Annotated in this window: 57 protein-coding genes and 1 pseudogene; 34 read left to right on the top strand and 24 right to left on the bottom strand. The window is 70.4% G+C overall.

The features are described 5' to 3' along the window. Window positions 1–164: 164 nt before the first annotated feature. Entirely contained in the window at window positions 165–1037 is an 873-nt protein-coding gene (locus tag ACFVGS_RS22670) for a helix-turn-helix domain-containing protein (protein WP_385693462.1), read from the bottom strand. 760 nt (window positions 1038–1797) lie between these two features. Between ACFVGS_RS22670 and ACFVGS_RS22675 the strand changes: the two genes are divergently transcribed. From ACFVGS_RS22675 to ACFVGS_RS22775, 21 genes are all read left to right on the top strand, one after another. Next, entirely contained in the window at window positions 1798–1998 is a 201-nt protein-coding gene (locus ACFVGS_RS22675; RefSeq protein WP_385693463.1) for a hypothetical protein, read from the top strand. A 98-nt stretch (window positions 1999–2096) separates the two neighbouring features. Then, on the top strand, window positions 2097–2684 hold the full coding sequence (locus ACFVGS_RS22680) for a WhiB family transcriptional regulator (RefSeq protein ID WP_385693464.1): 588 nt from the start codon (window positions 2097–2099) through the stop codon (window positions 2682–2684). Between the two features lie 57 nt (window positions 2685–2741). Further along, a complete protein-coding gene (locus tag ACFVGS_RS22685; RefSeq protein WP_385693465.1) occupies window positions 2742–3104 on the top strand; it encodes a hypothetical protein in 363 nt (120 codons plus the stop codon). Between the two features lie 560 nt (window positions 3105–3664). Further along, window positions 3665–3961 carry a hypothetical protein gene (locus ACFVGS_RS22690; protein WP_385693466.1) on the top strand — a complete coding sequence of 99 codons (297 nt, stop codon included), beginning with the start codon at window positions 3665–3667 and terminating at the stop codon, window positions 3959–3961. 2 nt (window positions 3962–3963) lie between these two features. Further along, a complete protein-coding gene (locus tag ACFVGS_RS22695) occupies window positions 3964–4692 on the top strand; it encodes an ATP-binding protein (RefSeq protein ID WP_030460589.1) in 729 nt (242 codons plus the stop codon). Beyond that, the gene (locus tag ACFVGS_RS22700; protein WP_385693467.1) at window positions 4692–5462 is read left to right on the top strand and encodes a DUF6195 family protein; all 771 of its coding nucleotides are present in this window, start codon (window positions 4692–4694) and stop codon (window positions 5460–5462) included. The genes ACFVGS_RS22695 and ACFVGS_RS22700 overlap by 1 nt, the downstream gene beginning before the upstream one ends. 62 nt (window positions 5463–5524) lie before the next feature. Beyond that, window positions 5525–6682, top strand: coding sequence for a DUF2637 domain-containing protein (locus ACFVGS_RS22705; protein ID WP_385693468.1), 1158 nt, complete (start codon window positions 5525–5527; stop codon window positions 6680–6682). 83 nt (window positions 6683–6765) lie between these two features. Continuing rightward, entirely contained in the window at window positions 6766–7308 is a 543-nt protein-coding gene (locus tag ACFVGS_RS22710; RefSeq protein ID WP_385693469.1) for a hypothetical protein, read from the top strand. Window positions 7309–7986: 678 nt separating this feature from the next. Next, complete coding sequence (locus tag ACFVGS_RS22715) at window positions 7987–8388, top strand: hypothetical protein (protein WP_385693470.1); 402 nt, start codon at window positions 7987–7989, stop codon at window positions 8386–8388. Window positions 8389–8398: 10 nt separating this feature from the next. Then, window positions 8399–9376 (top strand): bifunctional lytic transglycosylase/C40 family peptidase, encoded by a 978-nt coding sequence (locus ACFVGS_RS22720; RefSeq protein ID WP_030460594.1) that lies wholly within the window; start codon window positions 8399–8401, stop codon window positions 9374–9376. 49 nt (window positions 9377–9425) lie between these two features. Then, window positions 9426–9764, top strand: coding sequence for a hypothetical protein (locus ACFVGS_RS22725; protein ID WP_030460595.1), 339 nt, complete (start codon window positions 9426–9428; stop codon window positions 9762–9764). A 120-nt stretch (window positions 9765–9884) separates the two neighbouring features. Beyond that, on the top strand, window positions 9885–11078 hold the full coding sequence (locus tag ACFVGS_RS22730; RefSeq protein ID WP_385693471.1) for a hypothetical protein: 1194 nt from the start codon (window positions 9885–9887) through the stop codon (window positions 11076–11078). After that, on the top strand, window positions 11059–12960 hold the full coding sequence (locus ACFVGS_RS22735) for a hypothetical protein (protein WP_385693472.1): 1902 nt from the start codon (window positions 11059–11061) through the stop codon (window positions 12958–12960). The genes ACFVGS_RS22730 and ACFVGS_RS22735 overlap by 20 nt, the downstream gene beginning before the upstream one ends. A 3-nt stretch (window positions 12961–12963) precedes the next feature. After that, window positions 12964–14490, top strand: a complete 1527-nt coding sequence (locus ACFVGS_RS22740) for an SCO6880 family protein (RefSeq protein WP_385693473.1) — start codon at window positions 12964–12966, stop codon at window positions 14488–14490. A gap of 32 nt (window positions 14491–14522) precedes the next feature. Beyond that, window positions 14523–15923, top strand: a complete 1401-nt coding sequence (locus ACFVGS_RS22745; RefSeq protein WP_385693474.1) for an ATP/GTP-binding protein — start codon at window positions 14523–14525, stop codon at window positions 15921–15923. 65 nt (window positions 15924–15988) lie between these two features. Further along, a complete protein-coding gene (locus ACFVGS_RS22750; protein WP_385693475.1) occupies window positions 15989–16306 on the top strand; it encodes a DUF6238 family protein in 318 nt (105 codons plus the stop codon). An 8-nt stretch (window positions 16307–16314) separates the two neighbouring features. Then, a complete protein-coding gene (locus ACFVGS_RS22755) occupies window positions 16315–16566 on the top strand; it encodes a hypothetical protein (protein WP_385693476.1) in 252 nt (83 codons plus the stop codon). A gap of 31 nt (window positions 16567–16597) precedes the next feature. Further along, on the top strand, window positions 16598–18040 hold the full coding sequence (locus tag ACFVGS_RS22760; protein ID WP_385693477.1) for a type IV secretory system conjugative DNA transfer family protein: 1443 nt from the start codon (window positions 16598–16600) through the stop codon (window positions 18038–18040). After that, window positions 18037–18510: a hypothetical protein gene (locus tag ACFVGS_RS22765; RefSeq protein ID WP_030460604.1), complete on the top strand. Its 474-nt coding sequence runs from the start codon at window positions 18037–18039 to the stop codon at window positions 18508–18510. Before ACFVGS_RS22760 ends, ACFVGS_RS22765 begins: the two co-directional genes overlap by 4 nt. After that, window positions 18504–18935 (top strand): hypothetical protein, encoded by a 432-nt coding sequence (locus ACFVGS_RS22770; protein ID WP_385693478.1) that lies wholly within the window; start codon window positions 18504–18506, stop codon window positions 18933–18935. Before ACFVGS_RS22765 ends, ACFVGS_RS22770 begins: the two co-directional genes overlap by 7 nt. A gap of 478 nt (window positions 18936–19413) precedes the next feature. Next, a complete protein-coding gene (locus ACFVGS_RS22775) occupies window positions 19414–20571 on the top strand; it encodes a GTP-binding protein (protein ID WP_385693546.1) in 1158 nt (385 codons plus the stop codon). 44 nt (window positions 20572–20615) lie between these two features. Here ACFVGS_RS22775 and ACFVGS_RS22780 read toward each other — a convergent pair. The 10 genes and pseudogenes from ACFVGS_RS22780 to ACFVGS_RS22825 all read right to left on the bottom strand — a co-directional run bounded on the left by ACFVGS_RS22780 (window position 20616) and on the right by ACFVGS_RS22825 (window position 29816). Next, window positions 20616–21472: pseudogene (locus ACFVGS_RS22780) on the bottom strand (IS5 family transposase). Between the two features lie 107 nt (window positions 21473–21579). Further along, window positions 21580–22131, bottom strand: a complete 552-nt coding sequence (locus ACFVGS_RS22785) for an NUDIX domain-containing protein (protein ID WP_385693479.1) — start codon at window positions 22129–22131, stop codon at window positions 21580–21582. After that, window positions 22128–23075, bottom strand: a complete 948-nt coding sequence (locus ACFVGS_RS22790) for a phosphotransferase family protein (protein WP_385693480.1) — start codon at window positions 23073–23075, stop codon at window positions 22128–22130. Before ACFVGS_RS22790 ends, ACFVGS_RS22785 begins: the two co-directional genes overlap by 4 nt. Continuing rightward, window positions 23072–23830, bottom strand: coding sequence for a class I SAM-dependent methyltransferase (locus ACFVGS_RS22795; protein WP_385693481.1), 759 nt, complete (start codon window positions 23828–23830; stop codon window positions 23072–23074). Before ACFVGS_RS22795 ends, ACFVGS_RS22790 begins: the two co-directional genes overlap by 4 nt. Next, window positions 23827–24627 (bottom strand): inositol monophosphatase family protein, encoded by an 801-nt coding sequence (locus tag ACFVGS_RS22800; RefSeq protein ID WP_385693482.1) that lies wholly within the window; start codon window positions 24625–24627, stop codon window positions 23827–23829. Before ACFVGS_RS22800 ends, ACFVGS_RS22795 begins: the two co-directional genes overlap by 4 nt. Next, entirely contained in the window at window positions 24624–25724 is a 1101-nt protein-coding gene (locus tag ACFVGS_RS22805) for a hypothetical protein (RefSeq protein WP_385693483.1), read from the bottom strand. The genes ACFVGS_RS22800 and ACFVGS_RS22805 overlap by 4 nt, the downstream gene beginning before the upstream one ends. Next, window positions 25717–26901, bottom strand: coding sequence for a glycosyltransferase family 4 protein (locus ACFVGS_RS22810; RefSeq protein WP_385693484.1), 1185 nt, complete (start codon window positions 26899–26901; stop codon window positions 25717–25719). Before ACFVGS_RS22810 ends, ACFVGS_RS22805 begins: the two co-directional genes overlap by 8 nt. A 31-nt stretch (window positions 26902–26932) precedes the next feature. Beyond that, window positions 26933–27604, bottom strand: a complete 672-nt coding sequence (locus ACFVGS_RS22815; RefSeq protein WP_385693485.1) for an HAD family hydrolase — start codon at window positions 27602–27604, stop codon at window positions 26933–26935. Then, window positions 27601–28512 (bottom strand): aminotransferase class IV, encoded by a 912-nt coding sequence (locus tag ACFVGS_RS22820; protein ID WP_385693486.1) that lies wholly within the window; start codon window positions 28510–28512, stop codon window positions 27601–27603. The genes ACFVGS_RS22815 and ACFVGS_RS22820 overlap by 4 nt, the downstream gene beginning before the upstream one ends. A gap of 83 nt (window positions 28513–28595) precedes the next feature. Then, window positions 28596–29816 carry a hypothetical protein gene (locus ACFVGS_RS22825; protein ID WP_385693487.1) on the bottom strand — a complete coding sequence of 407 codons (1221 nt, stop codon included), beginning with the start codon at window positions 29814–29816 and terminating at the stop codon, window positions 28596–28598. A 435-nt stretch (window positions 29817–30251) separates the two neighbouring features. Here ACFVGS_RS22825 and ACFVGS_RS22830 point away from each other — a divergent pair, with 435 nt between their 5' ends. The 13 genes from ACFVGS_RS22830 (at window position 30252) to ACFVGS_RS22890 (ending at window position 42352) form a co-directional block, all read left to right on the top strand. Then, window positions 30252–31109 (top strand): helix-turn-helix domain-containing protein, encoded by an 858-nt coding sequence (locus ACFVGS_RS22830; protein ID WP_385693488.1) that lies wholly within the window; start codon window positions 30252–30254, stop codon window positions 31107–31109. Then, window positions 31106–31669 (top strand): DUF397 domain-containing protein, encoded by a 564-nt coding sequence (locus ACFVGS_RS22835; protein ID WP_385693489.1) that lies wholly within the window; start codon window positions 31106–31108, stop codon window positions 31667–31669. The genes ACFVGS_RS22830 and ACFVGS_RS22835 overlap by 4 nt, the downstream gene beginning before the upstream one ends. Window positions 31670–31732: 63 nt before the next feature. After that, the gene (locus ACFVGS_RS22840) at window positions 31733–32167 is read left to right on the top strand and encodes an NUDIX domain-containing protein (protein ID WP_385693490.1); all 435 of its coding nucleotides are present in this window, start codon (window positions 31733–31735) and stop codon (window positions 32165–32167) included. Window positions 32168–32273: 106 nt separating this feature from the next. Continuing rightward, a complete protein-coding gene (locus tag ACFVGS_RS22845) occupies window positions 32274–33476 on the top strand; it encodes a helix-turn-helix domain-containing protein (protein WP_385693491.1) in 1203 nt (400 codons plus the stop codon). Window positions 33477–33511: 35 nt separating this feature from the next. Further along, window positions 33512–34150, top strand: coding sequence for an HAD-IA family hydrolase (locus tag ACFVGS_RS22850; RefSeq protein ID WP_385693492.1), 639 nt, complete (start codon window positions 33512–33514; stop codon window positions 34148–34150). 122 nt (window positions 34151–34272) lie between these two features. Further along, window positions 34273–34737: a hypothetical protein gene (locus ACFVGS_RS22855; protein WP_385693493.1), complete on the top strand. Its 465-nt coding sequence runs from the start codon at window positions 34273–34275 to the stop codon at window positions 34735–34737. A 60-nt stretch (window positions 34738–34797) separates the two neighbouring features. Next, window positions 34798–35196 (top strand): roadblock/LC7 domain-containing protein, encoded by a 399-nt coding sequence (locus ACFVGS_RS22860; RefSeq protein WP_385693494.1) that lies wholly within the window; start codon window positions 34798–34800, stop codon window positions 35194–35196. Window positions 35197–35244: 48 nt separating this feature from the next. Then, window positions 35245–35448, top strand: coding sequence for a DUF5999 family protein (locus tag ACFVGS_RS22865; protein WP_385693495.1), 204 nt, complete (start codon window positions 35245–35247; stop codon window positions 35446–35448). A gap of 211 nt (window positions 35449–35659) precedes the next feature. Next, the gene (gene fxlM / locus ACFVGS_RS22870) at window positions 35660–36874 is read left to right on the top strand and encodes a methyltransferase, FxLD system (protein ID WP_385693496.1); all 1215 of its coding nucleotides are present in this window, start codon (window positions 35660–35662) and stop codon (window positions 36872–36874) included. Between the two features lie 76 nt (window positions 36875–36950). Then, window positions 36951–37142 carry an FxLD family lanthipeptide gene (locus tag ACFVGS_RS22875; protein ID WP_385693497.1) on the top strand — a complete coding sequence of 64 codons (192 nt, stop codon included), beginning with the start codon at window positions 36951–36953 and terminating at the stop codon, window positions 37140–37142. 79 nt (window positions 37143–37221) lie between these two features. After that, a complete protein-coding gene (locus ACFVGS_RS22880) occupies window positions 37222–40254 on the top strand; it encodes a lantibiotic dehydratase (RefSeq protein ID WP_385693498.1) in 3033 nt (1010 codons plus the stop codon). After that, window positions 40251–41393, top strand: coding sequence for a lanthionine synthetase C family protein (locus tag ACFVGS_RS22885; RefSeq protein ID WP_385693499.1), 1143 nt, complete (start codon window positions 40251–40253; stop codon window positions 41391–41393). The genes ACFVGS_RS22880 and ACFVGS_RS22885 overlap by 4 nt, the downstream gene beginning before the upstream one ends. Window positions 41394–41404: 11 nt before the next feature. Beyond that, window positions 41405–42352 (top strand): thiopeptide-type bacteriocin biosynthesis protein, encoded by a 948-nt coding sequence (locus tag ACFVGS_RS22890; RefSeq protein ID WP_385693500.1) that lies wholly within the window; start codon window positions 41405–41407, stop codon window positions 42350–42352. A gap of 422 nt (window positions 42353–42774) precedes the next feature. Here ACFVGS_RS22890 and mobF read toward each other — a convergent pair whose 3' ends face one another. The 13 genes from mobF to ACFVGS_RS22955 form a co-directional block, all read right to left on the bottom strand. Further along, window positions 42775–47226 (bottom strand): MobF family relaxase, encoded by a 4452-nt coding sequence (mobF, locus tag ACFVGS_RS22895; RefSeq protein WP_385693501.1) that lies wholly within the window; start codon window positions 47224–47226, stop codon window positions 42775–42777. Window positions 47227–47681: 455 nt separating this feature from the next. Further along, a complete protein-coding gene (locus ACFVGS_RS22900; protein WP_198545006.1) occupies window positions 47682–47855 on the bottom strand; it encodes a hypothetical protein in 174 nt (57 codons plus the stop codon). 3 nt (window positions 47856–47858) lie between these two features. Next, on the bottom strand, window positions 47859–48557 hold the full coding sequence (locus tag ACFVGS_RS22905; RefSeq protein ID WP_030460629.1) for a hypothetical protein: 699 nt from the start codon (window positions 48555–48557) through the stop codon (window positions 47859–47861). Further along, the gene (locus ACFVGS_RS22910; RefSeq protein WP_385693502.1) at window positions 48554–48832 is read right to left on the bottom strand and encodes a DUF6211 family protein; all 279 of its coding nucleotides are present in this window, start codon (window positions 48830–48832) and stop codon (window positions 48554–48556) included. The genes ACFVGS_RS22905 and ACFVGS_RS22910 overlap by 4 nt, the downstream gene beginning before the upstream one ends. 202 nt (window positions 48833–49034) lie before the next feature. Further along, complete coding sequence (locus ACFVGS_RS22915; RefSeq protein WP_385693503.1) at window positions 49035–49640, bottom strand: DUF6349 family protein; 606 nt, start codon at window positions 49638–49640, stop codon at window positions 49035–49037. Next, entirely contained in the window at window positions 49637–50029 is a 393-nt protein-coding gene (locus ACFVGS_RS22920; RefSeq protein WP_385693504.1) for a DUF6181 family protein, read from the bottom strand. Before ACFVGS_RS22920 ends, ACFVGS_RS22915 begins: the two co-directional genes overlap by 4 nt. Before the next feature lie 51 nt (window positions 50030–50080). Further along, a complete protein-coding gene (locus tag ACFVGS_RS22925; protein WP_385693505.1) occupies window positions 50081–50509 on the bottom strand; it encodes a DUF6197 family protein in 429 nt (142 codons plus the stop codon). Between the two features lie 59 nt (window positions 50510–50568). Beyond that, complete coding sequence (locus ACFVGS_RS22930; RefSeq protein WP_385693506.1) at window positions 50569–51267, bottom strand: hypothetical protein; 699 nt, start codon at window positions 51265–51267, stop codon at window positions 50569–50571. 73 nt (window positions 51268–51340) lie between these two features. After that, complete coding sequence (locus ACFVGS_RS22935) at window positions 51341–52354, bottom strand: DUF3560 domain-containing protein (protein ID WP_385693507.1); 1014 nt, start codon at window positions 52352–52354, stop codon at window positions 51341–51343. Window positions 52355–52683: 329 nt separating this feature from the next. Beyond that, window positions 52684–53085 carry a DUF6409 family protein gene (locus tag ACFVGS_RS22940; protein WP_385693508.1) on the bottom strand — a complete coding sequence of 134 codons (402 nt, stop codon included), beginning with the start codon at window positions 53083–53085 and terminating at the stop codon, window positions 52684–52686. A 120-nt stretch (window positions 53086–53205) separates the two neighbouring features. Beyond that, a complete protein-coding gene (locus tag ACFVGS_RS22945) occupies window positions 53206–54069 on the bottom strand; it encodes a hypothetical protein (protein WP_385693509.1) in 864 nt (287 codons plus the stop codon). 126 nt (window positions 54070–54195) lie between these two features. Next, entirely contained in the window at window positions 54196–54555 is a 360-nt protein-coding gene (locus tag ACFVGS_RS22950) for a hypothetical protein (RefSeq protein WP_385693510.1), read from the bottom strand. A 67-nt stretch (window positions 54556–54622) separates the two neighbouring features. Then, the gene (locus ACFVGS_RS22955) at window positions 54623–55255 is read right to left on the bottom strand and encodes a hypothetical protein (RefSeq protein ID WP_385693511.1); all 633 of its coding nucleotides are present in this window, start codon (window positions 55253–55255) and stop codon (window positions 54623–54625) included. Window positions 55256–55902 lie beyond the last annotated feature (647 nt).

A 55902-nucleotide genomic window follows, 5' to 3' on the forward strand; every position in this document is an offset into this window, starting at 1 on the left:
GCCCCCGTGGGGGCATCGCCTCAGTCCCTTCGCCTTTGTCGGCTCGGTGCAGCGCGGCTACCGCCGCAGGGCCTGCGCCCCGCCAATGGTCGGCGCCGGACACGAAGCCGAGGCTCGGAGCTTCTCGCCGATCCAGGGCCGCGAGGACCGGTCGCCGGTGGGCGTCAGCCCTCGTCCTCTACGTCTGGGAGCTTGTGCTTCAGCTCTCCGACCAGGTTGTTGATCGTGGCCATCATCTCGGCGGACAGGCCCGCGCCGTTGCCGCGGGCAGCCAGGCCGAGGATCTGCCCTCCTCGAATCGACTTGAGGAAGCGGATCGACTCCAGGAATTCGCGGACCTCTTCGTTGAGCTCCGCATCGTCCTGGAAGATGGCGACGTCGACCTGGAGCGCCTCGGCAAGGCCGGCGCGCACTGCTTCGGATGCCTCGGTTGTCGCGCCCTTGCGAAGGGCGGCGATGTCCTCAGCCGTAACGACTGGCCCGCTGGCATGCTCATTTACGCGCCGAACGATTTCGTCGTCGGAGGGCGCGTCCTGGTCGAGGTAGCCGTACTCCAGGAGATAGTTGATCTTCTCCCCGACCGTGCGGGGTGCCGACGCCCGCTCGTCACCCGAGGTCTCGGGGCGAATCCCGAACGAGCAGTCCTGGGCGGCCAGCAACTCCGCTTCGGTCACCCCGTACGCCTCCGCGAGGGGTCGCACATAGGCGTCACCCAGCCGGCGCCGACCGGACTCTGCATTGCTCACCGGCACGCGACTCGTGCCGAGAACCTTAGCGGCGTCTGCCACGCTGAGGCCGGCATCGCATCGCAGGAGCTGGAGGTCCGGCGGGCCGTCGTGGGGGAAGAGAACGTCGAGCGGCTGACCGAGCGCCGCTGCAATCGCGGGGAGCTTCTCACCCTTGGGGAAGTCCTGGTTGCTCTCCCATCGAGCCACAGCGGGAGCCTTGACGCCCACCGCGGCGGCCAGCTCGCCCTGGCTCAGGTCCTTGCCCCGCCGGACAGCGCGTACACGCTTGCCGTCGAACTGACGTGGCACATGAACTCCAGAGTGGCGATCGGGGACGGGTCGGGCGGCGCCGAGGCAGCCTCAGATCAGGGTTGATACTTCCAGGAAAATAATGTAAGTTTCTGTATCGAACCTGCTGATCGGGCTACCCCACTCTATGGTGCCAGCCTCCAGTGGACTCCTGCGCATGCCGCATCGCCGTGGCTGCTTTCGGTACCTAGTCGTTGTCGGCCGGTGGCGGGAGCACCCTCCGATGATGTCGCCCGTCGTGGGCCCCGCGCGACCCGTCGCAATCCCTGGGGCTAGGGGATGGGCTCACCGCAGGTGTCCCGGCAACGACCCAGGCAGGCGCCGGAACGAACGGAGGGGAAGCACGTGCCGCAGAGAGCCAGCCCGGCAGGAATCCGGGCGAGATGAGACCGGTGCCCAGGAGCTACCAACTCCTGGACACCGGGTCCGGCTCCCTAAAGGGCGCCGATTCACTACTACGCAGGCAACGGAACTTCTTTGGCGAGAGGCCGCTGCGTGCGTTTCTAGCAACCATGGAGTATCGCATGCTTGCCATGCCGAAGGGAATCCCTTCCTCAGTGGCCGGCCACGGCCAGCCCCAGCTCGCCCCTGCCGTCGAGCACGTCCGTCCCCTCTCCGCTCCCTGCCACGGCCAGGCTCCCAGTCGGCCGTCTGGGGTTGAGCGCGCCTCCGAGGCGATGGCCCGGCCGGGAGGGCCCGCTTCTTGCTGCACGCCCGTGCACCCCGTCGCGTTCCTGCGGCTCGGCGCGTGAGGGCGGCCATGGCGGACGCGGACGGCCTCGACGCCTCCATTGATGCATGGGTGAGCGCACAGCTCGAAGCCTCGCCGGACTGGGACCGCGAGAAGTGGGAGACGCTGGGGAAGATCCTCGACGTCGAGTTCTCGGTTCCCCACGATTCGCGCGTCTACGACTTCGTGAAGCCTGTTACCGGGACCTCGGTCGACAGCGAAGCCGCTTAGCTCACGCCTTCCTCACCGAGAGTTTTCGACGACTCTCGCTTCCTCTTCTGGCACCGGACCGGTTGGGCTGCCGTGTGCCGCTAGCACCATGAGGCGAAATGAGAACCACAATATCCGACCTCTCCGAGGCGGCTTTGCGGGGCGACTGGGGCCCCCTCATCAGGGAATCCGAGAAGGCCCGAGGGAAGCACTGGGCCGAGAATGCCCGGTGCTCCGGGCGGGATACCGACATGTTCTTTCCTCTCGGGGACGGTCCGCAGGCCGAGCCGATGGAAACGGTCGAACGACTGGGGCTGTCGCTGGTCAGGCCGCTGAATCTGTGTGCGGCCTGCCCGCTGTCGACGGCGGCCCGGTGCTTGATCGAGTCCTTGCGCAACGACGAAGAGTTCGGGATCCGCGGGGGGCTGATTGCCTCGGAACGCTCTACTCTGCGGGCCAGTTGGCAGAAGCGCACCGACGAGAACGCTGTCGGTCGAGCGCTGCGCGGCTCAACCGCGGCGTTGAGCAAGGCGGAGCGTAACGAAGTGATCGCCCGGTTCGCGGCCGATCCCACGATGGATGCCACTGCCGTGGCGCGGGGGCTCGGAATCACCCACGAGTACCTGTTGAAGCTGGCACGGACCCACCGGCAGAAGCGCCGGTCCGAACTGGCCGCGCCGCCGGTTCGAAGCGCTGACGCTGCCTGACGGCCGCGAGGAAACGATTCTTCCCGCAAGGACTTCCTTGCGTCCTGGAGCCTACCCATGTCTCAGAACAACCTCACTGCTTTGACACGGAAAAACCTCGAAGAAGAAATTAGAAGGGTTGCCCCCGCTGCGGTTCTTGTCCGGGTCTTTCCGGTCCGGCGAGGCTTCACCTACCTATTCGAGCCCGATTTCTACCGTACGTTTCTCGATCACAGGACGGAAGAAGGCGTGGCGCGACTGGTCCGCCGGACTTTCGGCGGTCTCGCGGACTGGCGGGTCGCTCACGACTTCTATCTCCCTACCGGGGAGCTTTACCTCACCCCGGAGCCGCACCAGAAGGGGTACATCCCGGAAGACGACCAGTCCTTCGGCCTCGTACCGGCACGCCGTATAGCGATATCCGACGGGAACTTCGAATGAGCGAGATAGCCACGGACCTGGTGTGGTCTGAGTCCAAGGCGTGCAGGGGCTCGCGGCTCGTCCTGCTCGCCCTGGCCCGGGAGGCGGATGATCAGGGGCGGGCGACCCTCACCCTGGAGGAGATATCGCGGCTGACCGGGCTGACGGTCCGCTCGATCACGACGTGCCTCGGTGACCTGGCGTCGCTCGGGGAGCTGAGCCGCGAACGCGGAGGCGGGGCGTCCAACCCCAGCAGGTACTCCATCCTCCTCGGCCAGGCCGGCGGGACGGCGGCGCGCGAGGGGACGGAACTTCCGTCTTCGGGCTCCGGCGTGCCGCAAGGTGGGAGGGACTTCCAGGAAGGGGCTTCCCAGAATTCCCCTGTGGTGCCCTCAAATTGGAATTCTCTTCACGGCGAGCCGGAAGTTTCTTCCTCGCGTGTGCGTGGTGGTAGTACTCCCTACGGGAGTACTACCACCACCAAAAAGCAAGCTAGCTTTGCTGATTCAAAGCTCCGGGAAGTTTCATCCGGACAGGATTCGGTCGAGGTCCCGGAAGGCGCCCGGGAGCTGGTAGCAGCGATGACCGCGGCCGGGATGGTCGTCGGCTGGCGGCTGACCGAAGCGGAATGGGACCGGGTAACAGCCCTCGCGGCCCGTTGGGGCCACCAACGGCTGGTCGAGATGGTCGCCCGGCGCTGGAACTCCAAGCGCCCGCCGCTGTCCGCCCGCTACCTGCTCCGCATCTGGGCGGACCTCCCCGATCAGGCCCCGGAGCGGGCGGCCCAGACCAACGTCGTCCCGCTGCGGAGGCAGCCCGGAACGTGGGTGCCCTTCCAGAACACCGCCCAGCCCAGCGCCTACCAGAACGGATTTTGATCATGGCCCCCAACCCAGAGCGCGCGGGCAGCGCCGCATCCCTGCGGGCCATGGAACGCATACTCGCAGCGAGAGGGCTACAGACCGTGCCGGAAGCGATCGACGACGACTCGCCGGAGGAGAACCCGGGCGACCGACAGTGGCACCGCCGGGCCCGCGCGGAGTACGCCCTGGGCCGCTGGAACGCCGCGACCCCGCCCCGGTACCGCGACGCCGACGCGAGCCTTCCGGAAGTACAAGCCTGGGCCGATCGGGCTCTGGCCGACAACGCCGCCGCCGGTGCCCTGCTCCTGACCGGCCACACCGGCACGGGCAAGACGCACGAGGCGTACGGCGCGCTGCGGAGGATCGCGGCCGGCGGCCCGGACCGGTTCGAGCTGATCGCGGTCAACAGCGCCGACATGTACGGCCGGCTGCGGCCCTCACAGGTCATGGGCTCGGCCGAGCGTGAGCTCCGGCGGCTCAGCGAGGTGCAGTACCTGCTGCTGGATGACCTCGGCACCGCGAAGACCTCGGAATGGACCGAGGAGGTGACGTACCGCCTCATCAATCACCGGTACAACCACTGCCTGCCGACCGTCATCACATCCAACCTCCCCGCGCGTGACGAGACCGGGCCGGACCTGACCGACTTCGTCGGGGCCCGGGTGGCCAGCCGACTGGCCGAGATGGTGACCAGCCTGGTCCCGATGATCGGCGCGGACCGTCGACGCGGCGGGAGGGCAGCCTGATGCCCGTTCGCCTGCAAGGGGCGGCACCGGACGCCGCCCTGTCCACAGCCTGTGCATACGTCGGTCCTCGCAGCCCGTACGCGAACCCGTTCACGCCCGGGGACCGCAGCCCTTCCCCGGCCGGGCCCCCGATGGGCCCGGAGGAAGCCGTGGACCTGTTCTCCGCGACGCTCCGGGGACCGGTGGGCCGCTCCTACGCGGAGGAGTTCGCCCGCGCGCTCCGCGGCCTCGACCTCATGTGCACCTGCCCCCTCGACGTGCCGTGCCACGCGGACGTCCTGCTCCGTCTCGCCAACTCCCCCGGCGGCGGCAACACCATCTCCACCAGCAACTCCACGGAAGGCCCCGCGATGCCCCACCCGATCATGGTCTCTGCGGCCGAACAGCTCACGCTTGACAGGTGGCGGCGCACCGCTGCTCGGCAAGACGCCTTCCGCACCTGGGGCCCCCGGTCCACCAAGGCGGCGGCCAATTTCGCCCACCGTCTCCTCGGCGCCGATGCTGCCACCCTGGAGTGGCAGACCCTGGGTCTCCTGTCGTTCGAGGAGCATCTCCAGGCGTTCGCCTCGCTCGACACCGTCGGCGGCCAGCACCTGGAGCTGTACTACTCCGACCAGGGCGGCACGGAGTCCATCACCCTGCGCGTGTCCTGCATGAGCTGCCCCAGCCAGCACGTACACGCGGTGACCTCCCTGGAGCAGCTCGGACACCTGCTCTCCCAGACCCCGGCCTGGCAGTACATCGCTCCGCAGGATGGGGGCAACTACTGATGTCCCACGCGCACATATCCCCGGTTACCGGCAACTCGCAGTCCGCAGTCCCGCTGCGGAGCATGACCCCCTGGGACCGGTCGGCGATCGTCCTTCTGGGCGCGGCCGGCTTCGCATTCTCGTACGACGCGCTGCGGCAGATCGCCATAGCGATCCATGCACGCGAGACCTTGTCATACTTGTTCCCGCTGTTCATCGACGGGTTCATTGCGTACGGAGTGCGGGCGATCGTCCTGCTCCGCCACCAGCCGTTCCTGTCCCGCCTCTACACCTGGTTCCTGTTCCTCGCAGCCACGGCGGCGAGCTTGGGCGCGAACGCGCTGCACGCCATCACGCTGAACCGCGGTCCGCAGTCCGCGCAGTCCGCGCTGCACCTCACGGACAGTGTCGTCGCGGTGCTGTCGATGCTCGCGCCGTTGGCGCTAGCGGGCTCGGTCCACCTGTACATCCTGATGGCGCGGACCGCCGAGTTGTCCGTCCGGGACGGGGCGGAATCCGGTCCCGGACCGGTCCGCCAGGCCGCCCAGGACTCCGCGAGCGGCACCCAGGTCCCCGGGCCCGGGCCGCTGGACACCGGCGCGGACTCCGGGATGAGGTCCGCGTCGTCCGCGCCGTCCGGGACGGTCCGCGCGGCTGTTGACCTGCGAAAGCCCGCAGAGCGCCATCCGGAGACACCTGCTGCGGCCGGGCCGAGGCCGCGACCGTCCGCGGCGGCGGACCGGGCGGACGACGGGCGAGGACCGGCCGACGGGCAGCCGACCGGCCGCCCGGACCAGGAGGTACCGGTGCCCGCCCCGGCCGCTGCCGAAGCACCGGCCCCGGCGCCGGTCCCCGACCCCGCGGGCGAGAGCGGACCGTCCGTCCCGGACGACGCCGAACCGCCACAGGACCGGGAAGCGTCGCCGTCCTCGGCGGACCCGGAAGCACCGGCCCCGGCACCGGTCCCCGACCTCGCAGGCGACGGCGGACCGTCCGTCCTGGACGACGCCGAACCGCCACAGGACCGGGAGGCCGATGACGAGTGGCTGGAGGACCTGTTGCCGGTCGCTCGGGCGGCCTACCGAGAGAGCGGACGGATCAGCCGTGACGCGATCAAGGAGGCCGTCCGCGCACGGCAGCCGATCAGCAACGACCGGTTGGGCGTCCTGCTGGCGCGGTTGAAGGACGAGACGGACCAGCGCGCGAGCGCCCCCGCCGCCGCCTCCAGCGCTCTTTGGTGATCTCATCTCATTGGGGCCGCGTGGTCGCTGCCGTCTCCACCGCAGCGACCGCGCCCGGCCTCGTCAACAAGGAAGGACCGGTCATGTGGCGACGCCGTCAGAACCGCACGGAGGAGACGGCCCTCACCGAAGGCGTGCACGCCGCGTCCGCGCTCGCCGCACACCTCCAGAACGGCGGCCGGCTGGCACCCATCGAAGCGACGGACGTCCCGCTGGCTGAGGGGGAGACCGCCTTCGCCGACGTGTGGTGCTCGGCCGCCCGCTTCTACGGAACCGACGTCGTCTATCCGCGGCCGGCGGGGTACTGGGAGAACCACCCCACCTTCGGCCAGCAGTGGGTGCCCAACGCTCTCGACGCCCGGCGGCGGCGGGAAGCCGAGGCCGCCGCCGAGCCGCAGTGGCGTGACCACACACCGGCCCGGATCGTCCTGTCCTCTGCGGGCGTGCGGCTCAGGCCGACCGGCTCGGTGGACTGGATGCCGTTCGACCACTGCCTCCTCACCGACCTCACCGCAGGGCCGCACGGGCTGGTGCTCTCGTACAGCACGTGCGCACCCCTGTGGGTCGCCGGGCCCGCCGCAGCCTGGCTCGGAGTGGCGATCGAGCACCTGCGCCGGGCCGAGTAACGCCGTCTCCAGACCGAGAAGCCGGAACCTAATTCCTGGAATTAGGTTCCGGCTTTTTTGCTGATTCGAGTTGTCCGCAGACCCCTGCGAGGATTTAGGCACGGCCAACGCCACAAGGCGTTTTCGGCCCACAGGAGCCCCGAATCCCGGGCTTCCCTTTTTCCTGGAAGGGGCTGATGGCCTTGATATGAGCGGCTGCTTTCGTGCACCGTCCCCCCTGAACTATGCCACGGGCTGACGGATACTGGGAACGGCATCTGACCTGGGATGAAGGTCTGCCGGTGAGACCAGTGAACAGCTACCGGACCGGCGCGGCAAAGATACGCCCCTGGTCCGCCAATTCTGCGGCGAGCAACCGCCGATAAAGCCCGCAGAGGAAATCCCCCTCCTCTGCGAAGGGGTGTTGCGGCCCCCTCCCCCTGGGCCGCAACACCCGCTCTCAAAATCCCCTTGCACCGAGATTGCGGATTCCCCATGCCTCGATCCAGCCGTTTCATACGCATATCCGCAGCCATGGGTGCTGTCGGCGCGCTGGCCGCGCTGTCGGCCGGCTGTTCCAGCGGCCCGGAGGCTTCCTCCCGCTCATCGGCCGCGCAGGCGGACACCATCTCGGCGGGCTCCCCGGAGACGAGCGCGGTCCGGGCTGCAGAAGCCCCAGCGGCGCCGCCGAGCACCTCCTTGCCCGCGGATATCGAACAGAGCGCGCGGGCATTCACCGCGGCCTACGCTCAGCATGACGCCCGCGACGGCAAGGACTCCTCGTTCGCCGACGCCGGAGCCAGGGCCGCCAAGTTCGCGTCCGGCGACCTGGTGCCCATCCTCGGCCAGAAGCGGCCCAGCCAGGAGGCGGCCTGGGCCGCGCTCCGCGCCGAGCAGGCCCGGCAGACGGTCGACATCACCTCCACCGCGGTCCCCGACGGCGCACCGGCTCCGACCGGGGCCGTCGCCCTGGTCCGGGTGAGCTACACCCTCACCACGACTCCGGCCTCCGGACCCACGCGGCGGAGCGGCGAACAGCTCGCCCTGCGACTTGAGCACACCTCCCAGGGCTGGCGGGTCACCGCCTTGCCCTGGGCGTGACGGGGCCTCGATGAACAAGGGCTCGAAGTTCGGCCTGAGCCTCGTCTCCGCCATGCTGGTCAGCGGCGTCGCGCTGCTGACCACGTTCGGCGGGGCCGACAGCGCCTCCGCCAAGGAGGCCGGCCCCGGCGGCGGAATCAAGACGGACGCACCCGTTCCCGGCTGGGTCCGCGACCTCATCAACAAGCACGCGGGCCTGTGCCCGCAGGTGACGGCCAGTCTGCTGGCCGCCCAGCTGTACACGGAGTCGAAGTTCAACCCGGACGCCGTGTCCCCCGTCGGCGCTGTTGGCATCGCTCAGTTCATGCCCGGCACATGGGCCGAGCACGGCGTGGACGGCAACGGCGACGGGATAAAGGACGTCCGCAACCCCGCCGACGCCATCGCGGCACAGGCGAAGTACGACTGCACCCTGGCCAAGGAAGTCAAGGACGTACCGGGCGACTCCACCGAGAACATGCTCGCCGCGTACAACGCGGGCGGCGGGGCCGTGATCAAGTACGGCGGCATCCCACCGTACGAAGAAACCCGGAACTACGTCCGCATCATCCGCGACCTGGCGGCCCAGTGGGCGGACGCCGTCCAGCCGGACCTCCCGGCCGGCAAGGGAGCGGCCCGCGCGATCTCCGCCGCGAAGACTGCGCTGGGGACTTGGTACCAGTGGGGTGGCTCCTGCGAGTCGCCGTACACCGGCATGGGCGGCTGCGACTGCTCGTCGCTCACCAAGATGGCCTGGGCCGCGGCAGGCGTGAACTTGCCGAGGGTGACCTATGACCAGGTCAAGGCCGGAACGGCTGTTCCCAGTGTCTCCCAACTGGCCCCCGGCGACCTGCTGTTCACCGTTCCCGGAGCGTCCGGCCCGGAGCACGTCGGCATGTACATCGGCAACAACGAAGTGATCGACGCCCCGCACACGGGCGCTCAGGTCCGCATCAAGCCGCTCAGTTACTGGACGCCGCAGATCATCGCCATGCGGCACGTCGGCTAATCGCCACAAACTCCCTCATTTCACCTCACACGTATCAAAGGGCCTGAACATGTACAACCTGCTGTCTGTCGCCGCCGACCCCTCCCTCCACACCACCCTCGCCGCGGGCGCCGACGTCGTCTCCGGCGTCAAGCCGGACTGGGGCCCCTTCGGGAAGCTCGGCGGGACCGCGAAGGTCATCCTCGGCGTCATCGCCGCCGTAACGCTCGTCATCGGCGCCGGCGCATTCCTCGCCGGTGTCGGCAAGAGCAAGGGCTGGTTCGGCGAGGGCCACAGCACCATGGAGAGCAGCCGGGGTAAGGGGCTCATGGTCGGCGGCTTGACCGTGGTCTTCCTGGTGGCCAGCTTCGGCACGATCTTCGGCATCACCTACGGCATGGGTGTGTGACCCATGAGCTCACGACTCCACAGGAGAAACGATTCCTCAAAGGCGGGCCGACCGCCCCGGCCCGCTGCGAAGCTCACGGGTATCGCCGCCGGCGGGGTCGCGGTCGTCACCGCAGCGGGGGTGATCGTCAGCCTCGCCACCGGTTCCCCTTCCACGTCCGCCCCCTCGGCGTCCACGCCCGCCCAGGCGGCCCCGCAGGTGAACGTGGAGCGCGCCCGCACGGTCGACGGCGTCGCCGTGGGCTACCCGCACACGCAGGATGGCGCGAAGGCGGCAGCGGCCAACTACACCGTGGTCAGCGGCAGCGCCGCCTTCCTCACCAACAGCGAACGCCGCCACCGCGCCGTGACGGCCATGGCCGCCCTGGAAGCCGCCGACGCGATCGGCAAGAAGGCCGACCTGGCAGCCACTCAGGCGGTCGCCTCTCTCCGGGGCGACACCACGGACCTCTCCCCCGGACAGGCCATCGCCCGCACCGGCGTCCTCTCCGCCCGTGTCCTGGGCTACGACGAGAAGGGGGCCATGGTTCGCCTGTGGACGGCGACCGTCCGCGGCAGCGCGGCCGGACACGCGACCCCGAAGGCGGGGTACCGGTCGGTGACGGTCACCCTCGTCTGGGAGGCCGGCGACTGGAAGCTCAAGGACAGTTCGAGCACCGCCGGGCTGGTCGCACCGATCGACGCGCGGCAGACATCCAACGTCGCCGGGGACTTCGCTGGCTACGTGCCAGCCGCTGCGGACGACCCGGTCGTCACCGGTGCGATCCGCCCGGACGGCTTCCCCGCGCCCTACGAGCAGAACGAGCAGGGCGCCCGTGCAGCTGCGGTCAGCGCCGTCATGCTCTACGGCGACACGCGCTTCTTCACCGATGAGCAGTGGCGGCACCGGATGCTGGCGGCCACCGCAGCACCGAGCGTGCTCAAGTCGGTCACGTCGGACTCCGACGCGACCGCCCGCCTCGTCGCGGAGAACCGCGGGGTCGGCACGGACGGCACGTCGGCGGACGGCAGCGAACTGATCACCCGGACGGCAGTCCTGGCGACGCGCACCATCTCGTGCTCAGACCAGGCCGCGAGCATCGAGCTGTGGACGGCGTCGGCCGGCGGGGTGGCGGGCAAGGAGGAGACCCGCCGCCCGCAGGTCGCCTTCCTGCGGATGACCGTGGATCTCGTCTGGGCCGATGGCACCTGGAAGACGACCGCTGTCACGCCGTCCGCACCGCTCGTTCCGTCGCCGCCCGCGATGCAGCAGGCGGACTCGGCGGACGCCTTCGCCGAGGTGGGGGGTGTCGGCAATGCGCCTGCGACTGCGTGACGACGCCCCCGGCCTGCTGCGGGTCGAGCGGACGGCTCCGAGCCGTTGGCGGCGCAGGCTCCAGACCATCGCCGTGGTCAACGTCGTCGTCGGGTTCTTCCTCGTCCCGTCCGCGGTGGCGAATCCGTTCTGCTACATCCCGATGGTGTGCGAGGCGAAGGCCGCGATCGACTTCGTCAAGGACCCGCTCGGCTTCCTGCTCCAGAAGCTGACGGAAGCCAACATCTGGTTCCTGCGCAAGATGCTGGAGCTGATCCAGGCCACCACCAAGATCGACCTCACGTCGCCCGGCTTCCTCAAGCAGTACGCGATCATCTTCGCGGCCTCCTGCCTGCTCACCGTGGCGCTCTGGTTCATCGCCGTCGCCAAGCGAGCGGTGCGCGGGGTCAGCATCACCACCGCCATGGGCGAGGCGATCGGCTTCCTGCTCCTCCAGTTCACCGTCAACGCCCTGACCCCGGCGGCCCTCGCGCTCCTGCTCACGGCGATCGACGAGGTCACGGCCGTCTTCGAGCCCTACGCGACGGAGAACTTCAAGCCATTCCTAGAGAACGTCCTCACGGTCATGGCGGCGAACCCCAGCGAGGGCGTGGGGCAGCTGCTGGTCGTCAACCTGATCATGATGGCCGGCGCGTTGCTGATGTGGATCGAGCTGCTGATCCGCAGCGCCGCGATCTACACGGCCGTCGCGCTCGGGCCCATCGTGAACGCCGGACTGGTCGACAAGGATCTGTGGGGCAAAAGCAAGAAGTGGTTCGGCGCCATCTTCGCCATCGCCCTGTCGAAGCCGGTCCTGTTCGCCCTGCTGGGCCTGGGCGGCGCAGTGCTGAGCGACAGCTCGGGCTCTATGTCCGACCAGGTCTCGAAGACCCTGGTGGGCGCACTGATCCTCCTGCTCGCGGTGTTCGCCTCGGCCACGCTGTACACGTGGCTGCCCGAGTTCGGCGACCACATGGCCCAGCTCCACCACGACCGGAAGGCAGCCCAGTCCTCCGGCCCGGCCGCCGCGATCGACGGCCCCGGACAGCACGCGAACCGGGCGATCAACTCCCGGGTCCAGGACGCCCTGGTGGGCGGCGGCGGGAAGTCCGCCGGCGCCAAGGCTGCCGGAGCCAAGATGGGCGGCGGAACCGCCGCCGCAGGCGGCGTGGTCACCGCCGGGGCGGCCGTGGCCAAGGCCGGGCTCGACATGGCAAAGAACAAGGCCGCGAGCTCCCCCGGCGCACAGGGTGCCGATGCCGCCAACGGTGGACTCGGCCAGGCTGAGGACAGCGGCCACACCGGAGCACCGGGTGCCCCGACGGGCACCTCCTCCAGTCCGGTTGTCGGCTCGGCCCCGGACTGGTCCGCGGCTAACGGCCACGCGGGTTCCGAAGCGCCGGCCACCGCCGGGTCCGGGGCCACGACGTCCGGCCCGGTCGTCGGCTCGACCCCGGACTGGTCCGCGGCCAGCAGCCACGCGGTGGCGGCATCGGAGGCTCCGGCCACCGCTCGCTCACAGGGCGGAACGGCCTCGGGCCCGGTCGTCGGCGCCGTCCCGGCGCCGTCCGGTGTCGGCGCGGCGTCCGACGCACCAGCCACCGCCCGCTCGCAGGGAACGGGCTCGGGCCCGGTAGTCGCTCCGGCCCCGTCAGCGGCGGGCGGCAGCGCCGCAGCGCCGCGCCCGACCGGCACCGGCGGAACACTGGCTCCCGTGCGGTCGCTCCCGCCGCAGGCTCCGCCCCCGGCCGCGCCTGCCCCGACACCGGTGCCCCCGGCACCCTCTCCCTCCCCCGCACCACGAACCGCTTCGGGCCCCGGGCCCTCCGTCTCGCCCGCGCCGCCCTCGCGGCCGGCTGGCGGACAGACGCTCGGCCGGCCGGACCCCAGCAAGGACCGATGACCCATGTCAACTCGTACGTATCAGTTCGGAAAGCACCGCCCGACGGGGCTGGTCGGCCGCCGCGACCTCGGCGAACAGGTCGTTCTCGGCAGCGGCGCCGTAATCGGCCTGATGCTCGGCTTCGCCTTCAACGGCGCGATCGCCCTCGCGGCTGCTGGCCTCGCGATGCCGATCCTTCTCGCCCTGGTGATCGTGTATGCCCCGTACCGGCCGAAGGGCACGTCCCAGCGGCGCTCGCTCTACCGCTGGTGGCGGATCAACCGCTACCACCGCAAGGCGCTCCGCCGTACTGGCGGTGTCTGGGTGTCGCCCGCCGTCGAGGCCGGTGTACGCAGGGACGGAACTCCTCCGGACGCCGCTCTGACGGAGCCCGACGGCATCGCGGGCATGACCTGGGTGCCGGTCACGGTCCGAGGGCAGCAGGCCGTCGTCGTCCTCCAGCCGGAGGCCGGCTGCGTCACCGCCGCGCTGGAGGTCACCTCTCCGGGCCTGGGCGGCAAGGACGTCGGCGAACAGGTCGTCGCGCTGGAGCGCTGGGGGGAGGTCCTCGACGCCTTCGGCAACGTGGAGGAGCACCCGGTCAAGCGCATCCAGGTCCTCGCCCGCCAGATGAAGTCCGACCCGTACGCCCACCAGCGGTTCATCGCGCAGCGGGACGAATCCGCGGCGACGGCCAACGCCCCGCAGTGGCTCAAGGACTCGTACGACCAGCTGGCCAACGCGGTGTCGACCAGCGCCGAAGAGCACCGGTACTACATCACCATCCACGCGAAGTTCACCCGGGACCTGGCGGCCGAGGGCTCAGCCCGGGGAAGGGGTGACGACGGGATCGCCGCCGCGATGGCCATCTACCTGGACGAGCTGTGGTCCCGCGCCGAGGACGCCGACCTCTCTGTGGTCGCCCCGCTGGACGAGGGCAGGATGACGGCCCTCATCCGCAACTCGTACGACCCTGACCATGCCATCTGGGACACCGATCTTCCCCGGGCCCACGCCTTCCCGCGCAACGTCGACGTCCGGCAGGGCACCCACCTGGCGACCCGCGCGGCAGGAAGCACCGAGAGCTGGTTCCACGCCACGGCCCACGTCGCCAGCTGGCCCACCACCCCCGTCGGCCCCGGTTTCCTGTCGCCTCTGCTGATCGGGATGCCCGACGTCATCCGGACCTTCTCCATCACGCAGCAGCTGGAGCCGAACGACAAGGCCGTGGAACGCATGCTCGCCGAGGACACGAACAACCAGGCGGAGATGCACCGCGACCGCCAGCGCGGCAAGAACATCGACCCCCGCGACCAGATCGCCGCGAACGCCACCGGTTCCCGCGGCATGGCCCTGGCCGCCTCTGGGGCGGCCGGCGCCGCGGTCGTGGGCTACATCACGATCTCGGCCCGCAGCGTCGAGGAACTGGAGCGCACCAAGCGCACGACCGCCAGCCGCGCCCGCAACTCGAACCTGCGGATCGAGTGGCTCGACCTCGAACACGCCCGCGCCTTCGCCAACACCCTGCCCCTCGCCGGAGGCATCAAGTGAGTGACCTACTGAACCTCGCCCCGCTGTCCCCGATGCACCAGACCGTGCGCCGTCCGCTCTACACGGAGACGACCACCAGCCAGGCCCTGTACCTGCCGGTGGCGCCGCCGACTCTGGGCAGCGCGGGCGCGATCATCGGCCGCGAACTTTATTCCGGAAAGGCTTTCATCTACTGCCCTTTCAGCGCGTTCGGTGACGGACTTCCGGGAGGCAACATGATCGTCATGGGGGATACCGGGCGCGGAAAGAGTTCCCTCACCAAGACCTATGCCGCGCGGCAAATTCGCCTCGGCAGGAAAGTCGTGGTTCTGGACACGAAGGAGCAGAAGGAACGGGAGGAGGGCGAATGGGCGGCTCTAGGCCGTTCTCTCACCGGCAAAGCCCCGGTGAAGTTCGCTCCCGGCGGCGGGTCCGGCGCCTCCTGCATCAACCCCATGGACCCGGCCATCGCAGGCAAGCGGCAGGTCGAACTGGTCAGGACGATCGTTGAGCTCGGCCTCGGCAAGCCCTTGGACGAGTTCGCCGGCTCCGCCCTGCGGATCGCCATCCGCAGGGCCCATCGCCGGGCGGACGCCCTCGGCCGCACACCGGTGCTGGCGGACGTTGCCGAAGCGCTCCGGGCCCCGGAGGAGTCCGATGCCGAAGCGAAGCAGCGGACGCGGGACGAACTGCTCGCCGACGGGCTCGAAGCGAGCTACGTTCTCGACCGGCTGTGCGGCAGTGAGCAGGATTCGACGGGCGACCTGGTCGGCATGCTGGACGGGCCGACCAGCCTCGGCGTTGGTCTCGACACCGACATGGTCGTGTTCGACCTCACCAAGGTCCCGTCCGGCGGTGTCGCCATGACCATCCTCGTCGCGGTGATCAGCGTCTTCCTCGAAGAGGTCTGGCTGCGGCCCCTGTGTGAGTGCGGGACGGAACCGAGCCAGCACGAGCGTGTGGTGGTCGACGCGGACTCCGGCGCCTGGGAGGTGGGACCGAACCCAGCGACGGGCTGCCGCCGCTACAGCCAGCGCAAGCGCATCCTCATCGCCGAAGAAGCATGGCACATTCTCGGCACTCCTCAGCTGGCCGCCCTGCTCGAAAAGTTTCTGAAATTCGCGCGTGGCCTGGGATTGTCGTGCATTTTCATCGTCCACCACCTGTCAGATATTGATGACTCGCCGGAGACGCAGGCGGCACTGAAAATGGCCGATACCGTGGTCATTTACTCGATGAAGAAGGCCGAAGCGGAAGCCACCGTGGCCAGGTTGGGGCTGCCGGGGTGGACGGCGGACCACATCGTGCGGCTGCGTCGGGGAATCGCCCTGTGGGTGGTGGGAGAGGTGATCTACCCCGCCGTGCAGCACCTGCTGGTCGTGGCGGAACAGCACCTGTGCTTCTCCTCCGGCTCGATGACCGACGTCTCCACCAGCTACCCGGACGCCGCATGAACGGCTTCCGTCACCTCCAACTGGCCACCGGCCGCATCCAGGCAGATCCGGAAGGGACGAACTCCATGACCACCACGACCGGGACCGCGCTCCCGACTGATCACAACGCGGCGCGCGGGGACATCGACCAGCTGCACTCAGACGCCCTCGAACTGGCCCGGCGCACGAAGGCACTGGCCACTGCCCTCGACCACGGGGACTACTCCGCGGCCGGAGGCCGTGTCCGCACCGCCGCCGCCCACCTGTGGCGCGCGGCCGAGGACCTGCACGCGGCTTTCCACACGGCCCCGCCGCGATGTGCCGGGCCCGATGCGGCGATCTCCCAGCTCTGCGGCCGGCGCATGCGCTACCTCGCTGCCCGTGCCGGACAGAGGGCCGCGTAGTGGACGTCATGCCCAGCGGGATCTCTGTGGCCCTGTACGCCATCGCGGCGGTGTGTGCGGTGGCCATGGCCGCCGTCTGGCTGGTGATGAAACGCTCCGCCCGAAACGCCGGGTTCGCGGACAAGGGCCTCCTCAAGCGGCAGCTGTCGGCCACGGCCGTCCTCAAGGCCACGGAGATCCGGCCCTCTCTCACCCGCGGTGGCGACGACCCGCGCCGCCCGGCGGCGAATCTGGCGAAGAAGCGATCCGCCACCCGCTGACCCTTCTCCCTCCCTCATCTCGGAGCACGTCATGCAACACCCTCTCTCCCCGCAGGACTTCGGCTACTCGCTGGGCACCTCCCAGCGTCCGAAGGGCGTAGACCTCTGGTCCCGCGCCGACAAGGCGTGCCGGGTCATCGGCCCCATGGGCTCGGGCAAGACGCTCCGCTTCTTCGCCCCGACCATCCGCCAGTGGCCCGGACCGGTGCTCGCCACCTCCACGAAGGCGGACCTGGTCGAACTGACCCTCGACGCCCGGCGGGCAGGTGGCAGGCCCGTCCTGGCCTTCGACCCGCAGGACATCGCCCCCTCTGTGCCGAGGTTCCGGTGGACGCCGATCACGGGCGCTGCCGATACCGAGACCGCGATGATGCGGGCCAAGGCGTTCGTCGCTGGCTCGCGCACCCCGGGGGCGGCAGCGCAGTCCAGCGAGGGCGCCGCCTTCTACAAGGGCCAGGCCGCGAAGATCCTGGCCGCGTACTTCCACGCCGCCGCGCTCGACGGGGCGAGCCTGGAGTGGGTGTTGAAGTGGGCGCGCAAGCTGACCGATCCCGCGCCGGTCGGCATCCTCGACGCGCACCCCGGGGCCGGGCCCGGCTGGGCGGACATGCTCCGAACGGCCACCAGCGGCGACAGTCGGACTGTCGGCAACACGGCCTCGACCTTGGACGCCGCGCTCGCCCCCCTCATGCACGAGTCGGTCGTCCGGGCCTTGCTGGGAGACGGCGAAGACCCGACCGACTTCGCCGAACTCCTCGACGCGGGCGGCACCGTCTACCTGCTCGGGAAGGACTCCGAGGTGAACAGCGTGGCTCCGCTGACCACCGCGATCACGGAAGACCTGCTCGACATCGCCGAGGCTCACGCCGTCGCCTCGCCCGCCGGCCGACTCGACCCGCCGCTCCTCGGCGGGCTGGACGAAGCCCCCAACATCGCTCCCATCCCCAGCCTGCGACAGCGCGTCGCCGACGGGCGCGGTCGCGGGATCACCGTGATCATCGGCCTCCAGGGCTGGGCGTCGGCCCGCGCCCGGTTCGGCGAGGACACCGCGAACGAGCTGGCGAGCTTCACCAACAACGTCATCGTCTTCGGCGGGGCGAAGGACCCGGGCTTCCTCAAGGACCTGTCGGACTTGTGCGGGCAGGTTGAGCGCGAGCGCACCACGAAGACCAGCAGCGGCGGGGACCGCGGCAGCCACTCGACCGCCACCCACATGGCCCTGGAGCCGGTCCTGCGGAGCGACGAGATCCGGTCGCTGCCGGAGGGCCACGCGCTCGTACTCGCCGACAACCTGCCACCCGTGATCACCCGCCTCGACGGCATGTGGACCTGGGACTCCTGGCCGGAGATCGAGGCCCACGTCCACCAGCTGCGTGAAGCGAACGAGACGGAGCGCCGTCGGCGGTCCGCGGCGAAGAAGAAGCAGGCCGCGGCCCATGCCGCCGCCTGGGCCGCCCGGGGAGCCGCCGCGTGACGAACCCCCTCGCCCAGTTCCAGCCCTTCCCCGAGGCACCAGCGTTGATCTTGGAGTACATCGCGGAGCGGAGCGCGGAGGAGTCCGTGGTCGACGGCCCCCCGCCGTGGGACCTCGGCGCGCTGTCGGCCGAGCTGATCGAGCCGATGCCGGCGTGGCTCGACGCGGTGTGCCGCTGGTTGAACGAGACGTACGCCTGGCAGCCGCAGGACGTGATCCCGCCCTGCTGGAAGAAGCACGAGGGTCTGGGGTACGAGATCGCCGCCCTGGCCTTCGCCCGGGACGACGCCTACGCCGACGCGGGCTCAACCGTCGTCTGGCACGAGCAGTACGACCGGTTCGTCAGCCGCATGAACAAGGTGCTCGGCAAGGCCGGCGACGAATGCCGCCTTGGACGACACGAAGACCGACCCGCACGATTCCAGCTCGCCGCCTGGACCGATGAGAACACCGGAGCCGCCACATGGTGACCTCGAACCCCCATGTCGTCTTCGACACCGACCCGCAGCACGGCCTGCTCGCACGAAGCGGATGGGAGCAGGCAGAGGCCCGCGCCGTGCTTCGTGATCTGGGATGGGAGTGGCAGGAAGAACTGCACGCACTCGTCTCGCCCGCCGACACCCCGGATGTCGATGCCGGAGTGCAAGCGGTGGAACAGCTCCACCTGCACGGGTACCGGACGGGATTCGCAGTGGGACGGTTCGGCGCAGTCCGGCTGACCCTGGATCGCGCCGAACAGGTGCTCACGACCGTCACCACACAGGGGGCTGTCGAACCACACGTCGACTCCACGCCCATCTCGGAACCGGCACGGCGCCCGTACGCGGCGTACGGCGAAGCGGCTCTGGCGGCGGAGCGAATCGAGCCTGAACGTCCAGACGCACCTGCGGTCTAGAGCCTGTCTCTTTGTCGCTCATGTGAACCTTCTCTGGGACGCGGGTGGCATGAGGCTGCTCGGCGGCGTGGCGCATGCCCTCCACCAGTTCGCCGTTGGAGCTTCCTCTGGGCCCGGCGTCGGCCACCGGTTTCTTTCACCGCGGACACCCATCTGATGGGAAGTCGTGTGGTTGCCGCTGTCACGCTGCACATGCGTCAGGGAACCAGCACCTGGCGTGATGCCCGACTCTGTAGAGCAGGGTCGTTCCGCAGGGTCGGGCATCAGGCCTGTTCCGTCAGCACTTAGCGAGGCAGCCGCGGGATTGGCGTGCCCATCGACAAGATCCACTCAAACGTGTGAATGAGTGCCGTTGGTGCTGCCAGTGGGGCCTGGGACGCAGTGGGATGGGGCCTCTGTGTCGTCGGCCGGATCGGCCGGCAGGTTCAAATGGAGGAATCCCGTGGCCTACGTTGCCAAGGCTCAGCTGAACACCGTGATGATCGGGCATGTCGCTCACGGCAAGACCACTCTGACGGCCGCTCTCACCCGCGTGTGCCGGGACGAGGCAGCGAACAATTACGTGGGCAGCTCCCGGTCCTACGGCGAACTCGATGCCGCGCCGGAGGAGAGGATGTTGGGCGTCACGGTGAACGCGGCCAATGTCGAGTACGAGACCCCCACCCGGCACTACGCGCAGACGGACGGCCCCGGCGACGCCGACGTCACCAAGCTCCTGCTTCTCCGCGACGCGGACGCTGCCGTACTCGTAGTGGCAGTGACGGACGGCCCGATGCCGCAGACGTCCCAGCACCTCAAGCTCGCCCGGGAGGTCGGTATCCCGTCCGTCGTGGTCTTCCTCAACAAGGCCGACCTGATCGAGGACGGGGAGGCGAACGACCTGGTCGAGAAGGAGGTCCGCGACCTGCTCACCGAGTGCGGCTACCCCGGCGAGGACACCCCGGTCGTCATCGGCTCGGCCAGGGCGGCACTCGACGGCAAGGATGACAACGGGATGGGCGCCACAGCGGTCAAGAAGCTGTTGGAAGCCCTGGACACCCACGTCCCCACCCCGGTGCCTGCCACTGACAAGCCGGCCCTCGTGGAGGTCCAGGACACCTCCTCAGCCGACGGCGGCGGCACCATCGCCACCGGCCGGGTCTATCAAGGCACGGTGAAGGTCCAGGACCAGCTGGAGATCGTCGGCCTGCGCACGACCGCGACAACCACATGCACCCGCATCCAGCAGTTGGGCGAGGATGTCGAGCAGGCCACGACCGGCAGCGGCGACGGCTACGCATTCGTCCTGGCCGGCGTCAAGCCCGCCGATGTCGAGCGGGGCCAGGTCCTCGCCAAGCCCGGCTCCGCCACGGGGCACACCAAGTTCACCGCGAACGCCTACATCATGACGAAGGCAGATCAAGGCGTCGGCGCCTCCGTCTCCCAGGGCTACAGCGCCCAGTTCCGCATCCGCACCGCCGACGTCACCGGCAGCGTGGCCCTGCCCGAAGGCGTCGAGACGGCCGCTCCGGGAGGCTTCGTCCAGCTGACGGTCACCATCGACAAGGCGGTGGCGATCGAGGCCGGTGTGACCTTCACCATCCACGACCGCGACGTGATGGTCGGCGCCGGCCGCATCACCAAGATCGTCGAATAGCGAACCAGAACGCCCGACGACCGGCAGGGGCACATGCGCTCATGTCAGCGGCGGGCCCAGATGAGGATGCCGGCGAGGTGGAGTGCGGCCTGGTAGACGAGGGCGAGCTTGTCCGTCCTCATCGCCAGGCCGCGCCACTGCTTCAGCCGGGCGATGCACCGCTCGACCGCGTTCCGCTCCCGGTAGGTCACGGGGTCGAACCCTGGTGGGCGCCCTCCGCGTGAGCCGCGCCGCAGCCGTTGGCGGACCTGGTCCACCGGCTGCGGGATGACCGCCCGGATGTGCCGCTCCCGCAGGTGGGAGCGAATCGCGCGGGCCGAGTACGCGCGATCGGCGATCACCGTTTCGGGCCGGGTGCGGGGCTGCCCCCACCGGTGCGGGGAACCCGGAGCGCGGCCATGACGGCGGTGAACGCCGGGGCGTCACCCGCCTGTCCTCCCGTCACCACCAACGCGAGCGGCCGGGCGCTGGCATCACTGGCCAAGTGCACCTTCGTGCTCAACCCGCCACGTGAACGCCCGAGCGCGTGATCAGCCGGCTCACCACGACCGCCCAACTCCTTTGCGAGCACCCGCCGCATGCTGGTGGGCCCGGCACACGGTGGAATCAACCGACACGGTCCAGCCGATCTCGCCCGCGGCAGCCGCACCGGCAAGCACAGCCGCGAAGATCCGCCGCCATGTGCCGTCCACCGCCCACCGCAGCAACCGCTTGTGCGCGGTCTGGAAGGACCCGAGCTCAGCTGGCAGGTCCCGCCACGGTGTACCAGTCCTGAACTTCCACGCGATAGCTCAAGCGTGCGGCGATGATCGGCCCACCGACGGCCACGGACCGGATCGGCCGGCATCAGCGGCTCGATCCGCTCCCACATTGCATCACTGATCACCAAACGGACAGACATATCCGATCAACCACTCAGCACACCAAAGAGACACGCCCTAGGCGTGCGTCGGCCAGGCGGGCAGCACTCAATCGAGTGCTGCCCGCCTGGCTGTTTGGGGCGTCCGATCAGATGTAGTCGACGAAGTCACTTCTTCCGTGCTCGATGTACGCCGTGAGACCGGAGTTCCGCGCGGCGGCCACCTGGCGCAGGCGGTCCATGCTCCGGGGGTTGAGGACGTCCGTCCAGTCCTCGACGGGTCGGGCGTCCCACTCGCTGTGTTCGGCAGGGTCCAGGTGGATCGCTGCGAGCTGTTCGGGGCTGAGCGTGCCGCCGTCGAAGATCAGGCCGAACTTCGCCGCCGGCCACGTCGGTTCGGGCGGCAGGAAGTGGACGGCCAGCAGTCGGCCACACTCCAGCGTGAGGGCGGTCTCCTGCTGGGTCTCGCGGACCGCCGTCTGACGAGGGGTCTCGTCAGGGTCCATCTGGCCGCCGGGGAACTGCCAGATCTGGCCCTTGTCCGGCTTGTAGACGGAGGAGTTGAGCAGCACCGGCTGTCCGTGCTGGTCAGTGATGTAGAGGGAGGCGTACGCAGTCGCGCGGGGAAGGGTGGCGATGAACTCCTCCGGCGGGAGCCAGCTGCCGGCCTCCGGATCGGGTTCGGGAAGGAAACTGGTCACTGGCCCCTCCAGTCGGTGGGGGTGTTGAGGACGTCGGCGGCCCACTGGTAGTGGCCGGTGTCGCGGATGTCCTTGTCCTGCTCGGGGTAGAGGTCGCAGCTGAGCAGGGCGATCGTGTGCAGGTAGTCGGTGAGGTCGTTCCGCCGGTCGGCGGGGAGGTCCTGGGCGGCGGCGGCCAGCAGGCGGTTTCGGACGTCGACGCGGTCTTCGTCGTACATCCGGTAGTAGGCACAGGCACCGGCGAGGTCGTAGAGCGGGTCTCCCAGCAGGGTGAAGGTGCCGAAGTCGATGACGGCGGAGACCTTGTCGCTGGCGACGAGGATGTTGTCCGGGTAGAGGTCGCCGTGGATTACGCCTTCGGGGCCGGTGTAGGGGCGGGCGAGCCGCGCGGTGAGCCGGTCGGTGATGTGGTCGACGGCCGGGACGTCGCGGCGCAGGTTGGGGAGGACCTTCGGGAGCTTCTGGGCGAGGAGGCGGAGGAGGAAGGCGTTCCAGGGCTCGCCCCGGTGGGCCGGGTCGGGGTCGAGGAGCATGCGCCGGTCGAGCGGGGTGGTCAGGCGCAGGCCGCCGAAGTCGCGGACGGCAGCCAGGTAGGTGTGTTCGGTGGCCGGGTCGGTGAGGTCGAGGGCGTCGCCCATCGGGGTGCCGGACAGGCGGGTCTCAGTGACGGCGAGCAGGGGCCCGTGCTGTTCGATGGCCTGGATCTCGGGCAGGGCGAAGGGGACGCTGTTGCGGGCGAAGCGCCGGTAGAGGTCGGCGATGGCCTCCAGTGCACCGAGCTGGTCGGGGTCGGCGTAGACCTTGAGGACCTGGTCGTGGCCGAGGGCGTAGACGCGGGCCTCGGTGCCGGCGGCGATCAGGTCGGCGGGGGTGAGTCCGCGGGATTCGAGGAGGGCGTTCTCGGCGTCGGCGGTGATGCTGCTGGCGTCTCGGCGGGTGATCACGGCGTGCTCCGGGTGATGGCGGTGACGACGGTGCGGTTCTCGGCCCGGACGGGGCCGCCGGTGAAGTCCCCGGCGAAGGAGACGACGGCGAATCCGGCCTGGTGCAGGACGTCTTCGAGTTCGGGTCGGGAGTACATGCGGGTGCGGCAGGTCGCGGACCAGCCGGGCCGGGTGTAGGTGACGTGGGCGTACTTGGCCTCCCAGTCGTACCAGGCGCTCTCGGTGACTCCGCCCTGCGTAACGGTTTTGGTGCTGATGGGTTCCGTGCCGTGCCGGTTCTCGTGCTCGGCGCGCTCGCGGGTGGTCAGCTCCATGACGAGGTGGCCGCCGGGCTTGAGGGCGGCAGCCCAGGCGGTGAGGGCGGCGAGGTCGTCGGCGTCGGTGTCGAGGTAGCCGAAGCTGGTCCACAGGTTGAGGACGACGTCGAACTCCCCGGGCGGCGGGTTGCGCATGTCGGCCTGGTGGAAGTCGGCGCCGGGGTGGAGGGCGCGGGCGCGGGCGATCTGGTGGGGCGAGGCGTCGATGCCGGTGACGTGGAGTCCGCGGGCGGTGAGGGGGCCGGTGTGCCGGCCGAAGCCGCAGGGGACGTCGAGGACCCGGGTGCCGGGGGCCATGAACTCCTTCGCGCAGAGGGCGTCGAGGTCGGCCTGGGTGCTGTCGTACTTACCGAGGGCGCGGAAGGTCTCCTCGAAGCCGGGGTCGAAGAAGCGGTCGGCCCAGTCGTCAGGGGCGGTTACGAGGGCGGTGTCGTTCACGGCGTGGACTCCAGGGTGTTCAGCAGGAGGGAGTGCAGGTCTCGGGTGTCGGCGGCGACGAGGTAGCGCGCGGTGACGTCGGGGCCGTCGAAGCGGACCGGGCGGCCGTGCTCGTCGGTGATGTGGCGGCCGGTGGCGATGAGGAGGTGGCACAGGGCGGCGATGTCCCAGGCCCGGTGGCCGCACATCTCGGCGACGGCTCCGGCGGCGGTGCCCCGGGCCACTTCGGTGAGGGCCCGGGTGGACTCGAAGGCGTCGACCAGCAGCGGGTTCCCGGCGGGCAGGCGCTCGCGCAGTGCGGCTGGCTCGAAGTAGCAGGCGTGGACGGGGCTCTGGTCGGGCGGTCGCGGGAGGGGCCGGAACGTCGCCTGGTCGCGGTCGGCGACGGCGAGGACGCCCGCGGCGGGGAAGGAGGCGATGGAGAACTCCGGCACCTGAGCGCGCCAGGCGCTGATGAGGACGGCGAAGTCGGTGGAGCCGTGGAGGTACTGGCGGGTGCCGTCGAGGGGGTCGATGTACCAGGTCAGCACTCGGTGGTTCGTGTTGGCCTGGTGGGTGGCGGGGTCCTCCTCCGTGACGATCACTCCGGTGGGGTCGAGGTGGGTGATCGCCTTGACGAGGATCTGTTCGGCGTCGGTGTCGGCGGCGGAGACGAGCGTGCCGTCCTCCTTGCGGCGCACGTCTTCCGGGCCGGCCAGGCTGGAGCCCGGCCACGTGCTCAGCAGACGGGCGGCGGCCTGGTCCACGGCGGCGACCAGACTGCGCGACCAGTACGCGGCACCGCCCAGGAGCGTCACCGTGGGACTCCTGTCAGCGCGGCGGTGATGTGCTCGCCCCACGCCTTCCAGGAGAACGCGGGGTCGTAGGCGGCGGGGGTGGGGGTCCGGTGGTACTGGGTGCGCATCGCGTCGATCAGGTCGGCGCTCTCGCGATCACCCTGGCCGACGGTCAGGTGGATCTCCTCGGGGCGGCGCGGGTGCATGCCGGGGAGGTCGCTGAGGATCGTCGGGCGCCGGTGGGCGATCAGGGCGCTGGCCGGTCCGGAGGTCTCGCCAAGCCAGGGGCCGCGCAGCTGGATGCCGCAGTCCGCGGCGAGCAGCAGGGCGTCGAACTCGGCGTCGGTGAGGTATCCGGTGTGGCGGACGGTGGGGTCGTCCGGGACGGTGAGGCCGTCGCGGGCCTCCCCGGCGAGCAGGAGCAGGGCGTTCGCGGGGCGGTCGGTCCAGTTCCGCCAGGCGTCGAGGATGACGGGGATGCGCTTGTAGGCGCCGAGGAATCCGAAGGTGGCGAAGACGAACGCCTGCTCGGGCAGGCCGTGGCGGGCCCGGGTGCCGGGCACGGGGGTGAGCGGGTGAACGGGGAAGGGCAGGTGGCGGATGTCGGCGGCCGGGTGGCGGTCGGCGAGGTGCTCGGCCAGCAGCGGGGAGTGGACCAGGACGCGGGTGGCCGCTTCGATCGCCAGGTCTTCGATGTGGGCGTTGAGGCTGTAGCGGTCGACGTGCGGGTGGTCGGCGAAGTACCGCTCCATGGCCTCCCGGGTGTCCAGGCGGGTGCCGACCGCGGTGGAGATCCGGGTCAGGACGGCCTGCTGCTCGGCGGCGGGCAGCTGGTCCCACGCCTCGTAGTAGTAGTCCAGGTTGTTGTACTCGTGCAGCAGGACCGTGCCGGGCCGGGCGGCCAGCGCGCGGAAGGCGCCGTGGTGGAGGGTGTTGTTGCCCAGGTGGTAGAGGACGTGGTCGAAGGCGGCCGGGTCGAAGGCGGGGCCGGCGATCCGGCGGGTGGTGAAGTGCGGGGCGAGGTGCGGCAGGGACTGGGTGATGTACCCGGCGACGCCGCTCTTGTCGCGCGGGGTGGGGCCCCAGACTCCGAGGGTGGGCAGCCGCTGCTCAGACACGGGCCGCTCCGACGGCCGGGCGGGCGGCGTTGATCGCCTCGATGTAGACGGCGCCGGTGTTGGCGACGCAGTGGGTCATGCCGAAGTTGCGGGTGGCGCGGTCGGCGGCGGCCCGGCCGGTGTGGGCCCGCAAGGTGGGCAGGGCGGCGAGTTCGTCCAGCGCGGCGGCGTAGGCGGCGGGGTCGGCGGTGTCGACCAGGCGGCCGGTGTCGGGGGTGACCACCTCGTTGAGGCCGTCGATGTCGCTGACGACGGCCGGGGCGCCGTGCTGCATGAACTCGATGACGGCCAGCCCGAGCCCTTCGGCGGTACTGGGCTGGGTGACCAGGTCGGCGGCCTCGGCGAGCAGGTCGCGTACCTCGTCGGACTGGTCGGTCAGGAGCGTGACCCGGTCGCCGTACCGGCCGGCGCGTTCGGCGACGTACCGGAGGTAGGCGGAGTCGGAGCCGTTGGTGGAGCCGAGCAGGACCACCCGGCAGTCGGCGCGGGTGGCCATCAGCTCGAAGGCATCCAGCAGCCGGTGCTGGGCCTTGCGGGGGGTGTAGCGGCCGGTTAGGGCGATCAGCAGACCGTCGGTGGGCACGCCCGCGGCCTGCGCGAGGAAGTGCCGGGCCACCCGGCGGTCGTGGACGCGCGGCCGGTGGCGCACGCCGAGGTGGACGGTGCGGATGTGCTCGGCCGGGTAGCCGAAGCCCTCGGCCTGCCGGGCGAAGGCCCGGCTGCCGGCGAGGACCAGCGTGGGCATGCAGGTCCGGGCGACGAAGCGGGAGCGCGGCCAGCCGCCCGGCTCCGTCTCGGGCCGGGTCTCGTGGAAGGAGGCGACGACGGGCGCCGTCGCGGCGAGGCCGGACATGTGCGTCAGCAGCAGCGCGGCCTGGGTGTGGGTGTGGATGACGTCCGGCGGTGCGTCGACGAGCGGGGCGAAGTCGTCCAGGGTGGCGAACAGGCCGCGCTCCCACGGCACCGCGTTGGGGTCCGGCGGCTGGAGCAGCGCGCCGCCGCGCAGTACCCGCACCCCGTTCTCCCAGGTGGCGGCGGGCTGGTCCGGCGAGTCGCGGTTGGTGAGGACGGTCACCTCGTGGCCGGCTGTGGTGAGGTGTTCGGCGAGGGTGGTGACGTGGGTCTCCATGCCGCCGCGGCGCGGGCGGTAGGTGGTGCTGACCAGGCCGACGTGCATGCTGTACCTCCTCCTTCGTTGCGGAAGTTGGTCAGGCGACGGGCAGGTGGTCCAGGAGCTCGGGCAGGGCGGTGATCACCGGGACGGGCAGTTCGCGGTACACGTGGTGACGGTCGTAGAGGACGGTGGAGGTGATGCCGGCCCGCAGCGCGCCGAAGATGTCGTTGATCAGGCCGTCCCCGACGAACAGCGCGTCCGCGGGCGCGCAGCCGAGCTGACCGAGGGCGGAGGCGAAGATCCCGGGCTCCGGCTTCTCGACGCCGGTGAGGGTCGAGTCCACGACCACGTTGAAGAAGTCGAGCAGGCCGAAGCGGGCGAGTTCCTCCGTGAGGGTGCCGTCCGAGTTGGAGACCGCCGCCACCGCCAGGCCCCGCCCGCAGATCTCGCGGAGTACCGCGACCGCGTCCGGGTCGAGGTCGCGGTACAGGTCGGTGCGGTCGGTGCAGCGCCGCCAGGCGCGGCGGCCCGTCTCCGCTCCGACGCCCAGCAGCTGCCCCCACACGGCGCCGACCTTCTCCGGTCGGCTCAGTCCCTGCGGGAAGTCGAGGTGGTGGGCCTCGGCGGCGGTGGCGAGCGCGGCTTCGGCGGTCTTCGCGCCGACGCCGGGTGCGCCGACGGCGGCGAGTTCCTCGCTCATCACCTGTCCGCTCGGGTGGATGAAGGTCATCCCGATGTCGAACAGCACGGCCTTCGGGGTCGTCACGCGAGCACCTCCAGGAAGGAGGCGTCGAGCGCGGGCCGGGTGCCGGTGCACATCGCCAGGTACTCCTCGCGCAGCGCGCTGCCGATGGGGTGGTCACCGTGGCGGGGGCGGTGGCCGTCGATGTGGCCGACGATGCGGACCTCGTCCAGCGTGCCGGTGACGAAGACCTCGTCGGCGCCGTGCAGGTCGCCGGGGGTCAGGGACTGCTCGGCGGCCGGGATACCGAGCCGCTCCGCCAGCGCCAGCACGGTGGCGCGGGTGATGCTGGGCAGGATGCCGTCCGTGAGCGGCGGCGTGGTGATCCGGCCGTGTCGCACGGTGAACACGGCGGCGCCGCCGGTCTCGGCGACGTTGCCGTGCTGGTTGAGCAGGATCGCCTCGTCCGCGCCCTTCTCCAGCGCCTCCAGACGGGCCAGGCGGAAACCGGAGTACGCGGCGCCGGTCTTCGCGGCGGTCGGCAGCGCGTCGTCCGCGATCCGCTGCCGGCTGCTGATGATGCACCGCATCGGCTCAACCGGCCGGGCGGGGGCGGGGAAGCAGGTGACGATCGTGCCGGTGGTCATCTCGGTGCGGTCCGCGGTGTAGCGGCCGGTGTCCACATACACCGACGGGCGCACGTACACGTCGCTCTGCGGGGCGAGTGCGGCCAGCAACTGCGTCATACCGTCGCGCAGTTCGGCGGCGAGGCCGGGGTGGGGGATGTGCATCAGGGCGGCGGAGGTCTCCAGGCGCTCCAGGTGCGCGTCCAGCCGGACGACGGCGAGACGGCCGTCCGGCTGCCGGTAGCCGCGCAGGCCCTCGAAGACGTTCACCGCCCGCATCGCGGTCTCGGCGGTGACGTGGACCGTGGCTTCTTCCCACGGCCGCACCTTCCCGTTGTGCCAGATCAGCTCGGGGACGTTGCTCATCGTCCTTCTCTCTTCCGGTTCGGGGGCGGTGCCGGGTGACCGACCGGCCGAGTCGGCCACCCGGCATCGCACGGGGAGGGGTGTCAGGCCGCGGCCGGCACCTTGACGTCCAGGTGGGCGGCGAGTTCGAGCAGCGCGGGGGTCGCCTCACGGCGGCACATGAAGTCCTCGTCCCGCGCGCCCTCGACCAGATAGGGGCGGAACACCGATCCCTCCTCGAAGCCCTCACGGTCCAGGAAGAACACCGTCAGGCCGCGCTCGCGGGCCCGGGCCTGCACCCGGCGGCGGTCGGCGTGGCTGCCGATCACCAGCAGCGACTTCGCCCCCGGGAGGAAGGGGACGTCGGGGATCTGCTCGTGGTAGCGGCGGACGTAGTGCTCGTCCAGTCCCGCCCGCGCCATCAGGCCGTCGAAGTTGTTGGTGATCACCGGGCCCACCAGGTGCCCGGCGTCGGCCAGGCCGCGCAGGGTCCGGTGCCCGATGGTCGGCTCTGCCTGGAGGCATGCCCGGGTCATCTCGGTCAGCTCCGGCATCTTCGACTCCGGCGCCCCGAGGATCTCCGGCAGGAAGGTGTCCTCTCCGGGCGACAGCACGAACCGGTGGTCGCTCATGTCGGTCACCCGGTAGACCTCGTGCAGCCGGTGCAGCGGCGGCACCCCGGCCTCCACCGACATGCCGCACCCCACCTCGACCTGGAACGGGAGGAAGTCCGCGATCCGGGACAGGTCAGGGATCAGCGTCGGGTTGCCCCGCTTCTCCTTGATCCGCATGCCGGCCGCCATCACCTTCCACGGCATGTTCTGGTCGTGGAGCGCGGGCATGTGCCCGGCGGAGGTGATCGTGACGTCCAGGCTCTCGTACCCGGCCGGGAGGGTGCGCCCGGCGAGTTCGTCCTGCGGGTGCACGCGGTGCGGCACCACCGCGCATTCCAGGTCTCCGCGCCGCCACCGGCCCCGCTCCCCCGGCTGCCAGCCGCCGTCCGCGAGCGCCTTGCGGACCCGGTCGAAGTGGTGCGCCAGCTCCGCCTCCGGGTACGAGGCACTGTGGAAGACGTACAGCTCGGGGACGGTCAGCACCGTCCCGCCGCCAACCCGCTTGGTGTCGTAGCGGTAGCGGTAGTGCAGGATGCGGCGGCGGCCGTCCTCCGGGCCGGTCCAGCCCGACTCGCCGGCGTTCCGCGGGTCCTGGGTACGCCGCCACAGACCCTCTTCCAGGTCGCGGGGCCGGTCACGCCGGCTGACGTACCGCTCCCACCGCGTCGCCAGGGTGGGCGAGAGTTCCTGTGCCTCGTACGGGAAGTGCATGGTGCTCTCCCTGCTGTCGATGTCCGCGCCGCGAAGGCGCCCAGCCGGTTCCGCGATCAAGCCCAGAACCGCAGCGGGCAGGCGCCGCGCCACGGACAGAGGAGGTGCAGCTAGATCACGGGACTCACGAGCTGGTGGTGCGCCTCGGCGGAGAGTTGAGGAGGACGCCCGGCGCTGGATCGTCGCGGCCAACCAGCCTGCGGTGCAGGTGAGTTACCGAGACTCAGCAGCCAGGCCGAGGGCATGCCAAAGAGGAGGCGCACTACCGGCCATTGCGTTCCGTGTCCCAACGGACACTGACCGCACGCAAGATGATGACCGGCAGGCAGGGCACTGGCAAGGGTTCTCGATTGGAAAACTTTTCCTGTACGCCAAGTTGTATGGGCGCGGCCCGGCCAAGCCACTACGATCAATCCGACCGCTTGGGAGGTGACGATGCCTGGAGAGCCCAACCCTCGACGCCGGAGGCTGGGCGCCGAGGTGCGCCATCGCCGCGTTGAGCTCGGATGGTCCCTGGAGACGCTGGCCAAGCAGCTCGGGTACGGCTCGGCGAGCACGGCCCACAAGATCGAGTCCGGCCACCAGAAGATCACCCTCCAACAGCTCCCCCACTTCCTCGCAGTCCTCGGAGTCACCGAACCGGTCGCCCAGGAGTTCTGGCGGGAACTGGTGGTGAGTGCCAACAGCGACGACTGGCATGAACGCTTCCCCGGCGACGCCGACGACCCCTTCGGCAGTTACGCCACCGACATCGAACTCGCCAGAGCGGCCTTCCTCTGGTCGCCGACCGCACCCCACGGCCTGCTCCAGCACCCGCTCACCGAGCGGGCGATCATCGAGGCAGACCTTGCCTGGAGCACCGCGGACGACGTCGAGAAGTTCGTCAACGTGCGCGCCGAGCTGCGCGAACGGGTCCTCTCCCGGCAGCCCCCGCCCGCGATCACCTCCGTCCTCACCGAAGGCCAGCTCCGGCAGGAGATCGGCGGTCGGGCCGGTGTGCACCGGCAGGCCGCGCACCTCGCCGACCTGGCGAGGAGCGTTTCCGGCATCACGATCCTGGTGATCCCGTTCGCCGCCGGCGCGCATGCGGGGATAGACGGGCCGTTCATGCTGATGACGTTCCCGACGGGCCGTACCAGCATCACCATCGAAGGCCGGCGGGCGGCTCTCCAAATCCATGAGGCCGATGTCGTCGCCGAGTACAAGCGCGTGAGCGAGCGCATGGTGGACGATGCCCTCTCCGTCGAGGACTCCCTGATTTTCCTAGATCAACTCGCTGAGGAATACGCATGACCCTGCACGTCGGCGGCAACGTCCGGCAGATCGACGCCGAACCCGAATGGCTCGCCCGACAGCTCGCCCAGGCTGAATGGCGGTCCGCCAGCACCGGCGGGTCGAACTGCGCCGAGGTCGCCCTGTTGCCTCGCGCAATCACCGCTGTGCGTGATTCCGTCAACCCCGATCAGCCTCCCCTGATCATGTCCGACACAGGCTTCGGGCAATTCGCGGGCGCAGTCTCTGCCAACCTCTTCAAAAGGCCGCTTCACCTCGATGACGATCCGGTGACTGCGATCGGCAAGAACTCCCTCCGCACGGAGTGGGTGACGGCACAACTTGCGCTTCCTGCATGGCAGTTCGGCGGACCGGAAAGCATCGGCGCGGCCTTCCTGCCTCGCGGGGTCACGGTGCTGTGCAGCCCGCGCACCGGCGACGGACGCTTCCTCATCTTCGCGCAGTCCGAGATCACCGACTTCTTCGCGGGCATCAAAGCTGGGCTATTCGACCGCGGCAACGAGGCAGTAGGCGCCGCCCGTCGTCCGGCTGACCATCTCGTTCCCATCGGCCGGACCTGAGGACTGGAACCCGGTACCGCAAGCTCCAAACGATCGCTTCGGACCACCGTGGAGGTTGTTCTGATGCCCGAGAAGGTCATCAAGGAGAAGGTGCTCGTCTACGTCGTGCGCGACGGACGGCTGCTGGTCTTCCGGCACACCGACTACAGCTACGAGGAGGTCGGCATCCAGGTCCCCGCCGGCAGCATCCGCCCCGGGGAGACCCCGGAGGCCGCCGCGCTGCGGGAGGCCCGGGAGGAGACCGGCCTGAACGACTTCAAGATCGTGCGCAAGCTCGGCGAAACCGAGTACGACATCAGCCCGTACCGGTTCGAGATCCAGCACCGGCACGTCTTCCACCTGGAGCTCACCGAGCCCACCCCGGAGCGATGGGCGAGCCGGGAGGACCACGACGGCGAGCAGGAGCCCACCCACTTCGAGTGCTTCTGGATTCCGTTGGAGGCTGCTCACATCCTCCAGTCCGGCCAGGGCGCCCTGCTGGGAAGCCTCCCTGGCTGACCCCAACCAGACGCTTCGGCAAGAGAGTTCACTTGCCGATGAACAGCATCCTGCGGAGTGGCCGCACGGGCACCGTCCAAGAACGAAGCAGCGGAGGGGAAGACAAGTGAGTCAGTGGCAAGACTTCACCACGGGCGAGCGGATCAAGATGCTCAGGGGCAAGGAGACTCAGACTGATCTGGCTGAGCGGTCCGGGCTGTCGAAGCACACCATCCAGAAGGCCGAGCAGGACAAGAGCGTCTCGTTACCGACGCTGCTGCGTCTCGCGGAGGCGCTGCACTCCGATGTGTCGGTGATCCTCGGACAGCAGGCTCCACGGCGTGGGATGGGGCGCGACGATCGTTCGATGCTTCGGGAGCTTTCGCGGACGGTCCACGACACCGCTGCGGGCGTCGTGGCCGATCCCGCAGAGGGAGCGGCGCCCGGACAAGCAGATCTCACTGAGGCGGCCGACCGGATGTGGCGGGTCTACTGGCGGGGTTCGTACGCCGAGGCCGGCTCGCTGGTTGCCCCGTTCCTGCGCTCGGTAGCCCTGTTCGCTCAGGCTGCACCGACCGGTCAAGAAGCGGTTGCCAACGGCCTATTGTCGGATGCCTACCGCGCGGCGGGCTTGATCGCCAACTTCCTCGGTGCGAGGGATCTGGCCTATGCCTCGGTGGGCCATGCTCTCCGGCACGCGGAGCTGGCGGCCGATCCGGTCAGGGTGTCGATGTTGGGGTCCGCGCGGGCGCGGGTGCTCCTGCGGGACGCGCGAGTCGAGCAGGCATTGCGGGAGGCCGAGGCTGCCGCGGCCCGCAATGAGCCGAGGTTCTCCGAGCAAGGCACCGCGCTCCTGGCCGCGTACGGGAAGAACATCACCTTCGCGGCCGTCGCGGCGTCCCGGCTCGGGGACGGCGACCGCTCCGCCGACCTGCTTTCGCAGGCACACGCGGTGGCTGCACGGCTCGGTAAAGACGTCTTCGGGAACGGGATGCAGTTCGGGCCGTCCTATGCCGGGGCCCAAGCCGTGGGCATCAACGTCACCCTCGGGAACACCGGCAAGGCGATCGACCTCTCCCGGCGGTTCGACCCCTCAGGGCTGACTCAGGCCGCGCACAGCAGGATGCAGCTGGACATCGCGCTCGCGCAGGCCGACGCGCGCCAGTGGGATACCTCCCTGGACACGCTGCTGGAGGTCTGTTCGGCCCACCCGGAATGGGCCAAGCACCAGGCGATCCCAGGGGTGATCATCCAGCGGGCCGGTCGCGCCGGGAACGCCCGGATTCGGAAACTGTCTGAGATCCTGGGGACCTCGCCGACCATCCGGTGAGACGCCGATCCGAATCCTCAGCCTGGGAGAGCCCGTTGTCCTACCGCGGCCTGATACTCGACTTCGCGGGCGTGATGACCACTCCGATCGGGCAGTCCTCGCGGGCGTGGTGCGCCAGCGAGGGTCTGCCGGCCGACACCTGGCGGCGCACGCTGGAAGACGATCCCGCAGGCCGAGCTCTGTATGTCGAGCTGGAGCTGGGCCGCATGGAGCAGGCCGAGTGGAACCGACGGACGGCGGCGCTCATGGGCGTCTCCGGCGACAACCTGATGGGACGGGCCCACGGCGAGGTGCGGGCTGTGGCCGAGATGATGGAGCTGACGCGACGCGCCCGCTCCGCAGGGATCGTCGTCGCCCTCCTGTCCAACTCCTACGGCTTCGCCCCGTACAACCCCTACGAGAAGACGGGAGTCTGGGACCTGTTCGACGTGCGGGTCATCAGCGGGGTCGAGGGCGTGGCGAAGCCTTCCCCGGAGATCTACCAGCGGACGCTGGACCGGATGGGGCTGGCCGGTTCCGAGTGCGTGTTCGTGGACGACCACCGGCCGAACCTGGCACCTGCTGAGGCGCTCGGCATCACGACCGTGTTCGCCGACGGGCCCGGAACCGCCTCCAAGGTCGCCAGTCTGCTGGACCTCGACCCGGCGGAGCCGAACACGGCGGTCTGCCGCTGACGTTGCCGCGCGGCTGGAGCGCATGAAGTCGTACGGACCATACGACTTCCCCCTCCAGCGATCTCCGGAAGTCGTACAGACCGCAGGTTCACTCAGGGCGACACTGCTGTGACAGTGGTGACATGCCCTCGGACGCACTTCGATCGCCGGGCCGTGTCCCCGTTGCGATCTACATTGCCTCACCGGGTGGAGACCCGGACGCCGTACTGGAGACCCACTGCCGGCAGTTTGCCGAGTCCCGCGAGTGGGTGGTGTCCGCCGTCTTCACCGACCGGGGGCAGGTGCCGCTGGAAGACCGTGCGGGCTGGCTGGCCCTGCGCGATGCCCTAGGCGAGGGCGTCGCGCAGGGCGTAGTGACCTGGACTCGTTCGATGGTGGCCGACAGCACCGAGGGGTGGGAGCGCCTGGCGGTCGGCGTTAGTGAGCTGGGCTGGTTCCTGGTAGCCGGCGCGCTCGACACCCCCGGCCACTCCCTGTACGGGCGGACCCTGGTGGAACAGCTGCCCAACGGGCACCGCCCGGGGACACGGCGCGCAACAGGCGCGGGCGCCCCGCGCCGGAAGTCGGGATGCGACCCCGGCCCGTGACCGACGCATCGGCGTCCAGCCGTTCCTTCCTCAACTCCGCGATCCGGCCAAGGAGCAACCATGCAGCCCCACCCGCAGCCGCCCTTTCTCAGCGATCTGGTGACCGAGACCACCGGCGCCGTGGCCGCCATCCATGTCAGCCCTGAGGGCCTCGTTACAGGTACCTCACCCGGAATCGCCCGTGATGAAGCGGACAAGTGGGCGGCGCTGATGGCAGCGCTGGGCTCCGTGAGCGGCAGGAGCGTCGGCATCGCCGGCGACCTCACGTCCGGCGGATACCCGTGGGGCCACAGCGTGGTCGAGGACCGGTACGGCCAGACCCTCATTCTGGTGGGCGCTCCCGATCAGTCGATGCTCGCCGTCGTCGGCGCGAAGGACGCGGACCTGGGCGAGATCGTGGGTCGGATGATCGAACTCGCGGACCATGGCCTGCCCGCACCGGCCCCTGTCTGGTCGTGACGCAGCCAAAGGCGGCCAGTTTCCAACTTCACCTGAGAGGACAGCACCATGTGCCGGCACACCCCGCCGTGTCCGACGGCCGAAGACCCCGACAGGGACGCCGCGCTGCCGATCGCACACCACCCTGAGCAGGGCTGGAGCCTCCTGTGCAACCAGGTGTTGATCTTCGACGACTCCGGTGGACTGCTGCCGGACGGGACGATCATCCCGCCGCACTGGCCGCTCGTGGCTCCGGCAGGACGCGGCGCATGACCTACTCCGAGATCTCGGCACGGGCCCATCTGTCGCGCGCCCGATAGGCGACCGCCCGGCGGCCCGGATGTTACCGGTCGAGTCGTCGGGCGGTTAACCACCGCGGCGCGGACGGCCAGCCCGTCACCGACGCACGAAGGCTCGTGGTCCGTGCCGCTCTACCAACCCGCTCGACCCCGCCAGGCGCAAGCTCGCCGAAGAGGAGAACCGCATGACCGACGTCCCGCCCACGGAACAGCAGCTGCGCGACACCATGGTCCAGAAGCTCATCGAGGTCGGGGCCGCCCGTGATCCTCGTGTCGTCGCCGCGTTCCGTGCCGTTCCCCGGCATTTGGCCACCCCGGAAGTGGAGGTCGCCAAGACGTACGAGGCCGAGACCGCCACGATCACCAAGACCGACGAGAACGGCGTGGACATCAGCTCCGTGTCGGCGCCCCGGATTCAGGCGATGCAGATCGAGCAGGCCGACATCAGGCCGGGGATGACGGTGCTGGAGATCGGGTCCGGCGGCCCCAACGCCGCCTACCTCGCAGAGATGACCGGCGATGGCGGTCGGGTGATCACCATGGACATCGACGCCGATGTCACCGCTCGCGCGGAGCGGTTCCTCAAGGCCACCGGCTACCGCAACGTCACGGTCGTCACCGGCGATGGCGAGCACGGCGCACCCGAGCACGGCCCCTTCGACCGCATCGTGGTCACCGTGCAGTCCGCGGACATCGCGCCGGCTTGGACCGCGCAGCTCAAGGAGGGCGGCCGACTCGTGGTGCCGCTGCGGATGCGCAGCATGACGCGCACCGTCGCGTTCGTCCGCGACGGCGACCGGCTTGTCAGCGACGGGTTCGAAATGTGCGGCTTCGTTCCGATCCGCGGCGTCGGCGAGAACCGGATGCGTCTCGCCGTCCTCCACGACGAGGAGGGCGCCGAGGTCGCGCTTCGTCTCGACGGGCACCCCGAGCCCGACACGGAGGCGCTGCGCGCGGCGCTCCGGTCCCCCCGGATGGAGGCCTGGTCCGGCGTCACCGTCGGCGGCGAGGAGTCGATGGAGCACCTGGACCTCTGGCTGACGACCAACCTCGACAACCTGCCTCTCATGGCGGCCAAGATCGGGGCCAGGGAGCGGGGTGTCGTGGCCGTCGCGTCCCCCGTCGGAACGCCGACGCTGGTGGACGGCAACAGCTTCGCCTACCGCCGTGCGCGGCCCACCGACCAGGAGGACCGCTACGAGCTGGGCGCCATCGGGCACGGGCCGAACGGCCAGAAGGTCGCGGAGCGCCTGGTCGAGGAGATCCAGGCGTGGAACGACGGCCACCGCAGCGACCGCGCGCACATCGAGGTCTTCCCGGCGGACACGCCCGACGACCAGCTTCCCGCGGGCCGGATCATCGACCGGCCGCACTCGCGGGTCACCATCTCCTGGCCGTGACCCTCCGTCGTCGCCAGGTGGTTCCACCAGCACGTCCGCACAGTCCACTGATCACTCCCGACTGAGGAGACGAACCATGGCACAGCAGACCACCAAGGCCCTGCCGCAGACCGCGACGCCGTTCGCGGCGGAGTCCGGGTCCGACTTCGATCTGAGCATCGAGACCGTCTCGGCCCTCCCCGTGGCCAGCTCGCTGCTGAACGACACCGGCGACGGCTGCGGGTCCACCTGCCAGTCCGCGTGCTCGAACAGCACCTGCATCGGCTGACCCAGTCCCCGCGAGGCGTGGGCGTGCCGCTCGTCGGCCCGCCCACGCCGGGCACAACACCGGCGAAGGAGGAACGGCCATGTACCGAGTCGTTGACGCGAGCATGATTAGAGCATCGGCGTTTCCGCTGTCAGCTTCGCTGGCGCACTGCCCGGCCGCCGTCGCCGATCCCGTCGTGGATGCGGAGAACTGCCGCCAGTGGATCGAGCTGGTCTGGAGCGACAAGCCCCGCGCGAGCGCCGTCGAGCTCGCCGCGCCGGAGCTGGCCGCCACGATCCGCCGAACCCTTGGCGGCGACGTCCGCCCTTCCCGCATCCGCCGAGTCGCGCTCTCTCTCAACCGGTACCTCCTGCGGATGCAGTACCGAGCGACCCCGTTCGGAACCTTCGCCGGCCCCGCCCCCCTGCGCTTCGGCGAGTCCAGCACGGTGAACTGGGGAACGGAGCACACCACGTTCGCCAGGCCCGATGCGATGTGGCTTCACGCCATGATCACCTCCCTTGAGCAGGACCTAGACGTGCTGCGGCACCTGCACGTCGTCACCGATCCGACGTGCACCGTTCGCGGTCGGCACATCGCGGTTGCCCACCAGCCCGGCGCGCAGGGGCCGACCGAGACCACCCTTCGCCGCACCCGGGCTTCGGAGCTGGCACTCTCGTCGGCGCAGTCGCCCACTCCCTTCGGCGAGGTCGTGGCGAAGCTTCACGCCGACTACTCCGGCACCCCCGTGCACGTGATCGAGGACATGGTGCGCAGTCTGGTTGCCCACCGGGTCCTGCTCACCAACCTTCACGCCCCGATGACCGTCGACGACGCCCTTGGTCATCTGGTGGCCGAGTTGGACTCGGCCCAGCGCTCCGGGGCCTCGGGCCCCGCGTTGCAGGTGAAAGCGGAGGAACTGCGCGGCGTCCACCGCACGCTCCACCAGCACGACCGTGCCCACCCTGATGAGCAACCCGGCCTCCGGGGAAGGGCGGTCGCAGCGATGAACCGCCTCACCAGCGTCGGCAAGGCCAACCTGGCCGTAAATCTGCGGCCGGACTGCGACGTCGTCCTCCCGCGGCAGGTCGCCGAGGAGGCGAGCCGGGCCCTGGACATCGTCGCCCGCATCACGCCCTATCCGAACGGGTCCCCGGCATGGCGTGACTACCTCGGCCGGTTCCTGGAGCGGTACAGCATGGGCACGCTCGTCCCGGTGCGGGAACTCACCGACCCGGACACCGGGCTCGGATTCCCCGTGAGCTACCGCGGCACCGTCCTACCCCGGCCCGTCCTCGCGACGACGCCGCGCGACGAGTACCTCCTGGCGCTGGCCCAGAACGCTGCTCTGACCTCCCGCCGAGAGATCGTGCTCACCGAGGAGGACATCGAGGCGCTTTCCGTCGGCACGCCGACTCAGGTCCCCGCACACGCGGAGTTCGTCTTCACCGTGCTGTCGGAGTCCCAGCAGGCACTGGAGGCAGGCCGCTTCACCCTCTCCACCGTCGGGCTCTCCCTCGCGGCCGGCATCACGACCGGGCGGTTCCTGCCTATGCTCGAACGAGCAGACCTTGACCGCGTGGCCGCCGTGCACACTGCCCTGCCCACCTTGACCGAAGGTGCCGTCCGCGCGCAGGTATCCGGGCCGCCGCTAAAGGTGCCCGTCAACAACGTGAGCCGCTCGCCCGTCGTGGCGCCCGACCTGTTGGCCGTGGGCGAGCACAACCCCGCTGCGACCCTGGACCTCGATGACCTCGGCGTCGTCGCGGACTCGAACCGCCTCTACCTCCTGTCGATCTCCAGCAGGCGCATCATCGAGCCGACGGTGATGAACGCCGTCGAGCTTTCGAGCGGCACCCACCCGATGATCCGGTTCGTCTGCGAGCTGGCCCGCTCGCACACGGCTGTCCTGATCCCGTTCTTCTGGGGTGCGGCCGGCCGACTGCCCTTCCTGCCTGAGGTCCGCGTGGGCCGCACCATCCTGGCCGAGGCCCAGTGGCATCTGCGTCAGCGCGACCTCGGCGAGGGGGACGGTTGGCTGGAGCGTTTCATCAACTGGCGCTGCACCTACGGTGTACCGCGCACGGTGTTCGTCGGCGCCACCGACCAGCGACTGCGCCTCGACCTTGACGAGCCGGTTCACCAAGAGCTTCTGCGCGCCGAACTCCGGCGTCAGGACATGACGGTCCTGCGCGAGGCTCCAGAAGAGGGGGCCTACGGCTGGATCGGACGGGCTCACGAGGTCGCCGTAACGCTCGCTTCCGACCAGAAGCCTACCCCCGCGCCTGTGGTCCGCTCCTCCACCGGCGAAGCCTCGGCCCGAACACCCGGAGCCTCGCGCTGGGCCTACGTGAAGCTCTACGGCAGCACGGCGCGTCTGCCCGAGGTGCTGACGACACACCTGCCCCGCCTCCTGGATGAGGGGTGGGACGCGCCTCCCGAAGCCTGGTTCATCCGCTATGCCGACCCTGACGCGCACCTGCGCCTGCGGCTGCGACTCCCGGAATCCGGAGCCTTCGGCCGCACGGCGGAAACCGTCGCCAGCTGGGCGGCGGACCTCCGCCGAGAGGGCCTGATCCAGCGGGTGCAGTGGGACACCGACCACCCCGAGACCGGCCGCTACGGCACCGGCCCGGCGCTGGCGGCGGCGGAGGACTACTTCGTCGCCGACTCGACAGCAGCCATCAGGCAGCTGGCCTTGGCGGTCCCGGCCGGAGTCCGGCCCGCCGTCATCGCCGCGTCCTTCGTGAACATCGCCACCACCTTCCTCGACTCCCGCGAGGCCGGCTGCACCTGGCTGCTCCAGCACCTTCTGCGCAGCGACGGCACGGCCGTACCGCACGACCTGCAAGCCCTCGCGCTGAGCCTTTCGGACCCGGCCAGCCACAACGGCCTCGCCGCCTTGGACGGCGGGGACGCGGTGATCGCTGCCTGGGAAGCGCGCGGCGAGGCCCTGCACCGCTACCGCCGCGCGCTGGCAGGCAGCAGCCCGGAGAGCGTGCTGCCCTCGCTCCTGCACATGCACCACAACCGCGTCGCCGGAATCGACAACGCCGCCGAGGCGACCTGCCGCCGGATGGCCAGGGCAGCAGCCCTCGCCATCATCCACCGCCCGGAAGGAGCTGTGGCGTGACGACCACGCTGCCGGCCACCGACACGTACCCCCGCCAGTCCCTCGCCCACGGTTCGCTCGGAACCGCCTTGCTCCAGATCGAGCGGGCCCGGCGGGGCACCGGGGAATGGCGCGAGGTCCACCGCACGCTCGCCGGGATCGGACCCCTGGCCGACGGCCCGGAGGCGAACCTGTTCCTCGGAGCCCCCGCGATGGCCTTCGTCTTGCACCTCGCAGCCGACGGCACCGACCGGTACGCGGGTGCCCTGCACACCCTCGACGGCATCGTGGCCGAGCACACCCGCCAGCGGCTGTCCGGCGCGCACGCCCGGATCGACGCCGGCCGTCGCCCGTCATTCGCGGAGTACGACCTCCTCCGCGGCCTGACCGGCATCGGGGCCCTGTTGCTGCGGCGACAACCCCACGGCCCTGAGATGAGAGGCGTCCTGGAGTACCTGGTCCGCCTGAGCGAGCCGCTCGCTGACGCGGCGAACGGGCCGCTCCCCGGCTGGTGGGTCGGCCACGCTCCGGCCAGCGACAAGACCGCTACACCGGGCGGCCATGCCAACGCCGGGCTCGCGCACGGCATCACGGGACCGCTCGCACTTCTCTCCCTGGCCATGCGGGCGGGTGTCACCGTAGACGGACACGAAGCAGCCATCCGGCGCATCTGCCGGTGGCTCGACCAGATCTGTCAGACCGATGCCCACGGGCTTCGGTGGCCCCGGTGGATCAGCCACCGCGGCGCCGCTCCGGGACACGCCGCAGCCCCCAGCTGGTGCTACGGCACGCCCGGAATCGCTCGTGCGCAACAGCTCGCGGCCATCGTGCTTGGGGACGCGGACCGAAAGCGCATGGCCGAGCGCGCCCTGATGCACTGCCTCGCCGACCGTCGCCAGATCGGCCTGATCGCCGACCGCGGACTCTGCCATGGCTTCGGGGGCGTCCTGCGGGTACTCCAGCGCGTTGCGGAAGACGCCGATACCCTGGCCGACTACCGCCACCAGTTCACCGTCATCATCGGGCAGTTCACGCTGGCTCCGGCCCCCGATGAGAGCGGCCTCCTGGTCGGCAAGGCGGGAGCCGTCCTCGCTTTCCAGGACGCCGAAGTCGGCGCCAGCGCCCAGGGGCAGTGGGACGCCTGCCTCCTGCTGACGTGAGGAGGCAGGCCGTGCACCGCACAGACCGTCTGGAGGACGCGGTCCTGGCTGTTCTCGGCGGGGCTTCCGTCGAAGACGCCGCCCGAACCGCCGGCACGGAACCCGAGCTCCTGTCCGAGGCCATCGAGCGGTACCAAGACGCCGGTCGTGCGGCGCTCGACGCCGAGCCGTCCGGTTGGCAGCAGGCGAACATCCGCTTCACCGACTACCCGAACGGTCACCGGATCTTCCGCGCCTACCTCCTGCCGGCCCTTCGCGCCGAGCCCGTGGGTAGCTGGTGGTTCGTCCGTAAGCACCCGCACTGGCGGCTGCGCTACTGCCCTGCCCCGGGCTTCGCCGCCGAGGACGCCGTCCGCCACGTCGCCGAGGCGCTCGACAGCTCCGTCTCCTGGAACGTGACCGCGGAGTGGAGCGCCGCTCCGTACGAACCGGAGGTCACCGCCTTCGGCGGCCCAGACGGGATGATCCTCGCGCACGAGCTGTTTCACGCCGACAGCGTCGGCGTGATCGACTACCAGGCTGAGGCGGGCGACCAGCAAGCAGGACTGGATTCGAAGGCGGTATCGCTCCTGGCCATGACGATGATGATGCGCTCTGCGGGCCTGGAGTTCGGCGAGCAGGGCGACGTATGGGGGCAGGTCGAAGCACGGCGTCCGCTCGCCGACGACGTCACCTCTGAGCAGGTCAGCGGAATGGTTGAGCCCATGCGTCGGCTCCTCCTCGCGGACGCTCAACCCCTTCTCGCGTCTGAGACGCTCGCTCACGTCCAGCCGTGGATCAGCGGTCTGGAGACCAGCGGGCGAGCGCTGGAACAAGCAGCGGTAGCTGGGCAACTCAGCCTTGGAGTACGCGGAATCCTGGCGCGTCACGTCCTCTTCCACTGGAACCGGATGGGCTTCACGCTCCGCCAGCAATCCATCTGGTCCCGCGCAGCCCGAGAAGCAGTTCTCGGGAGCTAACCCGAGGGTGCTTCCCTCCACCTGACTCCCCCAGCGCGCTTCACCTCAGCCATCTGATCAGAACGACGGAACGGGACTCCCTGTGAACACTTATCCGCAACCGAGGCGATGGGTGAGCCTCGGACTGATCTTCGGGGGCCACACCCCCAACTACATCGACGCTCAGTCGAAGGAGGCGACACTGCCCCGTGCGCCTGCCCCGATCAAGGATGAGGAGCACGAGTACGAGGAGCTGATGCGTGACGCCGGCTACGAGCCGGAGGGGCCTTACCCCGGCGCCCGCTCAATGCCGTGGCCGAGTACCTGCATCGAATGCGGGGCCTCTCGGAAGCCCACGATTCAGGATGTCGAGCGAGGCGCGCAGTGCAAGCACATCAGGCGTGGGTCCAGCGCTTGAAGCTGGCCGTCCCGCTCCAGCCGTTCTACACGGACAGTGCGTCCTGCGCGGTGTCCGGCGGGATGCTGTTGTTCGGATAGTCCGTCGTGGTCCGGTTGTACGGGGATTCGGGCCGCGGCGGCGTCGGTGCCGCTGCTTCCGCCAGTTCGGCGGGCTGTCGGCTGCGGTCGGCCCGCAGGGTCAGTTCAGCACGGAGGCCGGCTGCTCGACCGTCGGCGGTCTGTGCGGTACGGCGTGCCCTGGTCGCCTCGGTGCGGAGGGACTTAGCCGCTGCGGTGTCCTTGTCCTGGGCACCGCGCAGCAGGGCGGCCTTTTTCTCCTGCGGCAGTTCGGCCTCGACCAGCACGGCTTCGTGCTCTTCGGCGGGCCCGGCCTGATGTACGACTTCGCGAAGCTGTTCCTTCGCGCGCTCCAGCTCCTCTTCGGCGGTCTGGTGGGTCTGCACGAGCTGCTGGAGTTCAGCCTCGGCGGCGGTCCGCTGGTCTCCGCGCAGGGCCAGGCGACCGAACCGTCCGGTTGCGGCCAGCTTCGTCTCGACCCCGCTGATACGGGTCCGCGTGTCGTCCAGCCGGGCCGAGTGCCCAGCGATGGTCTCTTCCAGAGCGCGCACGTTGCGGATCGCTCCGGCGCGCTCGGCGAGTGCCTGGTGCCGGCGGCTGAGCGCGAGCACGTTGGGGCCGGTTCCGGCGGTCGCGTTCTGCTCAGCGCGGTCCGCGGTGGCCTCCGCCTTCTCCGCGGCCGTGGCTGTCGCGCGTGCGGCGGTGGCGGCCTTGCGCGCTGCGTCGCGCAGGGCCTCGTTGCTGAGGTGGGCGTACGGGCGGGCGGCGGGCGCGGGCCGGTGTTCCGGGGCTGCTGCGGGCGGCACGGTGCGGTCGGCCGCGCTGGTGGTGCGGCGCGGCCCTGGCTTCGGTCCGGTCTCGATGTCGTCCTGTTCGGCGGACTCGCCGGTGCCGGGGGCACGCGGGGTCGGCAGGTCGGGGACGATGTGCCGTACGTGGGCGGGGACGGCAGCCATCGGCAGTTCGGTGAGGATCATGCGTTCCTCGGTGCCGGTCTCGATCTCGCGGATGAGGCCCGCGACAGCTCGGTCTAGCTGTTCCTGGTCGGTGAGCGCTTCGCCTGCGCGGGCGCGGTCGGCGTCGGTCTCGTAGACGGACAGCGGAAGGAAGAGGTGGGTCTCCTTCTTGTCGCGGCTCATCATTGTGTAGAGGGCGTTGGCCTGCGCGCCGGGGCCGTAGACCAGGGCTTCCTCGACGCTCAGCCCTTGGCTCTTGTGGCCGGTGATGGCATATCCGAGGCTGAGTCCGCCGCGTGCGATGTAGTCGGCGTCGACCCATTCGGCAACGTCTCGGTGGCCGCCGTCCTCGGTCTTCGTGCGCCACTCGACCAGGACCCGGCGGTCCTCGTCCACCGCGACCACGAGTCCGCGGAACCCGTTCAGAACGTCTTCGTGCTCGCCCCGAGACCGCTTGCTCCGGTAGTCGTTGGCGCGGAGGAGGACCTGGTCACCGACGGCCAGCGCCAGTTCGCCGCCGCCGGCCAGGGCGAAGAGGTGGTCGGGGCCGGAGAGGGCACCACTGGCCTTCCGGATCGCGCGAGCGCCCAGGTTGAGTTCCTCCACGACCTCGTTGGTGGACGCGAGCATGAGGAGCTGCTGCACGGCGGTGTGGTCGTCGGTGTGCGCGGCGCGCTTGTCGGCCCAGACGGTAAGCATCGCGGCGAGGGTCTCGTCCTTGTCCGCGAGGGCGTGGAAGCGGCCGGTCCTGGCGAAGGTGCGGAGCGCGTCCGTGCGGTTGTCGTCGCGCCACAGTGCGAGCGCCCGGCGTTCGATCGTGTCCCGTTGCCGGAAGTTCTCCGTGAGGCTGAGTCCGCCCACGATCTTGTGGATGGCGGCGAAGGACCCGCCGATGCCCGGCGCGTGCAACTGCTTGGGGTCACCAACGGCGACGATCTTCGTGCCGGTCGTTGCAGCGTGGGCCAGCAGTTCGGCGATGTCGCGGTCATCGCACATCGCGGCCTCGTCCACGACCAGGACGTCAACGCCGCTCAAGCCAGGGCCTCCGGTGCGGATGCCGGTGAGCCAGGAGGCGAGAGTGCGGCTGGTGATCCCCGCTTCGGCCTTGAGGTTCGCGGCGGCGACGGCGGCGGTGCTGGCACCGGCGATGACGAGTCCGTTGGCCTCCCATGCCTGCCGCGCGGTGTTCATGATCGTGGTCTTGCCCGCTCCGGCGACGCCTTCGACGGCGTCGATGCCGTGGCCGGCGGTCAGCAGCCGTTCGAGAACGGCGCGCTGTTCGGCGGAGAACTGGAAGCCGCCGCCGTGCTGGGCTTCGACCGCGGACAGGGTCATGGCGACCGTGTCGTGGCTGACGACGGCGGCCTGCTCGTTGAGGCGGTTGGCGGTCTCGGTGGCGATGAGTGCTTCGGCTGCGACCACGTCGGCCGTGGTGTAGCGGTCGGCGTGGGCGAAGTGCTGGGCCCCCTTCGGGTTCAGCTTGACCGCGTACCCGGCGTGCTGCAGGACGGCGGTGGTGAGCTGTTCGGCTTCGGCGGCGTCTGCGACGCCGTACGGGAGGGCGTCCAGGACGGCCGCGATGGCGGCGGCGTGGGTGAAGTCCTTGGAGTGGCTGGTCAGGCCGGTCTTCGGGTCGAAGACCTGGGCGCACAGCTGGTCCAGGTCGGGGTTCTGGTTCGCCCGGTCCTGCTGCATAGCGCTGGCCGCGATGGCGTCGGGGTCGTCACCGGCGGCGCGTCCTTCGGCCTGCCAGTAGGCGCGCAGGACGTCGTCCTCGACTCCGGCGGCTTCGCCGTTCTTCGCGGCCTTGGACGCGGCGGAGGCGGCGGTGCGTTCGCGGGTGGTGGCGCTGTCGTAGTCGATTCCGAGCTTGGTCAGGAGCTCCCGCACCTGGCTGTCGCGCTTGCTGAACAGGCGGATGGTGGCTTCGGGGATCGCGGCGATCTCCCACGCACCGGTCCGTTCCTCCTGGCGGAAGGTGATGCCGAACGTGTCGGTGAGCTCGCGGCGGATGCGGGCGTTCATGAGGGCCTGTGTGGCGCGGGCGTGGCGGTGCAGGTCGCGGCCCCCGCCGGCCACGGTGGACCACTGGCCGTCGGTGCCCTTGACCATGTTGGCCAGGGTGAAGTGCAGGTGGAAGTGGGGGTCCCCGTACGGGGCGCCGCCGACGGGCCGGGCGGCGCGGTGCACCATCATCCAGCCGGAGAAGCCGCTGGTGGGCACGGTCTCGGCCTCGGCGCCGTCACCGTGCCGCCCGCGCATGGCGTAGGCGGTCCACCGTTCCAGGGCGCTGATCGACTCGCGGCCGGCGGCGGTGTAGATGCCCTCGACCTGGGCGGCGATGTCCTCGGGTGCATAGGCGAGGAACGCGCTCTTGGACTTGGCGAGGTCGAGGGTCACGTCCGCGCCGAACCGGCCGACCTGCACCCGCCCTTCGAGGAGAGCGGCCCTGATCTCTTCGGCGTCCCACACCTCTTCCGGAGCGAGTCCGGCGGCCTTGGCCATGGCGACGGCCTCGCGGACATCCATCGGGAGGTCTGCGAGGCGGCGGCGGCCTTCGCCCGCGGTCTGGCCGTACCGGCGCTTCATGGACGCGGTCGTGAACAGGTCGGTCGGGTCCTGGCCGGTTTCGGTGGCGCGGGCTTCGACGGCGCGCAGGAGTGCGCGGGCGTCGAGGTGACCACCGGCTTCGGCGGCCATGGCCTTCTGCAAGGCGTCTTCGCCGTACAGGGTGACGGCGTCGACGCCGACGGCACCGGCGAGCTTGAGCAGGGTGGAGACCGGGACGCGGTGCGATTCACCGAACCGGGTGAGCTGGTTCTCCATCCTGCGGAAGGCGTCGCGCTTGGCCTTGGAGTCCAGCAGGCTTTCCGGGGTGACGCTCCGCTCGGCGGCGGTGCGGCGGATGGCGCGGACCAGCGGGGCGGCGGAGAGCTTCGCGGCCGGAGCGATGGCGAGTTTGGGTTCCACCAGGGTCTTGCCGCTGTTGGGGTCCTCGCCGTGCATGAGTCGGCGGGCGGCCTGGAACTGCGCGGGGTCGAGGATGCTGCCGGGGGTGATGCCGAATTCGTTGAGGCCGCTGCCGATCCAGACGAGGGGGCGTTCGCTGGCGTCGAGGTGATAGTCCACCTGTCCGTCGGCGGCCGGGCGCGGGAGGGCTTGTTCGCCGTAGATGTCGCGGGCGTTGAGGCCGGCTGCGGCGGCGACTTCGACGGCGTCGAACCCGGTGAGGCGTGCGGGCTTGCCGTTGCGCAGCTGGGTGCGGTTTCGGAAGAAGACCTTCTTGGCCTCGGTGGTGCCGAGCAGGGCGGCGACGGTGGTCCCGGCTTCCTCGGCCTTTGCCTCGATGGCGGCAATGAGGGGTGCGGCATCGACGGTGGTGGACTTCCCGCAGCCGTGGCCGCCGGTGAGGCGGTATTCGATCTGCTCGTCGGAGGGGCCGATCATGGTCACCCACGCCATCGGCCCGCTCACCCCCCGCTCTCTTCCGGTCAGATCCGGTCGTCTTGGCTGATTGTATCGTCGCGGAGCGACGATACCTTGGTCCTCAAAATTCAAGATCATGATCAGCTCAGGGGCAGTCGGGCACTCGTGGGGGCCTGGTCGGTGCTGCGGATCGGGCTCGATCCGGTCCGGTGCTCTGTCGGACTGTTACCTCGGGAGTGGGTCCGCGAGGGCTGGGGCGGCCTGCTCGGAGAGGTGAGGAAGCGGGAGGCGGCTGTGGGTCCTGACGGCGGTCCGAGGCTTCGCGGGCGTCGTGCTCGGGGGTAGCGCTCCTGGTGGCGGGGTCTGCGGCTCCGTGGGCGGGTCCGAGACCACGGGGGCGGGGCGCGCCCGGATACGGGAAGGTCCCCCGCTCCAACAACTAGAGCGGGGGACCTTCGGGTGCCACCGGGTGGCGTCTGGGTGCTGGTGAACTACGTCAGCGGCCACTCGCCGGGCGGTACGGGTGCCTGGCGCTGGGCTTCACGCACGGCCTCGTCGGTGCCGCACGTGGTGCAGATCGGGATGTCCCGGCTGGTGGTCAGCCGGGAGCGGGCGGGCCGTTCACCGAGCGGGCCTTCGCAGCGCGGGCACTGGGCGTCGGGCACAGCTCAGTCCTCCTCGGGGTGCTCGCGGGCGGACTTGAGGATGTTGTTCCAGGTCGGCCGGGAGTAGGTCTTCTCCGTCTGCTGCTGGAGGTCGGGGATCAGCTCGGCGTTCGTGGCCGTGGGGTTGGCGGCGATGGCCTGCCGGGCGAGAGTGAGCCGTTCGTCTCCCTGGTAGGGGTAGGCGACCCGGGCTCGGGGGCCGGTGGGGCGCCCGCCGGCGTGGCCGCGGCCCTTGCGGTCGGCGAGGTACTGCCACAGCCGCCAGCGCTTCCACTTCGGGCGCCGGCGGGTCGGCAGCTCGTCCCAGTCGTCGGGGTCGGGCCAGCCTTCCGGCGGGTTCTTGACGTAGTGGGAGACGGTGGCGGAGTCGGCGAAGCCGCAGATCTTCGCGGCTTCCGCTGGTGACACCATCTCTTCCGGATCGCCGTCGAGCTTGGGCGCGTTGGTCGTGTTCGCGGCGGCGCGGCGGCGCTGGAGCTCGTGGTGCCACTTCGCCCACTCGTCGCCGTCCCAGTGCATGACGCCGTCGATGATCTCTGCGGCCGGGTGCCCGTTGTTCTCCCGGTCGGTCCAGAGGTTCTGGAGGGTGGATTCGCTGATGCCGTGGACCTTGCGCAGGTCCGCGCGTGAGTGGAGCGTGCGGCCGGTGTCGCTGGGCACGTTCGCCTCCCGTTCGGGGTCGTGGTCGTTGGGTGGGGTCACTGGAGTGCGTCCGGGTCAGGGACGGGCGTCCAGGTGCGGCTGCCGGCGGGTTCGAGCCTGGTGAGGGTGGCGATCTCCTCCAAGGGGACGGCGGCGGCCCAGTCGTCGTGCGCGGGGTGGCCGACGGGAAGGTTGAGCACGAGGTGCCGGCCGGTGCGGGGGAAGTCCTCGACCAGGACGTAGCTGTCGCTGTCCTTGGCGCCGATGCTGTTACCGCTCTTGAGCTGCACGGTGTCGCCGGGCTGGGGACAGTCGGCGTGCCGATCGCATAGCATGGTGTGGTTCTTTCTGGTGAGAGAACACCCGGACGGCCAGCACCTTGTTGCCCTTGTGTGCTGGCCGTCCTTTGTTGTCCTGGTGGTGCGGGTGCCGGTTCGGCACCCGCCGGGGCGAAGGTTGCCCGCTTCGCCGACGGCTGTGTAATTGAACCATCTTTGTGCCGGGGTGGCGGGGCTCTGGCCCAGCGTGCGGCGTTCATCAGAACAGGGTTTCCTGATCGGCGGGGCCGGTGCGCGCGGTGGCCGGCGGCCGGGGTACACGGAGTTCGTAGCGGGGCCGCCCGTGGTGCGGGGGTGCGTGGGCTTCGCGGCGGTGGCGGCTCCACGCCACCAGCGGGGCGCCCCGGTCCAGCCACCCCGGCGGGTAGCCGGAGGTCAGCTGTGCCCACCGGCCCCGGTCGCGCGGGAGTGCCGACCGGTCCTCGACGGTGGTCAGCGGCGGCAGCTCACGCCAGCCGGGGAAGGCGTGGTCGTGGGCGTCTTCCACGGCCCGGTTGTCGCCGTCGCTGTACCCGTCGCCGTGGTGGACGGGGCCCTCCCAGTCGCAGGCCAGGCACCCACCCCGGAACTGTTCTCCTTCCCGGCGGCCGGTCGGCCGGCTGCGGGCGAGCAGGGTGGGGACGTGGTGCTCGGGCGGGTCGAGTTCGTGGCCGAGGTCGCTGTACGCGCCGCCCGGGTGGCCGGGCCGGATGTGCCACGTCCGCGGGGCGCTCTCGACGGGGTGGGGCGTCCGCCCGTTGCGCACCCGCCAGTAGAACGTCTGCCGGGGCCGGGCGCCGGTCGGTTCGGCGGCGGTCGTGCTCACGGCCGCTCGCCCGTCTCGGTGGCGAGCACTTCGCGCAGGGGGTCGGCGAGGACGGCTTGCTCGGCCGGGGAGTCCTGGAAGCGCGGGCCGTAGGCGCGCCGGATCGCGCGGCGGGCGTCCTGGTGACGGTCGCGGCCGGGGTCGTACGGCGAGCGGTCGAGTACCTCGTAGCCGTGCCGGGTGAGCACCTCGGCGATGAGCGCGCGGACCTGCACGGGGTCGAGGGCGTGAAGGTCGGTCTCGGCGGGGGCCGCGAGGAGTACGCGGATCAGCTCGGTCGCGCTGAGTCTGGGCTGGAGGGGTATCCCGATCCGGTGGACGCCGTCCTTGCTCGGGGTGGCGGCTCCTCGTCGGCCGGGGGCCCCGGTGGTGCTGCGGTGGGTGGTCATCTGGTCCATCGTGTCGGCTCTCGGGGTGTCGGGTAGCGGTGCGGGGGGTGGTCAGAACAGGGCGTGGTCCGCGCGGGCGGCGGCTTCGCGGAACGCGCGAGCGGCGTCAGCGGCCGTGCGGCCCGGTTCGGCGCTCCACTGGTCGATGACGTCGCGGTGGACGGTGTGCGCGGCGGCGGGGTCGGGGGCGTCGACGGGGCTCCCGGCGAGGGTCTCGGCAAGGAGCGCGAACGCCTCGTCGCGGGCCTGGTTGATGCGGGGCCAGTCGTAGGTGCGGCCGGCGGCTCCCCGCGCCCGGCCGGCTGCCACTTCGAGGGCGCCGCGCGGCCAGCACGGCAGGAGTGCGGTGCGGCCGGGGCCGCCGAAGAGGTGCGGGCCCTGGTGGATACCGACGTGCTCGATGTGGTGGGCAGCCCACTCCAGGATGGCGGCCGGGGTGTCGGCGATGACGATGCTCTCGGGGCTGTAGCGGATCTGCATGGTGGTTCCGTCTCGGGATGGCCGGGGGGCGGCGGGCCGCCGCCCCCCGGTGGTCGGCTCTACTGCTGGTAGGCGGGGATCAGCTCGCGGACACGGTCCGGTCCCACGCATCCGCCCTCGTGGCGGTGGAGGCTCGGCAAGCCGCCGTTCCTCCCGCGCAGGTGGCTCCAGAACTTGGGGCCGACCCACCCGCACAGCTCGCAGAGCAGGAGCCAGTGGTTGTCAGAGCCGGGAAATCCGGTGAGGACCGCGCGCCACCTGAGGTTCGCCAGTCCGGCGAACGCGGCCTCGGCGCTCTTGGTGTTGCGGTCGTTGACGGGCATCCGCGGGTGCAGCAGCGGTACGGGGCCGGTCACCGGCTGGAGCACCTCGGCACGAATCTGGTTCAGCGGGATGGCGGTGATCTCTCCGGCGGCGTACTTCTCGGCGAGGCGGGCGGCGGCCATCTCGACGCCGGGAACACCCTTGGCCGGGCGGCCGAGGTTGGTCTCCCCCGCACTGGTCTCGACCCACCAGTCCCGGCTCCACCGGTGGGCTCGGCCGATGACCAGGTCCTGGCCGATGATCACGGGGTAGCGGCCCGCGATGTCCGGGGTTCCGACTCGGTAGGGCATGGCGGCCTGGAGGGCGGCGGGCGCCGCGGCTTCGGGGGTGTCCGGCCGGTGGTCGGGCTGGCCGGAGTTGGCGGGGTTCTGGTCGTCCGGCTCGGCAGCGGGGCCGGAGACGACAGCGGGGCGTTCGAGGAGCTGGGTGGTCATGATGGTGCCCTTTTCTGATGGAAGAGGGGCCCACCCCCGGGGCGCTCGGCCGCCGGGAGCGGGCACGGCGGTCTTATGCGGCCTGGGCCGGTGCGGCGGGCTGCATGTCGGCGGCGCTCTTGCGGCCGGACACGTCGTCGTACGGGGCGGTGGAGGTCCAGCCGTCGTATCCGTCGTCGGTGGCGCGGACGATGGTCTTGCCGGTGCCGTTGAAGATGTGCGGGATGGTGAGCGACTTCGGGTTGACGCGCAGGACCTCGTACCAGGTGCCTCGGTAGAGCGCGAAGTCACCTCGTTTGAAGTCTGCCTTCGACCAGACCTTGAAGCCCTTGGTCTCGGCGTCCTTGATGACCTGCTCCCAGTGGGCGATCTCCTCGGTCAGCTCCTCGTGCCGGATGGTCAGCTCCGGGTCGTCGGGGTTTCGGGAGTAGCCCTTGGCGGACTCGCCGCGCTGCCACTTCTCGACGGCGCGCAGGTCCGCGCGCAGCTTCTCCAGGCGCCGGAGGGTGCGGCCGGGGTTGGTGCGGAACTGCTCGTAGTTGGCGGCAGCCTTCTGCCGGTCGGCCCAGTGCTGGGCGCGGTCGCCTTCGCTGATGCTCTTGCGCATCGAGGTGTCCATGCGCTCGCGGTCGCGGAGGGCGCGGCCCTCGGAGTGGTGTCCGCGGAGGATGGGCTGGCCGAACTCGAACCGCTCGGATATCGCGTGGGCGGACTGCCACGCGGCCCGGGAGTTGTGGGCGGCGTTGTCGGCGTACCCGCCGAAGCGGTCGGCGCGGGCCTCGGCGCGCTCTTCACGGTCCTGTTCGGCCTCGGAGAAGCTGCGGCGGTCGGCGTTGTCGACGGAGAGGGTGGCGTCGAGGCTGGCGTCACGCAGCCGCTGCGCGAGGAGTTCGAGGGAGGGGGTGTAGGCAGCGTGGTCGCGGCTGTGCGGGAGGTACCAGCAGCCGAGGTTCCGGCTCCAGCGGAAGGGCTGGCGCAGGGTGCGGCCGTATTCACGGAGCTTGAGGATCTCGGCCGAACCGTCGCCCCGGCTGGTGCCGTCGACCAGCGTTCCTTCCCGGCGGGTGTGGGTGATCTGGATGGTCATCGAACTGGTCTTTTCTGGTGAGAGTCTTTGGCCGCCCGGAGGGCGGACGGGGTGCTGGAAGCGGTGAGCACCACCGGGGCGGGCCGTGAGGGACGAGCGGTCCGCCGCCGTCGCGCCCTGCGCGACGGCAAGGGCTGCCGCGCCCCCGCGGGGCGCGTCCTTCGCGGTCCGGTGCCCGCCGTCGGTCGGCGGAGCCGCTAGGCGGAGTCGGCCGGCGGCGGTGAACGCACCGGACCGTGCTGCTGCCGCCCCGAAGGGGTGTCCGCTCGGGTGTAGTGGCCCGCCGGTCCGGAGGTGTTGCCCTCCCCCGGACCGGCGGGGCCTTTGGGTCAGCTGCGGCGGGCGGCCGGGGCGGCTTCGATCCGCTCGCGGACAGCGCGGTTCACGGCGGCGATGAGGTCGCGCCCGTCGTCGTAGGCGAACCGGCCGAACGGCAGGCTCGCGGCGAGGTCACAGAACGTGGCCTGGTCCATGGTGGTCAGCGTGTCATCAAGCGGCGTGAGCTCGTGGGGGAACATCGCCTGGACGCTGTCGCCGGGCTTCGGGGCCCCGATGGTGTGGAACCAGACGACGACCATTTCGGCCGTGTCGGCGAACTCGGGGCCGCCGAAGGGGCCGACGACGATCGCCGGGCGGGTGTCGAGCTGGTGGCCCCGGAACCACGGTCCCGCGCACACGAGGGTGGCAGTCGGGAAGTCCTGGACGGTGGCGGCCTGATCGGTGGTGAGCATGGTGTGTCCTGTTCTGGTGAGAGGTTCCGCCGGGGCCGGTCGGCCCCGGCGGGGGGTGCCGGTCGGGGTGTTGCCCTCCCCTTCCGACACCATTAATTAAACCATGTTTCCGGGTTCGGGTCAACCGGCCAGGGCGAGTTCGCGGCGACGCTCGGCGGCTTCGGTGACGGCGCGCGCGATGAGGCGGCCCGCTTCGATGGCCCGGACGGCGGACTCGTGCACGGGGGGCTTCTTGTCCTGGGTGACGATGCCTGCGAGCGGGGGCATGACGGCCGGGCCGGGGGCGATTCCGAGGATCAGGGCGGCGACGTGGGCGGCTGAGGCGACCTCGGCCGCGTGCTGACCGGGGAGTGCGGCGTCCGACTCGGGCAGGCGTCGCCAGGCGTGGCCGTACAGCAGGATGCGGACGGCGCTGTCGGGGGCCTCACGGGTGAAGTCGAACCCTCCGACCTGCTCCGGGTCCTCGTGGTACCAGTCGCGGTACTGAGCGAGCAGGACGTCCCGGACGATCTCGGCGGCGATCGGGGCGGCGGCAGGCTGCTCGTAGGCGTCGCCGTCGGTCTGGCTGATATCGAACACGGGACCAGCCTTGTAGCCGGAGACCCTGCGCCCCTCCCCCTCGGCAGCGTCGGCGGCGGCCTCCCGGGGTGCGGCCTCGGTGGCGGCCTGGGCGTCGTCGGTCCGCCGCCGAATCGGGGTCCAGATGCGCAGGGAGGTGGAGCCCTTGGCCGGGAAGCGTCCAACCTTGCGCCAGTCGCCGGAGCTGAGGACGCGGGTCGCGTGGGGGCACTGGGCGGCGATGGCGATGCAGTTGACGGGGCTGCGGTCGTCCAGGGTCGCGGCCGTGCGCATGACGGTGATCCAGAACTGCTCGTCGGTGACCATCGCGCCGTATGCGCGGTCCATCACGGATTCGAGTTCGCCACGCATCCGGGCACTGTAGGCGCGACGCTCGTCCTCGGTCATCTTCGGCTTGCTGGGCATGTCCTGGTCTCCCTGGTGAGATTTCGCAGTCCCCGGCCGGCTGGCCGGTGAGTGTCGGTCGGGGGTGTTGCCCTCCCCCTTCCGACATCATTAATTAAACCATGTTCTGAGGTATTCGGCAAGCCCTCAGATCCAGTGCAGCCCCTCCGCGTGGCAGGAATTCCGATAGGCCGCTATGACCTCGTCTTCTATCTCCGTCCAGTGTTCGAGGATGTCCGGAGCGGTTTTCTGGGGGTGGCCCTCACGCTTGGCCCTGCGCCATTCAATGGCGATTTTGAGCGTGCGGAGCTGGGAGCGCGTGAGGTACCACGGGCCGGAGTCGGGGAGTTCTCCGCCGTAGGCCATCGCCAGAGCATTGTTGATGTGCTCGGTGCCGGGCCACACGTTATGTCCGGGCCGGACGGCGAGAGCCCTTCTGAGGATGCACCGGAGGTGCGGGGCCTGGACGGTCCATTGCGGGCGGATGGCGAACAGGTCGGCGCTCATTGCGGCCTTTCTGGGGCGGGGGTGGGCGGCGCGCTCCGGGAGCGCGCCGCCGGAATTCTCGGGGAGATCAGAGGTCGAATTCGTCGGCGCGCTGGCCGCGCTCGTCCTCGGGCGTCTGGATGTCGGGCAGGAATCGGCTGACCGCGAATACGACCGCGTCGGCGATGATCAACGGCGCATCCTGGAGAACGATGTTCACTGACCCCCCTTCCAGCCCGATTCGGACCTCCCCGGGCTCAAGGCTCATGTGGACGTAGGCGCTCGTTCCGTCGATCCGGGTCCGGGCCCCGGGGAGCCGGGCGGCGAGTTCGCGGGCGGCCTCCTCAGTGCGGCGGCGCATCGCGGCCTGCTCGCGGTTGTGGTCCGCCACGCGCTGGTGAACGGTGCGGTGCTCGGGGATGAGGTCATCCGAGAGCACGGCCGCGATCCGCGCGGGGTCCTCGTCCATGGCGACGCGAACACTGTCGCGCTCGCCCCTCCGGAACGGGTAGTCAGTCGCGGGGAACGCACCCCGGACGTAGAGGTAGCCGGGGTCGTCGTAGCGCTCGGAGAGGTGGAGCTGTCGGCCGTCAAGGTGAGTGAGGTTGGCGGCGTGGGCCAACTCCTGGACGCCGTGCAGCGCCTGCTGCGGTCGCCAGTTCCCGCCGAGCGCGAGGGCGATCGGGTGGGTGAGTTCGGCGACGGTGGGCGACTGGGCCATCTGCGTTCTCCTGGTGAGAGTGGGTGCCGGGGCCGGTCGGCCTCCGGTGGCCGGCTGGGGTGTTGCCCTCCCCTTCCGACACCACTAATTAAACCATGTTCTTGGGGGTGGGTCAAGCCCAACAACCCCTCTGACCTGCCCTTTTCCCGCCGCGTCCACCCGCGCCCGCCCGGCCGGGTCCGGCCACAACGCGCCCCGGGCGGGGTTCCCTCCTCGGTCGGACAGCGCCAGCCGGACCAGGGTTCCGGGTGGGGTGTCCAGGCTCGCGCAGCGACCGCGAAGCGGCCCGGCCTGGACACCCTGCCCGGGGCCCTGGTACGCCCTCCGGGTGTCCGGCCGAGGAGGGAACCCCGCCCCCACAACCCCAACCACGAACGACGCCGCACCCAACCAACCCACCCCCCACCCCCTCCGAGAGAGGACCCGCCGGAGGCACAAAAAGTCCGGAGCAGAAGAGGGTGCTGGCGTCCGTCGTCAGCCGGCGCCGCCGTTGGCGTCGTCCGGAGCGGATGCGTCCTCCGCGCCGGGCACCGATGCGGGTTCGTAGCCGAAGCCGTTGGGCGTCTTGACCACGCTGTACAGGCCGGGCGCGGGCGGGGGACGTTGGTGATGCCGCGGGCGGAAGCGCGCGAGTTCACGGAATCCTG

This window comes from Streptomyces sp. NPDC127114 (assembly GCF_042677525.1).
GTDB lineage: Bacteria > Actinomycetota > Actinomycetes > Streptomycetales > Streptomycetaceae > Streptomyces.

Bases quoted from the DNA above. Each gene is read 5' to 3' on its own strand.
- ACFVGS_RS22675 (WP_385693463.1), top strand. From the start codon at position 1,798: ATGGCGGACGCGGACGGCCTCGACGCCTCCATTGATGCATGGGTGAGC.
- ACFVGS_RS22680 (WP_385693464.1), top strand. From the start codon at position 2,097: ATGAGAACCACAATATCCGACCTCTCCGAGGCGGCTTTGCGGGGCGAC.
- ACFVGS_RS22685 (WP_385693465.1), top strand. From the start codon at position 2,742: ATGTCTCAGAACAACCTCACTGCTTTGACACGGAAAAACCTCGAAGAA.
- ACFVGS_RS22690 (WP_385693466.1), top strand. From the start codon at position 3,665: ATGACCGCGGCCGGGATGGTCGTCGGCTGGCGGCTGACCGAAGCGGAA.
- ACFVGS_RS22695 (WP_030460589.1), top strand. From the start codon at position 3,964: ATGGCCCCCAACCCAGAGCGCGCGGGCAGCGCCGCATCCCTGCGGGCC.
- ACFVGS_RS22700 (WP_385693467.1), top strand. From the start codon at position 4,692: ATGCCCGTTCGCCTGCAAGGGGCGGCACCGGACGCCGCCCTGTCCACA.
- ACFVGS_RS22705 (WP_385693468.1), top strand. From the start codon at position 5,525: ATGACCCCCTGGGACCGGTCGGCGATCGTCCTTCTGGGCGCGGCCGGC.
- ACFVGS_RS22710 (WP_385693469.1), top strand. From the start codon at position 6,766: ATGTGGCGACGCCGTCAGAACCGCACGGAGGAGACGGCCCTCACCGAA.
- ACFVGS_RS22720 (WP_030460594.1), top strand. From the start codon at position 8,399: ATGAACAAGGGCTCGAAGTTCGGCCTGAGCCTCGTCTCCGCCATGCTG.
- ACFVGS_RS22725 (WP_030460595.1), top strand. From the start codon at position 9,426: ATGTACAACCTGCTGTCTGTCGCCGCCGACCCCTCCCTCCACACCACC.
- ACFVGS_RS22735 (WP_385693472.1), top strand. From the start codon at position 11,059: ATGCGCCTGCGACTGCGTGACGACGCCCCCGGCCTGCTGCGGGTCGAG.
- ACFVGS_RS22740 (WP_385693473.1), top strand. From the start codon at position 12,964: ATGTCAACTCGTACGTATCAGTTCGGAAAGCACCGCCCGACGGGGCTG.
- ACFVGS_RS22745 (WP_385693474.1), top strand. From the start codon at position 14,523: ATGCACCAGACCGTGCGCCGTCCGCTCTACACGGAGACGACCACCAGC.
- ACFVGS_RS22750 (WP_385693475.1), top strand. From the start codon at position 15,989: ATGACCACCACGACCGGGACCGCGCTCCCGACTGATCACAACGCGGCG.
- ACFVGS_RS22755 (WP_385693476.1), top strand. From the start codon at position 16,315: ATGCCCAGCGGGATCTCTGTGGCCCTGTACGCCATCGCGGCGGTGTGT.
- ACFVGS_RS22760 (WP_385693477.1), top strand. From the start codon at position 16,598: ATGCAACACCCTCTCTCCCCGCAGGACTTCGGCTACTCGCTGGGCACC.
- ACFVGS_RS22770 (WP_385693478.1), top strand. From the start codon at position 18,504: ATGGTGACCTCGAACCCCCATGTCGTCTTCGACACCGACCCGCAGCAC.
- ACFVGS_RS22775 (WP_385693546.1), top strand. From the start codon at position 19,414: ATGATCGGGCATGTCGCTCACGGCAAGACCACTCTGACGGCCGCTCTC.
- ACFVGS_RS22810 (WP_385693484.1), bottom strand. From the start codon at position 26,901: ATGCACGTCGGCCTGGTCAGCACCACCTACCGCCCGCGCCGCGGCGGC.
- ACFVGS_RS22820 (WP_385693486.1), bottom strand. From the start codon at position 28,512: ATGAGCAACGTCCCCGAGCTGATCTGGCACAACGGGAAGGTGCGGCCG.
- ACFVGS_RS22825 (WP_385693487.1), bottom strand. From the start codon at position 29,816: ATGCACTTCCCGTACGAGGCACAGGAACTCTCGCCCACCCTGGCGACG.
- ACFVGS_RS22830 (WP_385693488.1), top strand. From the start codon at position 30,252: ATGCCTGGAGAGCCCAACCCTCGACGCCGGAGGCTGGGCGCCGAGGTG.
- ACFVGS_RS22835 (WP_385693489.1), top strand. From the start codon at position 31,106: ATGACCCTGCACGTCGGCGGCAACGTCCGGCAGATCGACGCCGAACCC.
- ACFVGS_RS22840 (WP_385693490.1), top strand. From the start codon at position 31,733: ATGCCCGAGAAGGTCATCAAGGAGAAGGTGCTCGTCTACGTCGTGCGC.
- ACFVGS_RS22855 (WP_385693493.1), top strand. From the start codon at position 34,273: ATGCCCTCGGACGCACTTCGATCGCCGGGCCGTGTCCCCGTTGCGATC.
- ACFVGS_RS22860 (WP_385693494.1), top strand. From the start codon at position 34,798: ATGCAGCCCCACCCGCAGCCGCCCTTTCTCAGCGATCTGGTGACCGAG.
- ACFVGS_RS22865 (WP_385693495.1), top strand. From the start codon at position 35,245: ATGTGCCGGCACACCCCGCCGTGTCCGACGGCCGAAGACCCCGACAGG.
- fxlM (WP_385693496.1), top strand. From the start codon at position 35,660: ATGACCGACGTCCCGCCCACGGAACAGCAGCTGCGCGACACCATGGTC.
- ACFVGS_RS22875 (WP_385693497.1), top strand. From the start codon at position 36,951: ATGGCACAGCAGACCACCAAGGCCCTGCCGCAGACCGCGACGCCGTTC.
- ACFVGS_RS22880 (WP_385693498.1), top strand. From the start codon at position 37,222: ATGTACCGAGTCGTTGACGCGAGCATGATTAGAGCATCGGCGTTTCCG.
- mobF (WP_385693501.1), bottom strand. From the start codon at position 47,226: ATGGCGTGGGTGACCATGATCGGCCCCTCCGACGAGCAGATCGAATAC.
- ACFVGS_RS22910 (WP_385693502.1), bottom strand. From the start codon at position 48,832: ATGCTATGCGATCGGCACGCCGACTGTCCCCAGCCCGGCGACACCGTG.
- ACFVGS_RS22920 (WP_385693504.1), bottom strand. From the start codon at position 50,029: ATGACCACCCACCGCAGCACCACCGGGGCCCCCGGCCGACGAGGAGCC.
- ACFVGS_RS22925 (WP_385693505.1), bottom strand. From the start codon at position 50,509: ATGCAGATCCGCTACAGCCCCGAGAGCATCGTCATCGCCGACACCCCG.
- ACFVGS_RS22930 (WP_385693506.1), bottom strand. From the start codon at position 51,267: ATGACCACCCAGCTCCTCGAACGCCCCGCTGTCGTCTCCGGCCCCGCT.
- ACFVGS_RS22935 (WP_385693507.1), bottom strand. From the start codon at position 52,354: ATGACCATCCAGATCACCCACACCCGCCGGGAAGGAACGCTGGTCGAC.
- ACFVGS_RS22940 (WP_385693508.1), bottom strand. From the start codon at position 53,085: ATGCTCACCACCGATCAGGCCGCCACCGTCCAGGACTTCCCGACTGCC.
- ACFVGS_RS22945 (WP_385693509.1), bottom strand. From the start codon at position 54,069: ATGCCCAGCAAGCCGAAGATGACCGAGGACGAGCGTCGCGCCTACAGT.
- ACFVGS_RS22950 (WP_385693510.1), bottom strand. From the start codon at position 54,555: ATGAGCGCCGACCTGTTCGCCATCCGCCCGCAATGGACCGTCCAGGCC.
- ACFVGS_RS22955 (WP_385693511.1), bottom strand. From the start codon at position 55,255: ATGGCCCAGTCGCCCACCGTCGCCGAACTCACCCACCCGATCGCCCTC.